Annotated in this window: 52 protein-coding genes (2 of these 52 running past the window's edge); 34 read left to right on the top strand and 18 right to left on the bottom strand. The window is 73.6% G+C overall.

Annotated features, from left to right (window positions below; genetic code table 11):
* Positions 1–1684: the 3' portion of an asparagine synthase (glutamine-hydrolyzing) gene (gene asnB, locus J3R08_RS21330; RefSeq protein ID WP_043329713.1), read on the top strand. Its footprint begins 278 nt before the window's first position; 1684 of the gene's 1962 nt are visible here — the last part of the coding sequence; its start codon lies off the left edge, out of view; the stop codon is at positions 1682–1684.
* Between the two features lie 60 nt (positions 1685–1744).
* On the opposite strand, the gene J3R08_RS21325 is transcribed toward asnB, so the two are convergent.
* Positions 1745–2881: a lytic polysaccharide monooxygenase gene (locus J3R08_RS21325; RefSeq protein WP_209962602.1), complete on the bottom strand. Its 1137-nt coding sequence runs from the start codon at positions 2879–2881 to the stop codon at positions 1745–1747.
* 335 nt (positions 2882–3216) lie between these two features.
* Between J3R08_RS21325 and J3R08_RS21320 the strand changes: the two genes are divergently transcribed.
* A complete protein-coding gene (locus J3R08_RS21320) occupies positions 3217–4146 on the top strand; it encodes a carbohydrate kinase (RefSeq protein ID WP_209962600.1) in 930 nt (309 codons plus the stop codon).
* A gap of 56 nt (positions 4147–4202) precedes the next feature.
* Here J3R08_RS21320 and J3R08_RS21315 read toward each other — a convergent pair whose 3' ends face one another.
* Positions 4203–5435 (bottom strand): multidrug effflux MFS transporter, encoded by a 1233-nt coding sequence (locus J3R08_RS21315; protein WP_104115085.1) that lies wholly within the window; start codon positions 5433–5435, stop codon positions 4203–4205.
* 83 nt (positions 5436–5518) lie between these two features.
* On the opposite strand from J3R08_RS21315, the gene J3R08_RS21310 reads away from it, so the two are divergent.
* Together J3R08_RS21310 and J3R08_RS21305 are read left to right on the top strand one after the other, a co-directional pair.
* Entirely contained in the window at positions 5519–6028 is a 510-nt protein-coding gene (locus J3R08_RS21310) for a MarR family winged helix-turn-helix transcriptional regulator (RefSeq protein WP_043329717.1), read from the top strand.
* Positions 6029–6038: 10 nt separating this feature from the next.
* Positions 6039–6938 carry an aminoglycoside phosphotransferase family protein gene (locus J3R08_RS21305; protein WP_209964347.1) on the top strand — a complete coding sequence of 300 codons (900 nt, stop codon included), beginning with the start codon at positions 6039–6041 and terminating at the stop codon, positions 6936–6938.
* Positions 6939–6952: 14 nt separating this feature from the next.
* Here J3R08_RS21305 and J3R08_RS21300 read toward each other — a convergent pair whose 3' ends face one another.
* Complete coding sequence (locus tag J3R08_RS21300; protein ID WP_104115082.1) at positions 6953–7780, bottom strand: MBL fold metallo-hydrolase; 828 nt, start codon at positions 7778–7780, stop codon at positions 6953–6955.
* Complete coding sequence (locus J3R08_RS21295) at positions 7777–8181, bottom strand: thioesterase family protein (RefSeq protein WP_030504258.1); 405 nt, start codon at positions 8179–8181, stop codon at positions 7777–7779. The genes J3R08_RS21300 and J3R08_RS21295 overlap by 4 nt, the downstream gene beginning before the upstream one ends.
* Positions 8182–8295: 114 nt before the next feature.
* Here J3R08_RS21295 and J3R08_RS21290 point away from each other — a divergent pair, with 114 nt between their 5' ends.
* Positions 8296–9357, top strand: coding sequence for a phosphatase PAP2 family protein (locus tag J3R08_RS21290; RefSeq protein ID WP_209962598.1), 1062 nt, complete (start codon positions 8296–8298; stop codon positions 9355–9357).
* 13 nt (positions 9358–9370) lie between these two features.
* Here the strand turns inward: J3R08_RS21290 and J3R08_RS21285 are convergent, their stop codons facing one another.
* From J3R08_RS21285 to J3R08_RS21275, 3 genes are all read right to left on the bottom strand, one after another.
* The gene (locus tag J3R08_RS21285) at positions 9371–10996 is read right to left on the bottom strand and encodes a PH domain-containing protein (protein ID WP_374102385.1); all 1626 of its coding nucleotides are present in this window, start codon (positions 10994–10996) and stop codon (positions 9371–9373) included.
* Positions 10993–11520 (bottom strand): PH domain-containing protein, encoded by a 528-nt coding sequence (locus J3R08_RS21280; RefSeq protein ID WP_064445350.1) that lies wholly within the window; start codon positions 11518–11520, stop codon positions 10993–10995. The genes J3R08_RS21285 and J3R08_RS21280 overlap by 4 nt, the downstream gene beginning before the upstream one ends.
* Before the next feature lie 73 nt (positions 11521–11593).
* Positions 11594–11803: a hypothetical protein gene (locus J3R08_RS21275; RefSeq protein WP_069087711.1), complete on the bottom strand. Its 210-nt coding sequence runs from the start codon at positions 11801–11803 to the stop codon at positions 11594–11596.
* A 253-nt stretch (positions 11804–12056) separates the two neighbouring features.
* Between J3R08_RS21275 and J3R08_RS21270 the strand changes: the two genes are divergently transcribed.
* The 7 genes from J3R08_RS21270 (at position 12057) to J3R08_RS21240 (ending at position 19064) form a co-directional block, all read left to right on the top strand.
* The gene (locus J3R08_RS21270; protein WP_043329721.1) at positions 12057–13160 is read left to right on the top strand and encodes a MoxR family ATPase; all 1104 of its coding nucleotides are present in this window, start codon (positions 12057–12059) and stop codon (positions 13158–13160) included.
* Positions 13139–14092 (top strand): DUF58 domain-containing protein, encoded by a 954-nt coding sequence (locus tag J3R08_RS21265; protein WP_069087712.1) that lies wholly within the window; start codon positions 13139–13141, stop codon positions 14090–14092. The genes J3R08_RS21270 and J3R08_RS21265 overlap by 22 nt, the downstream gene beginning before the upstream one ends.
* On the top strand, positions 14089–15039 hold the full coding sequence (locus J3R08_RS21260; protein WP_064445352.1) for a VWA domain-containing protein: 951 nt from the start codon (positions 14089–14091) through the stop codon (positions 15037–15039). The genes J3R08_RS21265 and J3R08_RS21260 overlap by 4 nt, the downstream gene beginning before the upstream one ends.
* A 549-nt stretch (positions 15040–15588) precedes the next feature.
* Positions 15589–16293: a beta-ketoacyl-ACP reductase gene (gene fabG / locus J3R08_RS21255; RefSeq protein WP_043329724.1), complete on the top strand. Its 705-nt coding sequence runs from the start codon at positions 15589–15591 to the stop codon at positions 16291–16293.
* Positions 16294–16316: 23 nt separating this feature from the next.
* On the top strand, positions 16317–17084 hold the full coding sequence (gene fabI, locus J3R08_RS21250; RefSeq protein WP_043329725.1) for an enoyl-ACP reductase FabI: 768 nt from the start codon (positions 16317–16319) through the stop codon (positions 17082–17084).
* Between the two features lie 135 nt (positions 17085–17219).
* Positions 17220–18251, top strand: a complete 1032-nt coding sequence (locus tag J3R08_RS21245) for a ferrochelatase (protein WP_064445353.1) — start codon at positions 17220–17222, stop codon at positions 18249–18251.
* Between the two features lie 33 nt (positions 18252–18284).
* Positions 18285–19064: an HAD-IIA family hydrolase gene (locus tag J3R08_RS21240; protein ID WP_043329726.1), complete on the top strand. Its 780-nt coding sequence runs from the start codon at positions 18285–18287 to the stop codon at positions 19062–19064.
* Positions 19065–19073: 9 nt separating this feature from the next.
* Here the strand turns inward: J3R08_RS21240 and J3R08_RS21235 are convergent, their stop codons facing one another.
* A complete protein-coding gene (locus J3R08_RS21235) occupies positions 19074–19868 on the bottom strand; it encodes a hypothetical protein (RefSeq protein WP_030504270.1) in 795 nt (264 codons plus the stop codon).
* 161 nt (positions 19869–20029) lie between these two features.
* Here J3R08_RS21235 and J3R08_RS21230 point away from each other — a divergent pair, with 161 nt between their 5' ends.
* Positions 20030–20842: a DUF3097 domain-containing protein gene (locus J3R08_RS21230; protein WP_064445354.1), complete on the top strand. Its 813-nt coding sequence runs from the start codon at positions 20030–20032 to the stop codon at positions 20840–20842.
* Between the two features lie 397 nt (positions 20843–21239).
* Here J3R08_RS21230 and J3R08_RS21225 read toward each other — a convergent pair whose 3' ends face one another.
* Positions 21240–22550, bottom strand: a complete 1311-nt coding sequence (locus J3R08_RS21225; protein ID WP_209962596.1) for a serine hydrolase — start codon at positions 22548–22550, stop codon at positions 21240–21242.
* A gap of 98 nt (positions 22551–22648) precedes the next feature.
* Here J3R08_RS21225 and J3R08_RS21220 point away from each other — a divergent pair, with 98 nt between their 5' ends.
* The 4 genes from J3R08_RS21220 to J3R08_RS21205 all read left to right on the top strand — a co-directional run bounded on the left by J3R08_RS21220 (position 22649) and on the right by J3R08_RS21205 (position 27460).
* Positions 22649–23122: an NfeD family protein gene (locus J3R08_RS21220; RefSeq protein WP_209962594.1), complete on the top strand. Its 474-nt coding sequence runs from the start codon at positions 22649–22651 to the stop codon at positions 23120–23122.
* 5 nt (positions 23123–23127) lie between these two features.
* The gene (locus J3R08_RS21215; protein WP_069087716.1) at positions 23128–24234 is read left to right on the top strand and encodes an SPFH domain-containing protein; all 1107 of its coding nucleotides are present in this window, start codon (positions 23128–23130) and stop codon (positions 24232–24234) included.
* A gap of 129 nt (positions 24235–24363) precedes the next feature.
* Positions 24364–25167: a hypothetical protein gene (locus J3R08_RS21210; protein ID WP_174535182.1), complete on the top strand. Its 804-nt coding sequence runs from the start codon at positions 24364–24366 to the stop codon at positions 25165–25167.
* Positions 25168–25258: 91 nt separating this feature from the next.
* Positions 25259–27460 (top strand): transglycosylase domain-containing protein, encoded by a 2202-nt coding sequence (locus J3R08_RS21205; protein WP_245254781.1) that lies wholly within the window; start codon positions 25259–25261, stop codon positions 27458–27460.
* A 45-nt stretch (positions 27461–27505) separates the two neighbouring features.
* Here the strand turns inward: J3R08_RS21205 and J3R08_RS21200 are convergent, their stop codons facing one another.
* Positions 27506–27880 (bottom strand): hypothetical protein, encoded by a 375-nt coding sequence (locus J3R08_RS21200; protein WP_280841855.1) that lies wholly within the window; start codon positions 27878–27880, stop codon positions 27506–27508.
* Positions 27881–28210: 330 nt separating this feature from the next.
* On the opposite strand from J3R08_RS21200, the gene J3R08_RS21195 reads away from it, so the two are divergent.
* From J3R08_RS21195 to J3R08_RS21180, 4 genes are all read left to right on the top strand, one after another.
* Positions 28211–29308 (top strand): TOMM precursor leader peptide-binding protein, encoded by a 1098-nt coding sequence (locus J3R08_RS21195; protein WP_209962590.1) that lies wholly within the window; start codon positions 28211–28213, stop codon positions 29306–29308.
* A 10-nt stretch (positions 29309–29318) separates the two neighbouring features.
* Complete coding sequence (locus tag J3R08_RS21190) at positions 29319–30626, top strand: hypothetical protein (protein WP_209962587.1); 1308 nt, start codon at positions 29319–29321, stop codon at positions 30624–30626.
* Positions 30627–30788: 162 nt separating this feature from the next.
* A complete protein-coding gene (locus J3R08_RS21185) occupies positions 30789–33905 on the top strand; it encodes a BTAD domain-containing putative transcriptional regulator (RefSeq protein ID WP_209962585.1) in 3117 nt (1038 codons plus the stop codon).
* Positions 33906–34011: 106 nt separating this feature from the next.
* Positions 34012–34572, top strand: coding sequence for a dihydrofolate reductase family protein (locus J3R08_RS21180; RefSeq protein WP_209962584.1), 561 nt, complete (start codon positions 34012–34014; stop codon positions 34570–34572).
* A gap of 4 nt (positions 34573–34576) precedes the next feature.
* Here J3R08_RS21180 and J3R08_RS21175 read toward each other — a convergent pair whose 3' ends face one another.
* Entirely contained in the window at positions 34577–36409 is a 1833-nt protein-coding gene (locus tag J3R08_RS21175) for a thiamine pyrophosphate-requiring protein (protein ID WP_209962582.1), read from the bottom strand.
* Positions 36410–36475: 66 nt separating this feature from the next.
* Here J3R08_RS21175 and J3R08_RS21170 point away from each other — a divergent pair, with 66 nt between their 5' ends.
* Genes J3R08_RS21170 through J3R08_RS21160 form a run of 3 tightly spaced genes read left to right on the top strand, consistent with a single transcriptional unit; the run spans position 36476 to position 40546 of the window.
* Positions 36476–37324, top strand: a complete 849-nt coding sequence (locus tag J3R08_RS21170) for an RNA methyltransferase (protein ID WP_280841854.1) — start codon at positions 36476–36478, stop codon at positions 37322–37324.
* 44 nt (positions 37325–37368) lie between these two features.
* Positions 37369–38820 carry an argininosuccinate synthase gene (gene argG / locus J3R08_RS21165; protein WP_064445361.1) on the top strand — a complete coding sequence of 484 codons (1452 nt, stop codon included), beginning with the start codon at positions 37369–37371 and terminating at the stop codon, positions 38818–38820.
* Positions 38821–38872: 52 nt separating this feature from the next.
* Complete coding sequence (locus J3R08_RS21160) at positions 38873–40546, top strand: PucR family transcriptional regulator ligand-binding domain-containing protein (protein WP_064445362.1); 1674 nt, start codon at positions 38873–38875, stop codon at positions 40544–40546.
* A gap of 236 nt (positions 40547–40782) precedes the next feature.
* Here the strand turns inward: J3R08_RS21160 and J3R08_RS21155 are convergent, their stop codons facing one another.
* Entirely contained in the window at positions 40783–42132 is a 1350-nt protein-coding gene (locus J3R08_RS21155; RefSeq protein WP_209962580.1) for a hypothetical protein, read from the bottom strand.
* A gap of 86 nt (positions 42133–42218) precedes the next feature.
* Here J3R08_RS21155 and murD point away from each other — a divergent pair, with 86 nt between their 5' ends.
* Positions 42219–43565 carry a UDP-N-acetylmuramoyl-L-alanine--D-glutamate ligase gene (gene murD, locus J3R08_RS21150; protein WP_209962578.1) on the top strand — a complete coding sequence of 449 codons (1347 nt, stop codon included), beginning with the start codon at positions 42219–42221 and terminating at the stop codon, positions 43563–43565.
* Position 43566: 1 nt separating this feature from the next.
* Here the strand turns inward: murD and J3R08_RS21145 are convergent, their stop codons facing one another.
* From J3R08_RS21145 to J3R08_RS32515, 3 genes are all read right to left on the bottom strand, one after another.
* Positions 43567–44103: a DUF6114 domain-containing protein gene (locus J3R08_RS21145; protein ID WP_113972448.1), complete on the bottom strand. Its 537-nt coding sequence runs from the start codon at positions 44101–44103 to the stop codon at positions 43567–43569.
* A gap of 1 nt (position 44104) precedes the next feature.
* Positions 44105–44719 carry a DUF6230 family protein gene (locus tag J3R08_RS21140; protein ID WP_030500319.1) on the bottom strand — a complete coding sequence of 205 codons (615 nt, stop codon included), beginning with the start codon at positions 44717–44719 and terminating at the stop codon, positions 44105–44107.
* A 185-nt stretch (positions 44720–44904) separates the two neighbouring features.
* Entirely contained in the window at positions 44905–45663 is a 759-nt protein-coding gene (locus tag J3R08_RS32515; RefSeq protein WP_043329745.1) for a TetR/AcrR family transcriptional regulator, read from the bottom strand.
* A 344-nt stretch (positions 45664–46007) separates the two neighbouring features.
* On the opposite strand from J3R08_RS32515, the gene J3R08_RS21130 reads away from it, so the two are divergent.
* On the top strand, positions 46008–46694 hold the full coding sequence (locus J3R08_RS21130) for a hypothetical protein (RefSeq protein WP_030500321.1): 687 nt from the start codon (positions 46008–46010) through the stop codon (positions 46692–46694).
* A 56-nt stretch (positions 46695–46750) separates the two neighbouring features.
* Here J3R08_RS21130 and J3R08_RS21125 read toward each other — a convergent pair whose 3' ends face one another.
* Positions 46751–47713, bottom strand: a complete 963-nt coding sequence (locus tag J3R08_RS21125; RefSeq protein ID WP_113972447.1) for a hypothetical protein — start codon at positions 47711–47713, stop codon at positions 46751–46753.
* Positions 47714–47830: 117 nt separating this feature from the next.
* Here J3R08_RS21125 and J3R08_RS21120 point away from each other — a divergent pair, with 117 nt between their 5' ends.
* Positions 47831–49126 carry an aspartate aminotransferase family protein gene (locus J3R08_RS21120; RefSeq protein WP_209962576.1) on the top strand — a complete coding sequence of 432 codons (1296 nt, stop codon included), beginning with the start codon at positions 47831–47833 and terminating at the stop codon, positions 49124–49126.
* Between the two features lie 3 nt (positions 49127–49129).
* On the opposite strand, the gene J3R08_RS21115 is transcribed toward J3R08_RS21120, so the two are convergent.
* Entirely contained in the window at positions 49130–50518 is a 1389-nt protein-coding gene (locus tag J3R08_RS21115; RefSeq protein WP_209962574.1) for an acyltransferase, read from the bottom strand.
* A 163-nt stretch (positions 50519–50681) separates the two neighbouring features.
* On the opposite strand from J3R08_RS21115, the gene ngcE reads away from it, so the two are divergent.
* The 6 genes from ngcE to J3R08_RS21085 all read left to right on the top strand — a co-directional run bounded on the left by ngcE (position 50682) and on the right by J3R08_RS21085 (position 55110).
* A complete protein-coding gene (ngcE, locus tag J3R08_RS21110) occupies positions 50682–52097 on the top strand; it encodes an N-acetylglucosamine/diacetylchitobiose ABC transporter substrate-binding protein (protein ID WP_209962572.1) in 1416 nt (471 codons plus the stop codon).
* On the top strand, positions 52097–53005 hold the full coding sequence (locus J3R08_RS21105) for a carbohydrate ABC transporter permease (protein ID WP_030500326.1): 909 nt from the start codon (positions 52097–52099) through the stop codon (positions 53003–53005). Before ngcE ends, J3R08_RS21105 begins: the two co-directional genes overlap by 1 nt.
* On the top strand, positions 53002–53907 hold the full coding sequence (locus J3R08_RS21100) for a carbohydrate ABC transporter permease (RefSeq protein WP_374102384.1): 906 nt from the start codon (positions 53002–53004) through the stop codon (positions 53905–53907). The genes J3R08_RS21105 and J3R08_RS21100 overlap by 4 nt, the downstream gene beginning before the upstream one ends.
* Before the next feature lie 94 nt (positions 53908–54001).
* The gene (locus tag J3R08_RS21095; RefSeq protein WP_043331143.1) at positions 54002–54373 is read left to right on the top strand and encodes a VOC family protein; all 372 of its coding nucleotides are present in this window, start codon (positions 54002–54004) and stop codon (positions 54371–54373) included.
* Complete coding sequence (locus tag J3R08_RS21090; protein ID WP_030500330.1) at positions 54366–54686, top strand: helix-turn-helix transcriptional regulator; 321 nt, start codon at positions 54366–54368, stop codon at positions 54684–54686. Before J3R08_RS21095 ends, J3R08_RS21090 begins: the two co-directional genes overlap by 8 nt.
* A complete protein-coding gene (locus tag J3R08_RS21085; RefSeq protein ID WP_043329759.1) occupies positions 54679–55110 on the top strand; it encodes an SRPBCC domain-containing protein in 432 nt (143 codons plus the stop codon). Before J3R08_RS21090 ends, J3R08_RS21085 begins: the two co-directional genes overlap by 8 nt.
* A 16-nt stretch (positions 55111–55126) precedes the next feature.
* Here J3R08_RS21085 and J3R08_RS21080 read toward each other — a convergent pair whose 3' ends face one another.
* The gene (locus J3R08_RS21080; protein WP_064445371.1) at positions 55127–56116 is read right to left on the bottom strand and encodes an N-acetylglucosamine kinase; all 990 of its coding nucleotides are present in this window, start codon (positions 56114–56116) and stop codon (positions 55127–55129) included.
* Positions 56117–56273: 157 nt separating this feature from the next.
* On the opposite strand from J3R08_RS21080, the gene J3R08_RS21075 reads away from it, so the two are divergent.
* Positions 56274–56935 carry the 5' portion of a MurR/RpiR family transcriptional regulator gene (locus tag J3R08_RS21075; RefSeq protein WP_043329763.1) on the top strand. It continues 286 nt past the right edge of the window, so the window shows 662 of its 948 coding nt (coding positions 1–662); the start codon lies at positions 56274–56276; its stop codon lies beyond the right edge, outside the window.

Raw genomic sequence — 56935 nt, 5'->3', positions numbered from 1 at the left:
GGAGCTGATCCGCGACTACGGCGCCCAGTTCGCCACCAACGGCGACGGCGAGGTGATCGTCGCCGGCTACCACTACTGGGGTGAGCAGGTGCTCACCAAGCTGCGCGGCATGTTCGCGTTCGTCATCTGGGACCGGCAGGAGCGGCGGGCCTTCGGCGCCCGGGACTACTTCGGCATCAAGCCGCTGCACTACCTGGAGACCCAGGACGGCCTCTACCTCGCGTCGGAGAAGAAGGCGCTGCTGCCGTTCGCGCACTCGGCGTACCAGGGCGACGCGGGCATCGACACCGCCAACCTGAGCCACTACCTGACGCTGCAGTACGTGCCGGAGCCGGGCACGCTGCACAAGGGGATCAGCCGGATCGGCTCGGGGGAGTACCTGAACTGGACCCCGGGCGGCCGGATCGAGGTGCGCCGCTGGTACCGCCCGGTGTTCCGGCCGGCCCCGGTCTCCGACGAGCAGCGGCTCTACCACGACATCCGGGAGACGCTGCGGGAGAGCGTCCGGATGCACATGCGCTCGGACGTGCCGGTCGGCTCGTTCCTGTCCAGCGGCATCGACTCCACCGCCGTGGTGGCGCTGGCCCGCGAGTTCAACCCGAACATCCTCACCTTCACCGTCGGCTACGACGTGCCCGGCTACTCCGAGATCGACGTGGCCCAGGACTCGGCCCGGCACCTCGACGTGACCACCATCCCGACCAAGATCGGGCCGCAGGACATGATCGACGCGCTGCCGAAGATCGTCTGGCACCTGGACGACCCGGTCGCCGACCCGGCGCTGGTGCCGCTGTACTTCGTGGCGAAGAAGGCCGCCGAGCACGTCACGGTGGTGCTCTCCGGCGAGGGCGCGGACGAGTTCTTCGGCGGCTACACGATCTACCGGGAGCCGCTGTCGCTCAACTCGGTGAACAGCCTGCCCGACGGCGTGCAGAAGGGCCTGCGCGCGGTGTCCAAGGCCATTCCGCAGGGGGTCAAGGGCAAGAGCTTCCTGGAGCGCGGCACCACCCCGATCGAGCAGCGCTACTACGGCAACGCCCGGATGTTCACCGAGGAGGAGAAGCAGCACCTGCTGCGCCGCTACGACCCCTCGGTGCGCTACACCGACGTGACCGCCCCGATCTACGCCGAGTGCACCGAGCTGGACGACGTCACCAAGATGCAGTACGTCGACCTCTACACCTGGCTGCGCGGCGACATCCTGGTCAAGGCCGACCGGATCTCGATGGCGCACTCGCTGGAGGTGCGGGTGCCGTTCCTGGACCGGGAGGTGTTCAACGTCGCCGCCGGCATCCCGGTCGACCTGAAGCTGCCGCCCCGCTCCGAGGCCACCAAGTACGCGATGCGCCAGGCGCTGCAGGGCGTCGTGCCGCCGGCCATCGTCAACCGCAAGAAGCTGGGCTTCCCGACCCCGACCCGGGTCTGGCTGCGCGGCGAGATGTACGAGTGGGCGCGGCACGTGCTGTCCACCTCGGGCGCGGGCGACCTGATCGACCTGTCGTACGCGATGCGCCTGCTGGAGGAGCACAAGCGGGAGGAGGCGGACCACTCCCGCAAGGTGTGGACCGTGCTGATCTTCTGCATCTGGCACGCCATCTTCGTGGCCAAGACGCTCGACCCGGGCATCCAGCGCAACCAGTCCGCGCTGCTCACCAAGCCGGTCGTCGGCAGCATGGTCCGCTGACCCGAGCGTGACGAGGAAGGGCCCCCGGGGTGTTCCCCGAGGGCCCTTCCCGTTACGGGGTCACCTGCCGGTGCAGGTGACCGTCGGCAGGGTGTTGGTGCCGGAGAAGTTCGCGGTGAAGCCGAACGTGGTGGTGCCCTCCGGCGGGACGCTGCCGTTGTAGGCGGCGTTGGAGACGCTCACCGACGCCCCGCTGCCGCTCAACGTGCCGTTCCACACCTGGTTGATGGTCTGGCCGCTGGGCCAGGTCCAGTTCGCGGTCCACCCGGAGTACGTCCGGGTGCTGTGGTTCATGATCGTCACTTCGCCCTGGAAGCCGCCACCCCAGGCGGTGACCACCTTGTACACCGCCATGCAGGAGCCGGCCGGCATGGTCGGGCTGGTCGTCACCGGCGGAGGCGAGGTCGGCGGCGCGGTCGTCGGGGGCGCGGTGGTCGGGGGCGCGGTGGTCGGCGGCGCGGTCGTCGGGGGGTTGCTGCCGCCCGAGCCGATCCCGGTCACCTCGCCGTTACCGCCGTCGAACGTCACGTCCGAGCAGCCGAAGAAGTTCTCCTGGCTGTCCGAGCGGACCCAGCGCGAGTAGATGATGTGCCGGCCGCTCTTGTTCGACGGCAGGTTGCCGGTGAAGTAGTAGTGACCGTCGTTGGTGCCGACCGCGCCGCGCTGCGGCGGGTTGGTCACCTGCAGGAACGGCTGCTCCTCCAGGTCGCTCCAGGCCAGCGGCCGGTTCGGGCTCCAGTTGTCCTTGGTCACGTAGAAGTAGAACGTGCCCGGGTGGTGGGCCCAGTTGCTGTACCGGAACTCCATCGACCGGCCCGCCGTCAGGTGGGTGATCGGCCAGTCGTTGCGCGCCGCGTCGTACCCGCTGAAGCCGGGGTTGCCGCCGCTGCACAGCTTGCCGTCGGGGATGAACCCGACGGTCCGCCCGCCGGCGTCGGAGCGCAGCACGCTGAACCAGTTGTACAGCGAGTTCGCGCCGCTCTCGGCCACCGCCGACGAGCAGGCGGGGTTGTTCGGCCGGATCTCACCGGTCCCGGTGAGGCCGTCCTTCCAGCACAGGTAGGTGCGGGCGCCCGGCGTCATGGCCGCGCCGTGCGCGGCCGCCGGTCCGGAGTTGGTGACCAGGGCGAACGCGCCCAGGGTCAGGGTGGCGGCCGCGGTGAGCAACGCGGCCGTACGGGATCGGGATCGGTGCACGGGGATCTCCTGACTCGCGGAGCGTGGCCCGGTTCGGCCCGCCCCGCTGCGACGAGCGGATGCGACGATCGCGGTGCCCGCGCCCGGTCGGAGTGCGGCCGTGGCCGTCGACGGGCGCGCACCGTCTGCGGTCCGTTGCCCAACGGACCGTGGATGCCCTCGCGTCGGATCGACCCGGCGGCCGGTGACGCGGCAGCCCCCGCGTCGTCACCCGGCACCGCCATCCCACCACGTCCGGGCGCGGCCCGCAATAGGCGCCGTTCGATGCCAGGGTCCCGGCGCGCGGTGGCGCCGGTATGCGCCAGGATCGGGGTAGGACGACGAGGGGAGCCAGGATGGGATACGCGGTGGTGCTCGGCGAGGCGCTGGTGGACCTGCTCGACGCCGAGCGCGACGGAGAGCCCGTCTACCGGCAGGCGATCGGCGGGGGACCGCTCAACGTGGCGGTGGCGACCGCTCGGCTCGGCGGGGACGCGCGGTTCGTCGGGTCGCTCGGCGACGACGCGCTGGCCGGACGGATCCGCGCCTTCCTCACCGACGCCGGTGTGGACGTGAGCGGGACGGTGACCGTGCCGGCCCCGACCGCGCTCGCGGTGGCCACCTTCGCCGGCCCCGAGCCGGACTTCCGCTTCTACGGCGAGCCCCGCTCGTACGCGCTGCTCGGCCCGGACGACCTGGACGTGGCGCTGGTCGAGGGCGCGGACGTGCTCTACTGCGGCTCGATCGTGCTGCTCGACCCGCCGGTGCTCGCCGCCGCCCGGCGCGCCTGGTCGATCGCGGGCGCGCTGCGGGTGTTCGACCCGAACGTGCGGCCCCGGCTGCTCACCGCCCCGGGCGCGCTGGACGGGCTGCGCGCGGTGGTCGCCGAGTTCGCCGCCGCCGCGCACCTGGTCAAGCTCAGCAGCGCCGACGCGCGGGTGCTCTACCCGCACGAGCCGGTCGAGGGCGTGGCCGCGTACCTGCGGGAACTGGGCGCGAGCACGGTCGTGGTCACGCTCGGCGCGGACGGCGCGCTGGTCGCCGCCGGCGACGACGTGGTGCGCGTGCCCGCGCCGAAGGTGGACGCGGTGGACGCGACCGGCGCGGGGGACTCGGTGATGGGCGCGCTGGTGGCCGAGCTGCTGGCCGCCGGTGAGCCGGCCGACCCGGCCGGGTGGCGGGAGCGGGTGGCGTTCGCGCTGCGGGTGGCCGCAGTGGTCTGCGAGTCCCCGGGTGGCGCCACCGCCATGCCCACCCGCGAGGAGGTGACCGCCCGCTTCGCGTGAAAGGAAGGGCCCCTTGTTAACGCCTCACGTAGAGAAGGGGCCCCTTCTTAACGTGCTCAGCGCTCAGCCCGCGTGCGGGTCATCGTCAGGACGGTGACCAGGGTGAGGACGGCGGCGCCGGCCAGGACCGTGGCCATCGGCAGCGCGCTGCCCTCGCCGCCGAGCCCGACCAGGGGCGCGGCCAGCGCGCCGACGACCGACTGGATGCCGCCCATCAGCGCGGCGGCGGTGCCGGCGTGGCGGGCGTGCGCGTCCAGCGCCAGCGCCGTGCTGTTCGGCGTCACCATGCCCAGCGCGCCGACGTAGCCGAACAGCGCCACCGCGGTCAGCGCGAGGCCGTCGGTCAGCGCGCCGCTCAGCACGCCGGCCGCGGCGACCAGGCCGACCGCCAGCGCGGTGACCAGCAGCCGGCGTGGCGGGAACCGGTCGAGCAGCCGGGCGTTCAGCTGCCCGACGGCCACCAGGCCGAGCGCGTTGACGCCGAAGATGACGCTGAACACCGCCGCGGAGACGCCGAAGACGTCCTGGAACACGAACGACGACCCCGAGATGTACGCGAACAGCCCGGCGAAGGCGAAGCCCTGGGTCAGCGCGTACCCGAGGTAGACCCGGTCGGCGAGCAGCGACCGCATGGTCCGGGCGGTGGCCCCCAGCCCGCCGGTGCTGCGGCGCTCGGCCGGCAGCGTCTCCGGCAGGCGCAGCGCGACCGCGACGGCCAGCACTGCGCCGATGGCGGCCAGCACCAGGAAGACGGACCGCCAGGAGCCGAACCGGAGCACCAGGCTGCCCACGCCCGGCGCCGCGATCGGCGCGACCCCGAAGACCAGGGTGAGCCGGGAGAAGTACTTCGCGGCGTCCCGGCCCGAGTAGAGGTCGCGGACCACGGCGCGGGCGACCACCACGCCCATGCCGCCGGCCAGGCCCTGGGCGAACCGGACGGCGGCCAGCAGCGGGGCGTTCGGCGCCGCCGCGCACGCCAGCGCCAGCACGGTGTACGCGACCACGCCCACCAGCACCGGGCGGCGGCGCCCCCAGCGGTCGCTGAGCGGCCCGGTGACGAGCTGGCCGAACGCCAGGCCGATCAGGCAGGTGGTCAGCGAGAGCTGGATGCCGGCCTGGTCGGCGCCGAGGTCGCGGGTCATGGCCGGGAACGCGGGCAGGTACATGTCCAGCGAGAGCGGGCCGATCGCGGTGAGCGTGCCGAGCAGCACCAGCAGGCTCGCGCCCCCGGTGGACGCGGTGGCGCCGGCGCCGGTCGGGCGGGCGGCGGGCGGCGCGGCTTGACTCACGAGCGGGTACCCCCTGAAATCCGATGTGCTCGGGTACCTTACCTCTGTAGTCAGAACTATTGCGATGTGAGGCGGGTGACCCCGTGTCGACGAACGAGCAGGTCGCGCGGTTCGGCGCGGTCCTCGGGGAGCTGCACCGGCTCGTGCGCCGCCGGTCCACGGCGCGCGCCGGGCGGGACCCGCTGCCCGAAGCTCAGGTGGAACTGCTCCTGCTCGTCCGGGACACGCCGGGCATCAGCGGCAAGGACGTGGCCCGGCGCCTCGGCACGGCGCCCAACACCGTGAGCACGCTGGTCCGCGACCTCACCGACGCCGGGCTGCTGGCCCGCGACCGCGACCCCGCCGACCGCCGCGTGGTCCGGCTGCGCGTCACCGAGGCCGCCCACCGGCGGATGGCCGACCACCAACGGCACCGCACCGCGCTGCTCACCGAGGCGCTGGCCGACCTCGACCCGGCAGCGCGTGACGCGATCCTGGCCGCCGCCCCGCACCTCGACACGCTGCTCACCACGCTGCGGGCACACACCCGCCCGGAACGGGACCCCCGTACGTCCGGAAACCCGGTGGCCGCCGCGCCGCCCGGCACCGGATGATCGCCGGGTGATGCTGCACCAGGACGAGACACCTGTGGACGAGGGGATCGTCCGGGCGCTGCTGACCGACCAGCGCCCCGAGTGGGCCGCGCTGCCGTTGACCCCCGCCGGCGCCGGGACCGACAACACCATGTACCGGCTCGGCGACGACCTGCTCGTCCGGCTGCCCCGCACCGCGGAGAAAGCCGGCGCGCTGCGCAAGGAACAGCTGTGGCTGCCCCGGCTCGCGCCACTGCTGCCGTACCCGGTGCCGGAACCGCTCCACGCCGGGACGCCGACCGCCGCCTTCCCGCTGCCGTGGTCGGTGCAGCGGTGGATCCACGGCGACGAGGTCGGACCCGGCACGGTCCGGGACTGGGCCGCCCTCGGCGCCGACCTGGCGGTGTTCGTACGTCACCTGCACGCGGCCGACCTGCTCGGCGCGACCCGCGCGGACGCGCTGAGCGGATACCGCGGCGGCAGCCTGCACCCCTGTGACACCTGGGTCAGCGCGGCGCTCGACGACTGCCGGAGCAGGATCGGCGACGAGATGGACGTCGACACCCTGCACAGGCTCTGGCGCGACGCCCTCACCCTGCCCGAACCCGCCGGCCGGCACGTCTGGCTGCACACCGACCTCAAGCCCACCAATGTGCTGGCACGCGACGGCCGGCTGTGCGCGGTGATCGACTTCGGCGGGCTGACCGTCGGGTTCCCGGACGCGGAACACGCGCCGATCTGGGACCTGCCGCCGCCGGCCCGGCACGCCTACCGGGAGGCGCTCGGTGTCGACGACGTGACCTGGGCACGGGCCCGCGCCTGGGCGCTCGGGGTGGCGGCCAGCGGCGTCTCCTACTACTGGCACACGTTCCCGGCGTTCGTCGCCGAGTGCCGCAACCGTCTCCGCGAGATCCTCGCCGACGCCGGCTGAGCCCGGGCCGCCACTCAGGCGGTGCCGTCGAGTTCGGCGTAGCCGCGGCGGGCGGCGATCAGGCCCGGCCGGGCGCCGAACGGCGACTCGGCCGCCACCCGCTCCGGCGGCGCGCTGCCGGTGTGCCCGGCGCGGATCAGCCACGCCTGCCGCGCGAGCTGCGCGTGCTGCTCGCGGACGAAATCCGCGCCGACCGGCTCGCCGTGGCCCGGCACCACCACCGTCGCGGGCGTGGTCAGGCGCAGCAGGTCGGCCAGCGCGTCCGGCCACCGCAACGGGTACGACTCCTCGAACGCCGGCGGCCCGCTCTGCTCCACCAGATCGCCGGCCACCAGCACGTCCGCATCGGGCACGTGCACCACCAGGTCGGCGTCGGTGTGCCCGTGCCCGGGATGGCGCAGCACCACCCGGCGGCCCCCGACGTCGAGCACCGTCTCCTCGACCACCTCGTGCGTCGGCGCCCGCGGCTCGGTACGCGCCAGCTCCTCGGCCAGCGCCGGCTGCTCGGCGCGCATCTCCTCGTACGCGGCGCGGCGCAGCGCGTCCGGCCGGTCCCGCAGCGCCGCCACGGCCTGCGGGTGCGCGTAGATCGCGGTGTCCGGCCCGGCCAGCGTGGCGTTGCCGAAACAGTGGTCGAAGTGGTGGTGCGTGTTCACGATCGTCCACGGGTACGGCGTCACCGCCCGCGCCGCCGCCGCCAGTTCCCGCGCCTGCCCGGCCGTGGAGAGCGTGTCGACCAGCAGCGCCGCGCCGTCGCCGACCACGAGCACCACGTTCACCGCCAGCAGCGGCTCACGTCGCACGTGCACACCGGGGGCGACCTCGGTGAAGCCGGCGGTCATGACGGGCCGAGGGCCCGCTCGACGAAGCGCTGCCGGTCGACCAGCGCCCGCTCGACCCGGCCCTGCGCCGCCACCGTCGGACCGTCGGTGACAGTCACCTCGAAGACGAGCCGCTTCCCGTCGACCTTCACCAGCTCGGCGTGGGCGGCCACGGTACGCCCGACCGGGGTGGCCGCGCGGTGCTCCAGCTCCACCCGTACGCCGACGGTGGTCGACCCGGACGGCATCCGGGTCGCGGTGGCGGCCACCGTCGCCGCCTCGGCCAGCGCCAGCACGCGCGGGGTGCCGAGCACCGGCACGTCCCCGGAGCCCACCGCCTGCGCGGTGTCGGCGTCGGTCACTGTCAGCTCGACGCGGGCGGTCAGGCCCGGCGTGAAGGGCGACTCCGGCTGCTCCTGCATGCGGCCGAGCCTAGTGCAGATGAACGGGGGCCGTCCGGCGTCCGAGCCGCCGCGCCCGTGTCGTCCCCGCCCGCCCGCAGGCCCGCCCGTCGCCCGCCGTTAACCTTGTCCGCGATGGCCGAGCAGACACAATCTCCGACCCCCGCCCCCGACGCGACCACCGAGTCGCCCGACGGCGGGCGCCGCCGTGTGATCGCGATGACCATCTGGGGCGTCGCCTTCGTGGCGGGCTGGCTCGTCATCGGCCTGCCCACCGACCCGGCGTACGCGTTCCTGTGGATCTGGGCCGGCACCATCGCCTGGAACTCGGCCCGCCCGTGGCGCAGCCACCTGCGCTTCGCCCGGGACTGGATCCCGGTGGTGCTGCTGCTCGCCGCGTACAACCTGTCCCGGGGCTTCGCCGACAACGGCGCCACCCCGCACGCGATGGAGCTGATCGTCGCCGACCGGTTCCTCACCGGCTGGCTCACCGGCGGTGAGGTGCCGACGATCTGGCTGCAGGAGCGCCTGTACGACCCGTCCGAGGTGCGCTGGTGGGACGTGCTGGTGAGCTGGATCTACTTCTCGCACTTCGTGGCGACGTTCGCCGCCGCGGCCGTGCTGTGGATGCGCAACCGGCGGCGCTGGATCGCGTACATGTCCCGCTGGGGCTTCCTGTGCGCGGCCGGCCTGGTCACCTACTTCGCCTACCCGGCCGCGCCGCCGTGGTGGGCGGCGCAGAACGGCCTGCTGACCGAGGTCGCGCGGATCTCCACCCGGGGGTGGAAGGAGATCGGCATGCACGGCGCGGGCAATCTGCTCAACGCCGGGCAGATCGCCTCCAACCCGGTGGCCGCGATGCCGTCGCTGCACACCGCGTTCGCGCTGTTCGTGGTGCTGTTCTTCATGCGGTCGGTGCGCAAGCGCTGGTGGCCGCTGATGCTGGCGTATCCGCTGGCCATGACGTTCACGCTGATGTACAGCGGCGAGCACTACCTGATCGACGTGCTGGTCGGCTGGGCGTACGTGGGCATGACGTTCCTGGTGGTCGGCCTGGCCGAGCGCTGGTGGGCGGCGCGGCGGGCCCGGCGTGCCGGTGAGCCCGCCGGCGCGGCCGGCGTGCCGCAGCCCGCCACCGCGGCCGAGGCCGACGCCCCCGCCGACGACCGGGACGCGGTGCCGGCCGAGCGACGCTAGCCCCGCTGGCGGGTCAGCGGCGGTGGTCGGCCCGGCGCGCGGCCCGCGACCGCTCGGTCAGCTCCGCGGCCAGCTCCCAGGCGTCGGCCAGGTCCCGGTCGACCGCCGCCGCCCCGGCCCCGCCCGCGGTGTCCGCGTGCACGGTGGCCAGCCGCAGCAACCGCTGCGCCGGGCCCTGGGTGACGCGCACGCTCTGGATCCGGGCGTACGGCACCAGCGTCAGCTGGCGGGTCAGCAGCCCGGACCGGGCCACGAAGACCCGCTCGTCGAGGCCGGCGCCGACCACCTTGCGGCTCAGCGGGCGCAGCCAGCGGGCCCGGGACGGGGGCGGCGTGCCGGGCAGTTCGTCCAGCCGTACGCCGGGCAGCACCTCCGCCACCACCATCGCGCCGGTGCCGGCGTCGCCGACCGGCAGCAGCCGGTCCGGGCGGTTGCGGTCGTCCGGCTCACCGGCCGAGTAGCCGGCCACCTCCAGCCGCAGCCGCAGCCAGCCCTTCATCCGCCAGAGCAGCGGCCAGGTCGCCCGCACGGTCTGCACCCGGTGCAGCGGCACCGTCTGCACCCGCGTCTCCAGCAGCCCGTTGTGCACACGCAGCGTGCCGTCGTCCCGGTCGAGCCGGAAACTCCAGTCGTCGAGCACCCGCCGGACCGGTTGCAGCACCACACCCGCCATCGCGGTGAGCGTGCTCGCCACCGCGATGAACGACCACGAGCCCTCGGAGAGGAACTGGGCGCCCACGAACACCACGCCGACCGGCAGCAGGAACGCCTGCGGCGTGAGCAACTGGCTGACCAGCAGGTCCTGGTTGCGGACGACGTGCAGCCGGCGGCCGGCCGGCGCGGGCGCGACAGGCGTACCCGGGGCGGCCGGCACGCCCGGCTCGGCCACGGCGGACGGGGCCCGGCCGGCGACAGCGAGCAGCCGCTGCCGCAGCGCGGTGGCCTCGGCCACGCTGAGGTAGGCCAGCGGCGCCTCGGTCTTGCCCCCGCCGACCACCTCGAGCCGCAGCTCGGCCAGGCCGGTGAGCTGGGCCAGCAGCGGCCGGACCACCTCCACCGCCTGCAACCGCTCCAGCGGGATGGCGCGCGTGCGCCGCCACAGCAGGCCCTCGTACACGCGCAGCTCCCGGCCCACCAGGTGGTAACCGGTGTTCCACCAGCTCACCACGGACAGCACGGTGGCGCCGAGCACGAAGACCGTGACCAGCAGGGCGAACCAGCCGAACCCGACCCGCGACAGCGTCGACCAGGACAGACCGGCGATCACGACGACGAGTGACTTCGCGCCGTGCAGCGCGGGGCTCAGCGGATGCAGCCGCTGCCGCGGTTCCTCCCCGTCGGACGAGGGCGCGGCGGCCGGACCCCATGGTCCCGGGTACGGCGGCGCGGGCGCGGGCCACGGCCCGGGCGTCGCGTCGGCTGCCGTCCCGTATCCGGGCGGGGGCCCGTATCCGGGCGGGGGCCCGTAACCGGGTGGTGGCGCGTATCCGGGCGGCGGTCCGTAGCCGGGCGGCGCGGCGGGCGGGCCGTAACCCGGCCCGGGCGGCTGTTCCGGACCGACCGGCGGTGGGGGACCGGGCGCCGCCCCGGGCCGGTCGTCGTGGGGCCGCGGCGCGCCGGGATCGCTCCGGTCGCTCACAGGCCCTCCGCCCGGTCCTCGCCCAGCGCGGTGAGCCGGTCGCGCAGCCGGGACGCCTCGGCCGGACGCAGCCCCGGCACCCGGGCGTCGCTGGCGGCCGCCGCCGTGTGCAACTGCACAGTGGCGAGGTCGAAGGCACGCTCCAGCGGACCGGCGCTCACGTCGACGAACTGCATCCGGGAGTACGGCACGATGGAGAGCCGCCGCACCAGCAGACCGTGCCGCACCAGCAGGTCGTCGTCGCGCTCGGCGTACCCCCAGGCGCGGACCGCGCGCACGATGGTGATCGCCCGCCAGACGCCGATCAGCAGGGCCACGCCGACGGCGGCGCCGAGCAGCCAGTGCCCGGACAGCGCCCAGGCCACGCCGAGCACCACGAGCGCCACCGCCAGCCCGATGCCGAGCCGGATCAGCTCCACCCAGATCAGGTCGCGGGAGATCGGCCGCCAGTCGACGGTGTCCGGCCAGGGCTCCAGCGCGCTGCGCGACGCGGGCGGGAGGCCGGTGTGGCCGTCACCGCTCACCGGGAGGACCTGCCGTGCTCGCCGCCGGTACGGGCTCGGGTCGTCTGCTCGCTCACGCTTCGAGCGTAGGCGATCAGGGAAGCGGGACCACCTCGCGGAGGAAGCCGCGTGCGTCGAGGAAGTCCCCGAGGGAGTCCCGGTGCGCCGGGCAGGCGAGCCAGGTCTTGCGCCGGTCGGGCGCGTGCAGGCGGGGATTGTGCCAGCGGAGCTGGTAGGCGGCGGGAGCACGACACCCCCGCGCCGAGCAGATCAGCTCGTCTTCGGGGGCGTTGGGAGTCGTCACCGGGGCGAGTCTAGGCGTCGCACGCCGGGAGTTTTAGCGCCGGGCGGCCACGGGGGGAGCCGCCCGGCGACGGGGTGAATCGTACACACTGCGGACCCCTTTTTGTCCACCCGTGTTCAGCGTTTTCGTGCGGCGGTACGGCGTGGCCGGACGGCGCGGCGAAAATCGTGCCTCTCCCACCCTCGGCTCTCAGCGAGGCATGACAGTCTTGATACGCACCACGCCGCGACGACGACCCTGCTGTGGAGGACCGGTGGCCCAGCCGACCACACCCGACGTGCCGAACCCGACCGAGGCGCCGCCGGACGCCCCGCCCCCGGCGGCCACCACCCCGGCGCAGGACGCCACGCTGCTGGAGCGGGCGCTGTTCGAGACCAAGCGGGTGATCGTCGGCCAGGACCGGATGGTCGAGCGGATGTTCGTCGCGCTGCTGGCCCGGGGGCACTGCCTGCTGGAGGGCGTACCGGGCGTGGCCAAGACGCTCGCCGTGGAGACGCTGGCCCGGGTCGTCGGCGGATCGTTCGCCCGGGTCCAGTTCACGCCGGACCTGGTGCCCGCCGACATCATGGGCACCCGGATCTACCGGCAGTCCAGCGAGAAGTTCGACGTCGAGCTGGGTCCGGTCTTCGTCAACTTCCTGCTCGCCGACGAGATCAACCGCGCGCCGGCCAAGGTGCAGTCGGCGCTGCTGGAGGTGATGAGCGAGCGGCAGGTCTCCATCGGTGGCGAGAGTCACCGGGTGCCGGACCCGTTCCTGGTGATGGCCACCCAGAACCCGATCGAGCAGGAGGGCGTCTACCCGCTGCCGGAGGCGCAGCGGGACCGCTTCCTCATGAAGATCGTCGTGGGCTACCCGACCGACGCCGAGGAACGCGAGATCGTCTACCGGATGGGCGTCGCCCCGCCGGAGCCGGCCCGGGTGTTCGACACCCCCGACCTGATCGCCCTGCAGCGCAAGGCCGACCAGGTCTTCGTGCACAACGCGCTCGTCGACTACGCGGTCCGGCTGGTGCTCGCCACCCGGGCGCCGGCCGAGCACGGCATGCCCGACGTCGCCCAGCTCATCCAGTACGGCGCCAGCCCGCGCGCCTCGCTCGGCCTGGTCCGGGCCACCCGCGCGCTGGCGCTGCTGCGCGGGCGCGACTACGCGCTGCCGCAGGACGTGCAGGACATCGCGCCGGACATCCTGCGACACCGGCTGGTGCTCAGCTACGACGCGCTCGCCGACGACGTGCCGGCCGACCACATCGTGCACCGGGTGATGTCGACCATCCCGCTGCCCGCTGTCGCGCCCCGTCAGCAGGCCGCGCCGCCGCCGGCGGTGCCGCACAACGGATGGCCCGGGCAGCGGCCGTGACCCCGCCCACCCGGCTCGCCACCGGCGACCGTTCCGGAGCCGTGCTGGCCCGGCTCCAGCTCATGGTCACCCGCAAGCTGGACGGGCTGCTCCAGGGCGACTACGCCGGGCTGCTGCCCGGCCCGGGCAGCGAGGCGGGGGAGTCCCGGGAGTACCGGCCCGGCGACGACGTGCGCCGGATGGACTGGCCGGTCACCGCCCGCACCACCATGCCGCACGTGCGGCGTACGGTCGCCGACCGCGAGCTGGAGACCTGGCTGGCTGTGGACATGTCGGCCAGCCTGGACTTCGGCACCGGGCGGTGGCTCAAGCGGGACGTGGCGGTCGCCGCCGTCGCCGCGCTGGCCCACCTCACCGTGCGGGGCGGCAACCGGATCGGCGCCGTCGTCGGCACCGGCGGGGCCGGTGGGCCGGGCAAGCTGCTGCGGCTGCCCGCCCGCGCCGGCCGCAAGGAGGCCCAGGGGCTGCTGCGGGCGGTGGCCGGCGCCGAGATCCGGCCCGGTCGCAGCGACCTCGGCGCGCTCGTCGACATGCTCAACCGGCCGCCCCGGCGGCGCGGCGTGGCGGTGGTCATCTCCGACTTCCTCGCGCCGCCGCAGCAGTGGGGCCGGCCGCTGCGTAAGCTGCGGGTCCGCCACGACGTGCTGGCCGTGGAGGTGGTCGACCCGCGGGAACTGGAACTGCCCGACGTGGGGGTGCTGCCGGTGGTCGACCCGGAGAGCGGCGAGCTGCACGAGGTGCAGACCGCCGACCCGGGCCTGCGCCGCCGGTACGCCGAGGCGGCGGCCGCCCAGCGCGGGGCGATCGCCGCCGAGCTGCGCGCCGCGGGCGCGGCCCACCTGCGCCTGCGTACCGACCGAGACTGGCTGCTGGACATGGTGCGTTTCGTCGCCGCGCAGCGGCACGCCCGCACCCGAGGGACGACTCGATGATCCGTTTTCTGCAACCGTGGTGGCTGCTGGCCGTGCTGCCGGTGCTCGCCCTCGCCGCCGCGTACGTCTGGCGGCAACTGCACCGCCGGCAGTACGCGCTGCGGTTCACAAACGTCGACCTGCTGCGTACCGTCGCGCCCAAGGGACTGGGCTGGCGGCGGCACGTGGCGGCCACCGCGTTCCTACTCTGCCTGCTGGTGCTGGCGACCGGGCTGGCCCGCCCGGCGATCGACACCCGCGAGCCGCTGGAGCGGGCCACCGTCATGCTCGCCATCGACGTGTCGCTGTCGATGCAGGCCGACGACGTGTCGCCGAACCGCCTGGAGGCGGCGCAGGAGGCGGCCAAGCAGTTCGTCGGCGAGCTGCCGGAGAGCTACAACCTGGGGCTCGTGTCGTTCGCGAAGTCCGCGAACGTGCTGGTGCCGCCGACCAAGGACCGGGCGGCGGTGAACACCGCCATCGACGGGCTGGTGCTGGCCGAGGCGACAGCCACCGGCGAGGCGGTCTTCACCTGCCTGGAGGCGATCCGCTCGGTGCCGGCCGACGGCGCCGCCGGCATCCCGCCGGCCCGGATCGTGCTGCTGTCCGACGGCTACCGGACCTCCGGCCGGTCGGTGGAGGAGGCCGCCGCGGCGGCGCAGGCGGCGAACGTGCCGGTGTCCACCATCGCGTTCGGCACCGACTCGGGCCAGGTCGACATCGGCGGGCAGCTCCAGCGGGTGCCGGTGGACCGCACCGCGCTGTCCCAGCTCGCGGAGACCACCCAGGGCTTCTTCTACGAGGCCGCGTCGGCCAGCGAGCTGAAGCAGGTCTACCAGGACATGGGCAGCTCGATCGGCTACCGGACCGAGCCGCGCGAGATCACCCAGTGGTACGCGGGCGTCGCCCTGCTGCTGGCGCTGTGCGCGGGCGGGCTGAGTCTGCTCTGGACGTCCCGGCTGGTCTGAGCCGGGCCCGGCCGGCGGTGGTCAGTGACCGCCGCCGGCCAGCACGAACAGGACCGCCACCCAGACGGCGGCGAGGGTGAAACCCAGGGGGGCGACGTAACGGCTCATGGGTGTGCTCCGTGGCGACAGTCGGCCCGGTGCGGGCCGTGGGGGGTCGGGGCGTACGCGCACGAAGTCGTGACCGGGTGCTCCGCCGCGCGGCAGGGCCGCCCCGGCGTGGGCGCCGGAGAGCGGATGCGGTGCGGAGGGCGGGAAGCGGGTCAGCCGCGTCGACCGAGCCGTGGCTCAGCGGGGCTGACGGTGGGCCCGGCCACGACTGGGAGGATCGCTATCTCGCACAGCGATCACCTCCTACGGTCGGCGGGGCCTGGAACGCGGGCGCAGACCGGCCCGCAGACCCGGTGATCGTACACCGGTGTGTGCGGGTGTCGCGCGCGCGGCCGCCGACCCCGGCGGCGCCGGCGTGTGACCTGCTCGGGTTAGCGCTTACCTACCGGTAACCCCTAGGCTCCGACCGGACCGAGAGATCACTGGAGCAGAGGGGGATCCGTGGCCCGTACGGTGCTGGTGACCGGCGGCAACCGGGGGATCGGCCTGGCCATCGCGCAGGCCTTCGCCAAGCAGGGCGACCGGGTGGCCGTCACGTACCGGAGCGGCGAGGCCCCGGAGGGCCTGTTCGGGGTGCGGTGTGACGTGACCGACGCCGAGTCGGTCGACGCCGCGTTCACCGCGGTCGAGGCCGAGCTGGGCCCGGTGGAGGTGCTCGTCGCCAACGCCGGCATCACCGACGACACGCTGCTCATGCGGATGTCCGAGGAACAGTTCACCCGCGTGCTCGACACCAACCTGAGCGGCTCGTTCCGGGTCGCCAAGCGGGCCTCGACGAAGATGCTCCGGAACCGGTGGGGCCGGATGATCTTCATCTCCTCGGTGGTCGGCCTCTTCGGTGGCGCGGGCCAGGTCAACTACGCGGCCAGCAAGGCCGGCCTGGTCGGTGTGGCCCGCTCGATCACCCGCGAGCTGGGCAGCCGCAACATCACCGCGAACGTGGTGGCGCCCGGCTTCATCGACACCGACATGACCGCCGGGCTGCCCGAGGAACGCAAGGCGGAGCTGCGCAAGGCGATCCCGGCCGGGCGGATGGCCACCCCGGACGAGGTCGCGGGCGTCGTCACCTGGCTCGCCTCGGACGCGGCCGGCTACGTCACCGGCGCCGTCATCCCGGTCGACGGCGGCCTCGGCATGGGTCACTGAGCAGAGCACGGAGGAGACACGCAATGTCCGGACTTCTCGCCGGTAAGCGACTGCTGGTCACCGGCGTCATCACCGACGCCTCGATCGCCTTCTCGGTGGCGAAACTCGCCCAGGAGAACGGCGCCCAGGTCGTGCTCACCGGCTACGGCCGGCTCTCCCTGGTGGAGCGGATCGCCAAGCGGCTGCCCGAACCCGCGCCGGTGATCGAGCTGGACGTCACCAGCGAGGAGCACCTGGCCGGCCTGGCCGACAAGGTACGCGAGCACGTCGACGGCCTGGACGGGGTGGTGCACTCGATCGGGTTCGCCCCGCAGAGCTGCCTCGGCGGCGGCTTCCTCGACGCCCCGTGGGCGGACGTGGCCACCGCGCTCCAGGTCTCCACCTACTCGTACAAGTCCCTGGCCATGGCCGCGCTGCCGCTGATGTCCTCCGGCGGCGCCGTGGTGGGCCTCACCTTCGACGCCACCAAGGCGTGGCCGGTCTACGACTGGATGGGCGTGGCCAAGGCCGGGCTGGAGTCCGCCTCCCGCTACCTGGCGCTGCACCTGGGCAAGCAGGGCATCCGCAGCAACCTGGTCGCGGCCGGCCCGCTGCGCACCATCGCCGCCAAGTCCATCCCCGGCTTCGACCAGTTCGAGGACGCCTGGACCGAGCGGGCCCCGCTGGGCTGGAGCCTCACCGACCAGGAGCCGGCCGCCCGGGCCTGCCTGGCGCTGCTGTCGGACTGGTTCCCGGCCACCACCGGCGAGATCGTCCACGTCGACGGCGGCTACCACGCCATCGGCGCCTGAGATGTAAGGAAGGGCCCCTTCTTAACGCCTCGCGCATAGGAAGGGGCCCTTCTTAACACCCCATGCCCGGGTGGTCACCGCGCCGACCAGGGGGCGTCGCCACACCGTCACGGCGGGCGAGGAAGAATGGACCCCATGGCGTACGACGCGTTGGTGCTGGTCTCCTTCGGCGGCCCGGAGCGGCCCGAGGACGTTCTCCCGTTCCTGCAGAACGTCACCCGGGGGCGGGGGGTGCCGCCGGAGCGGCTGGCCGAGGTCGCCGAGCACTACCTGCACTTCGGCGGGGTGTCGCCGATCAACCAGCAGTGCCGTGACCTGCTCGCGGCGATCCGCGCGGACTTCGCCGCCAACGGCGTCGACCTGCCGGTCTACTGGGGCAACCGCAACTGGGACCCGATGCTCGCCGACACGGTGGCGCGGATGCGCGACGACGGGATCACCCGGGCGCTGGCGTTCGTCACCAGCGCGTACGGCGGCTACTCCTCCTGCCGGCAGTACCAGGAGGACATCGCCTCGGCCCGCGCCGCGGTCGGCCCGGACGCCCCGCTGATCGAGAAGCTGCGCCAGTTCTGGGACCACCCCGGCTTCATCGAGCCGCACGCCGACGCGGTCCGCGCCGCGCTCGCCCAGCTCGACCCCGCGAAGCGGGACAGCACCCGGCTGGTCTTCACCGCGCACTCGGTCCCGATGTCGGCGGCCGCCAGCGCCGGCCCGCACGGCGGCCGGTACACCGCCCAGCTCGAGGAGGTCGCCCGGCTGGTGCACGCCGCGGCCGCGCCGGACCTCGCGTACGACCTGGTCTGGCAGAGCCGGTCCGGCCCGCCGCAGGTGCCGTGGCTGGAGCCGGACGTCAACGACCATCTGGCCACGCTGCCCGAGCAGGGCGTGACGAGCGTCGTGGTCAGCCCGATCGGCTTCGTCTCCGACCACCTGGAGGTGGTGTGGGACCTGGACACCGAGGCGCTGGAGACGGCCAAGCAGCTCGGCCTGGACTTCGTCCGCGCCGGCACCCCGGGCGTCGACCCGCGGTTCGTCGCGATGGTCCGCGAGCTGGTGCTGGAACGCACCGCCCCGGACGGCGAGCGGCTGCGCCGCCGGCTCGGCGAACTGCCGGCCTGGGACACCTGCCCGGCGTTGTGCTGCGTACCCCCGGCCCGCCGGCCCTGAGCCCGACCCGACGACACCCCTGGGGACGACACGATGCTTGACCGCAAGCCGGTGCAGAGCTGGCTCACCGACATGGACGGCGTGCTGGTGCACGAGGGACAGCCGGTGCCGGGCGCGCCGGAGTTCGTCAAGAAGCTGCGTGCCTCCGGCAAGCCGTTCCTGGTGCTGACGAACAACTCCATCTACACCCCGCGTGACCTCCAGGCCCGGCTGGCCCGGATGGGGCTGGACGTGCCGGAGGAGGCGATCTGGTCGTCCGCCCTGGCCACCGCCCAGTTCCTGGCCGACCAGCGGCCGGGCGGGACCGCGTACGTCATCGGTGAGGCCGGGCTGACCACGGCGCTGCACGCGGTGGGGTACGTGCTCAGCGACTTCGCCCCGGACTACGTGGTGCTGGGGGAGACGCGCACCTACAGCTTCGAGGCGATAACCAAGGCGATCCGGCTGATCAACGACGGCGCCCGGTTCATCTGCACCAACCCGGACGCCACCGGCCCGTCGATGGAGGGCGCGCTGCCGGCGGCCGGTTCGGTGGCGGCGATGATCTCCAAGGCGACGGGCGTCGACCCGTACTTCGTCGGCAAGCCCAACCCGATGATGATGCGCTCGGCGCTGAACACGATCGACGCCCACTCCGAGTCGACCGCGATGATCGGCGACCGGATGGACACCGACATCCTGTGCGGCCTGGAGGCCGGCCTGGAGACGATCCTGGTGCTCACCGGCATCAGCAGCCGGGCCGAGGCCGAGCGGTACCCGTACCGTCCGTCGCGGATCGTCGACTCGGTGGCCGACCTGATCGACGAGGTCTGAGCCGGGGTTCTACAGCCGCAGCGGCGCGTTGCAGGCGGCCACCAGGGCCTGCCGGCAGGCGGTGGTCAGCGGCCGCAGCGCCGCGTCGCGCTGCTGCGCCTCGTAGGTGTTCACCGCGCCGCCGGGCGCGCTCTCCCCGGCCAGCGCCAGCACCCGATCGAGTACGGCGGCGCGCGCGAACAGCCGGCGGGCCCGCGGGTCGAAGCCGGGCGGCAGGTCGGTGCCTCCGTCCGGGCGGCGCAACGCGGCGAGCGCACCGGCCAGCTCGGGCCGCCACTGCGCGACGTCGAGGCGGGTCAGCGTGGCTGTCGTCTCGGCGAGCACCGCGGAGAGTTCGGCCTCGGCCTCCGCCGCGCCGGGCGTGGACAGGGACGCCTTCGGCGCGTCCGCCGGCAGCGGGTGGACCCGCCAGAGCACTGTCTCCCAGGTCATCCCCGACCCGGAGGTGTGCGTGCGGACCTCCGGCACCAACCCCATGCCGCTGGCCACCACCGCCTCGCCGGCCACCAGCGCCGCCCCGGCGAACGCGCCCGGGCCGGGCAGGCCGCGCGGGTCGCCCGGCGCGGGCAGCACCAGGCGGATGTCGTCCGGGGAGTGCTTGGCCAGGCTGGGCAGCGCCTCCCGCAGGGACACGTCGGTCCAGGTGCCGGGTGCGTCGGCGACCAGGTGCTCCTCGTCGCCGGCGACCGCGTCGGCCACCTCGTCGAACGGCACCAGGCCGGCTCGCCAGGCACGCACCCAGGCGACGAACCGGCTCGACCGGCGCGGAGCCAGTGTGGCCGCGCCCGCTGCGGGGGAGGACATGCCGAAAGGGTACGTGCTCCGCGCCGCTGCTGTCTCGGCTGCCGCTCCGGTGGCGCGACCTGCCCCCAACTAACCCCTTCGCACCGTTTCGTGCCGACGGATGACGCCCCGGTCGGCGCGTCGGCGAGCGACACGCCGAGGTCGTGGCTAGCGTCTCCGGCATGGCGGGGCGATACGACGGCGACGTGCTGGCCGGCGACTGGCGGCGACGGAAGGTGACCCCCGAGGTCGACGCCGAGCCGGACCTGGTGGTCGAGGACGCCGACTCCGGGTTCTGCGGCGCGGTGGTCGGCTTCGACACCGGCGCGGTGGTGCTGGAGGACCGGCACGGGCGACGGCGAAACTTCCCGCTGCTGCCCGCCGCGTTCCTGCTCGACGGCCGGCCGGTCACGCTGCGGCGGCCGGCCCGCGCCCCGGTGCCTGCCGCGCGCCGCCGTACCGCGTCCGGCTCGATAGCTGTGGACGGCGTACGGGCGCAGGTCGCCAAGGCCAGCCGGATCTGGGTCGAGGGCGTGCACGACGCCGCGCTGGTCGAGCGGATCTGGGGCGACGACCTGCGCATCGAAGGCGTCGTGGTGGAACCGCTGGACGGCATCGACGCGCTCGCCGACGAGGTACGCGCGTTCGCGCCCGGCCCCGGCCGCCGCCTCGGCGTACTGGTCGACCACCTGGTGCCCGGCTCGAAGGAGAGCCGGATCGTCGCCCGGGTCAACTCGCCGCACGTGCTGGTCACCGGGCACCCGTACGTCGACGTGTGGCAGGCGGTACGCCCGGCGGCCCTGGGCATCGCGGCCTGGCCGGTGGTGCCGCCGGGGCAGCCCTGGAAGGAGGGCGTCTGCGCGGCGCTCGGGGTGGCCGAGCCGGCTGACATGTGGCGGCACATCCTGTCCCGGGTGGACAGTTTCGCCGACGTGGAGACGCCGCTGATCAACGCGATGGAGCGGTTGATCGACTTCGTCACCGAGCCTGTCTGAGAGGTCGGTTGCGGTTGAGGGCCGGGGGCGACCGTGCCCGGCTCCGGGCGGTCAGGCTTGATCCCTGCGCCGGTCACGGTCGCCCCCGGCCCCGCCGTGCGCCAGCTCCGCCCGCACCCGCACCCGCACCCGCCCCCGCCCCGGCCCCTCGCGCCCCCGGCCCCCCGCGCCCCGCCCGCCCCCGCCAGGGTGATCAAGGAGTTTGCGGGTGAATTGGAGATCAACGCGGACGCGAACTCCTTGATCACGGGGGTGGGCGGTGCGGGTGTGCGTCGATCATGGAGTTGTGGTCCCCGCGGATCGGGCATAGCGGGGCGAAATGAGGGCCACAAGTGCAAGATCGGCGGGGCGGGGGTGGGGAGGGGCGGGCAGGGGTGGGGCGGGGCGGGGGCGGGAGTTACGGGAGCTCGTCGGGGGTTCGGGTCAGGACGAAGGTGGCTATGTCCAGGGCTGCCGGGGTGCCTGATTCGTCGCGGATCACCGTCAGGATCTCGCCGTCCTGGGAGCCTGCGCGGCCCCGCCACCGGTCCGGTCCCTCGGGGGTGAAGCGCAGCAGCGGTCTGCCGACCTGGCCGCCGACCAGGTCACCGGCGGCGTCGACGCGGAACTCGTACTCGCCGCCCATCCACCACCAGCGCCCGGTCAGCGCGGCGACCTCGGCGGCGGGCGGGTCGGCCGGGCGCCAGGGGGCGGGCGCGGCCGGTTCGGCGTCCAGCACCAGTGTGAGCGCCTCCCGGCCGAGCGCGCCGATGTGGTGGCCGCGCAGCCCGTACGAGTTGGCGAAGTTGACCACGGCGGTTCGGGTGGGCCGGTGCACGGCCAGGCCGGCGACGTACCCGGGCATGGATCCGCCGTGCCCGACGTACACCCGGTCGCCGACCCGGTAGAGCTCGATGCCGAGGCCGTGCCCGCCGGTCCACGAGTCGAGGTCGTTGATGACCATGGGGGCGCACATCTCGGTGAGCGTGGCGGGGGAGAGCAGCGCCGGGTCCGGGTCGGCCAGGAACGTGGCCCAGCGGCCCAGGTCCTCGACCGTCGACCAGAGCTGGCCGGCCGGCGCCATCGCCGCGGTGTCGGTGCGCGGCTCCTCCCGCAGCGTCTCGTGCCAGGGGTGGACGACGTAGCCGCGGGCGTACGGCTCGGTGGGGTGGTACGTGGTGCGGCGCATGCCCAGCGGGGCCAGCAGCCGCTCGGTCAGCAGCTCCGCCCAGGGCGTGCCGGTGATCCGTTCCAGCGCGGCGCCGAGCAGCCCGTACGCCAGGTTCGAGTAGTGGTAGACGAAGTGCGGCGGGTAGGCGATCTTGTCCGGGGTCAGCCCGGCGAGCAGGGTGTCCAGGTCCGTGCCCCCGACCCGCTCCCACCAGTCGCCGTCCGGCTCGCGTTGCAGGCCGCTGACGTGGCCGAGGAGCTGGCGCACCGTCACCGAGCCGACCGGGGTGCCGGGCAGGTGGGCGTCCAGCGGGTCGTCCAGTGACAGCCGGCCGGCGTCGCGCTGCTGCATCACCAGCACCGCGGTCATCGTCTTGGTGATCGAGCCGATCCGGTACTGCAGGTCGGCGTCGGGGCGGGGCGTCTCACCGGCGACGGCGAGGTGCGCCAGCCGGCCGTCGCGGACCACGCCGAGGGCGAGGGAGGGGCCCCGCCCCTCGGCCTGGGCCCGGGCGACCAGCAGGTCCACCTGACGCGCGGTCTCGGGCAGCAGGGGCATCTCGTCCTCCTCGTCGGCGGTGGGCGCGGTACGCCGAGCCGAGCCTAGCGATCATGACAGTTCGATGACACGTGCGTTGACGTGTCAGGATTGTTCTCGTGGACGCCGTGTTCTGGATCGTTCTGGGTGTGGTATTGGCGGTCGCCGAGATCTTTACGACGACGCTCTTCCTGATCATGTTCGGGGTCGGGGCGTTCGCCGCGGCCGGCGCTGCGGCGCTCGGCGCGCCGGTGGCGCTGCAGGCGGTGATCTTCGCGGTGGTGTCGGCGTTGTCGGTGGCGGTGGTCCGTCCGGTGGTCCGGCGGCACGCGCGGCCGGCGATCGAGACCGGGGAGCGGCCGTTCGGGGTGGAGGCGCTGGAGGGGGCCACCGCTGTGGTCCTGGAGCCGGTCGACTCCGAGCGCGGGATGATCAAGATCGATGGTGAGCTGTGGACGGCCCGCTCGTACGACGCGACGCGCTCGTACGCCGAGGGTGAGCGGGTGCAGGTGATCAAGGTCCGGGGCGCTACCGCCCTGGTATGGCAGGACGACATTTCCACCCCGGGCGAGCTGCCCGAAGCGAAAAGGTGAACGGTATGGAGTTTCTGGCGATCCTGATGATCGCGGTGGCGTTGATCGGTGTGGTGACGCTGTTCAAGGCGGTGCGGATCGTGCCGCAGCAGCGGCAGGACGTGGTGGAGCGGCTGGGCCGGTACAAGCGCACGCTGAACCCGGGCCTGAACCTGCTGGTGCCGTTCGTCGACGCGGTACGCACCAAGGTCGACATGCGTGAGCAGGTGGTCAGCTTCCCGCCCCAGCCGGTGATCACCTCCGACAACCTGGTCGTCTCGATCGACACGGTCCTCTACTTCAAGGTGGTCGACTCGGTTCGCGCCACCTACGAGATCTCCAACTTCCTCCAGGCCATCGAGCAGCTCACCGTCACCACGCTGCGTAACGTGATCGGCTCGCTGGACCTGGAGCGCGCGCTGACCAGCCGCGAGGAGATCAACCGGCACCTGTCCGGCGTGCTGGACGAGACCACCGGCCGCTGGGGCATCAAGGTGACCCGGGTCGAGATCAAGGCGATCGAGCCGCCGCCGAGCATCCGCGACTCGATGGAGAAGCAGATGCGCGCCGAGCGGGACCGCCGCGCCGCGATCCTCAACGCCGAGGGCCACAAGCAGTCGCAGATCCTCACCGCCGAGGGTGAGAAGCAGGCCGCGGTGCTGCGCGCCGACGGTGACCGGCAGGCCCGGATCCTCCAGGCGGAGGGCCAGGCCAAGGCGATCCGTACCGTCTTCGACGCGATCCACACCGCCAACCCGAGCCAGAAGGTGCTGGCCTACCAGTACCTCCAGGCGCTGCCGCAGATCGCCAACGGCACTGCCAACAAGGTCTGGATCGTCCCGACCGAGCTGACCAAGGCCCTGGAGGGCATGGGCGGCGCGCTGGGCGGGCTGGCCAACATGGCCGGCGACGTGCCGTCGCCGGAGGCCGCCCGCAGCGCCGGCGAGGTCGAGCGGGAGGCCGCCGAGGCCGCCCAGGCCGCGGCTGTCGCGGCCCAGGAGATCCACAACGAGGTACGGGTGGCCGAGGCGCAGGCCACCGGCGGCAACACCCCGCAGGGCCTGCCCGCGCCGGAGCCGGTGTCGCCGGCCAGCCTGGTGAACGACCCGGCGGACCAGCGCGAGCGGGGCTGACCGGCAAATCCGAGAAGTCCTCATACGGCGCTCCGGCGACTGCCACCATCGGTCTTGAGGACGGGTGGTGAGCAGGGCCGGAGCGCCGTTGCGTGTCCCGGGCCACCCGCGGCGCGAACGAGGTGACGCATGAAGGACCCGGCGAACCGGCTGTTCTCCCGTACCCCGGTCCCCGGCGCGCACGACCCCGCCGGGCCGATCGGCTCCCGGCGTACCGGAGGGGGGTTCGGGGTCCTGCCGTTCGTCTCCGAGCCCGGCCCCGGCGCGCCCGCCACCGACGCGACCTGGGCCTGGTCGATCCGCCGGTTCGCCCGCGCGGCGGTCTGGCTGCTGCCGGCGTACGCGGTGCTCTACGGCCTGGTGGCGATGGCCAGCGACGGCGGGGTGGGCAACGACCCGTACCCGGCCGACGGCCGGCCGCTCTACCTGGTCGGCTGGGTCGCCTCGGTGTGGCTGGGGCTGCTCGCCCTGCTCGCGCTCACCGGCCTGCTCGCGGCCACCCGCTGCCGCCGCGTCGCGCTGGCCGGGCTGCTCGCCAGCATCGGCGGGATGGTGCTGATGCTCCCGTTCGCCGGGCTGGCCGAGCAGACGCCGGTGTTCGGCGTGACCGCGCGCGGCATCGTGCTGTTCGGCGCGACGCTCTACAGCGCGGGCTGGTTCCTGACCGGCTGGTCGGTGGCCCGGTCCGGGATGTTCTCCTACGGCGACGGGACCATGCTGATGATCGCCGCCCCGCTGCTCGGCCTGGGCGGCGCGCTGATCGGCTCGCTCCAGACGTTCGGCGCGATCTTCGTGCTGGTCTCCGGCATCGGCATCGGCTACCGCAGCGGCCGCCTGGTGCCCGAGGCGATCGCCCGGGATGCGGCAGCCGCCAGCGTCGCCGCCGCTCCGGTGCCGCCCGCGTCACCGAAGGGCCCACTCGGTGCCGGTTGACCGGTTCTTCAGCTGGGCGGTCGCCGTGAAGTAACTGACAGTTGCCTGGCGAGGTGGCCGGTAGGCGGCTTTCGTGGCAATCCTTGCCTTCATGCCGTCACCCAGGTCGCCGCTGTCGCGGCTGTTCACCGTGCTGCTGGCCGGCCTGCTCGCCGGGCTCGTCCTCGCGGTCGCCGCGCTTCCCGCCGGACTGCTCGGCGGGTTCGCCGCCCGGGCGGCGCTCGGCGCGTACGCGGACCTGCCCGACGCGCTGCGCACCCCGGCGCAGCCACAGCGCTCCTACCTCTACGCCAACGACGGCAAGACGCTGATCACCACGTTCTACGACGTGAACCGCACCGACGTGTCGCTGGACGAGATCGCCCCGGTGATGCGGCAGGCGATCATCGCGGCCGAGGACCGGCGGTTCTACTCACACGGCGGCGCGGACCTGCGCGGCATCGCCCGCGCGCTGGTGGCGAACGTCTCCGGCGGCGGCACCGAGCAGGGCGGCTCCACGCTGACCATGCAGTACGTCCGCAACGTGCTCAAGACCGACCCGAACCGCACGCCGGCGGAGCGGCAGGCCGCCACCGAGCAGACCGTCGGGCGCAAGCTCCAGGAGATCCGGTACGCGAACGCGCTGGAACAGTCGCTGTCCAAGGACGAGATCCTCAACCGCTACCTGAACATCGCGTACTTCGGCTCCGGCGCGTACGGCGTCGCCGCCGCCGGCCAGCGCTACTTCGGCAAGGCGCCGGCTGACCTGACGCTGGGCGAGGCGGCGCTGCTCGCGGGTCTGGTCCAGTCGCCGGAGGCGTACAGCCCGATCGACGGCGACCTGGACCAGGCGCTGGCCCGCCGGGCGTACGTGCTGGACGCGATGGCCGAGACCGGCGCGATCACCGCCCAGCAGGCCGCCGCGGCGAAGGCGCAGGCGCCCACGCTGCGCCCGACCGCCCAGCCCAACGGCTGCACCGCCACCGCCCAGGGTCACGACGACTGGGGCTTCTTCTGCGACTACCTGCGCCGGTGGTGGCTCACCCAGCCCGCGTTCGGCAGCACCCCCGAGGAGCGCGAGCAGGCGCTGCGCCGCGGCGGCTACCGGGTCGTCACCACGCTGGATGCGAAGATCCAGGAGACCGCGCAGGAGCAGGCCACCAAGGTCTACGGGTACGGCAACAAGCGCGCGCTGCCGATCGCGGCGGTCGAGCCCGGCACCGGCCGGGTGCTCGCCATGGCGGTGAACCGGCACTACAGCCTCGACGCCAACCCGGACGGGCAGGCCAACCACCCGAACACGGTCAACCCGCTGATCTCCGGCGGCGCCAGCGTCGACGGCTACCAGGCCGGCTCGACGTTCAAGATGTTCACCATGCTGGCCGCGCTGGAGGCCGGCAAACCGCTGTCCACCGGCTTCGACGCCCCGAGCCGCCTGCCCACCCGGTACGCCTCCGACGACGAGGGCAACTGCGACGGCACCTGGTGCCCGGCGAACGCCAACCCGCAGTGGATGGACGGCTACCGGATGATGTGGGACGGCTTCGGCCGCTCCGTCAACACGTACTTCGTCTGGCTGGCCGAGCAGGTCGGCGAGGACAAGGTGGTGGAGATGGCGCAGCGCCTCGGCATCACCTTCCGGGCCGACTCCGACGCCACGTTCGCCCGCGACCACGCCGCCGACTGGGGCGCGTTCACGCTCGGCGTGGCCGCCACCACCCCGCTCGACCTGGCGAACGCGTACGCGACGGTGGCCGCCGAGGGCACGTACTGCACGCCGCTGCCGGTGGTCTCGGTGACCACGCCCGACGGCGGGACCGTCGACGTGGGGCAACCGGAGTGCAAGCGGGTCCTCGACCCGGACGTGGCCCGGGCCGCCACCGACGCGGCCCGCTGCCCGGTCGGCCAGCAGTCGGCGTTCGGGCAGTGCAACGGTGGCACCGCCACCGCCGTCGACGGGATCGTCGGCCGCCCGGTCGCCGGCAAGACCGGCAGCTCGGAGCGGAACGCCACGGAGACGTTCGTCGGGTACACCCCGCAGGTCGCCGTGGCCGGCATCGCCGCCAACCCGGACGACGTCACCGACCTGGTCGGCTCCGCCGTGCAGGCGAAGGTGATCGACGCGGTCGCGCGGACCATCAGGACAGCGGTCACCGGCGAGCCGGTGGCCGACTTCACCGCGCCGAGCCGGGCGCTGGTCGGCGACCCGCAGCGTCCGCAGCCGCCCCGGCGGACCGAGCCGGACCGCCGCGAGCAGCGCGAGGACCGCGAGCTGCCCTCCGACGTGCTGCGCTGGCTGCGCGACCGCGGGTAAGGAAGGGCCCCTTCTTAACGCCTCCGGTAGTAAAGGGGCCCCTTCTTAACGCCGCCCCCGGCGCGCGGCCACCCGCCGTCTCCGGTCGCCCCGGGCCGCCTTGATCACGTCCTGGCACCAGGTCCACCGGTCCAGCACCACCACCCGGCCGGTCAGGCGGGCCACCGCCACGGTCCGGGCCATCGCCGCCGCGCGCACGGTTGCCTCCAGCGCCGGATGGACGGTACGGCCGAACAGCGCCAACCCGTCGGCCCGGCCGAGCGCCCGGGCCAGCCGGTTCCACAGTGGCCTCCCACCGGCGTTCTCGAAGTACCGCGCCCGGACACCTCGCCGGCGCAGCCGCTCGGCCAGCGCCTCGGCCTGGGTGGTCCTGCCGGAGCCGTCGACGCCGAGCAACGCGATCATCACAGGTCGGGCCACGCACCCGGATGGTGGCGGCGATCATCAACGGCCGCTGATGATCGACTTGTGATCGACCGGTGACGCCGGGCGACAGGCTTGGGCTCGCCTTCCGGCACCACGGAAGGCGTACCCGAATCGAGGAGGCGTCCATGGAGAAGGCCACGATCGAGCAGGCCGGCAAGAAGAAGCTCTCGCTGAAGGTCCGCAAGCTGGAGCGGCTGGAGACCACCGTCATCCGCGAGAGCAACGGCGCCTGATCCGCGCCGGCACCCCGGCCGCCGCCACCTACCGCGGCGGCCGGGGTGCCGCTTCCCGTCTTCCGCCGAGCGTTAGTGAGGTTGCGGTCCCATGCTCAAGCCGCGCGTCAAGAGTGTCCACGAGCCCTACACGCTGCCGGGGAACCGGCTGATCATCGGTCTGATGCAGTACGGCGTCGCGTCGGAGATCCAGGACGACGAGGACGGCACGATCGCCCGCATCCTGACGTTGCTGGACGGCACCCGGTACGTGTGGGAGGTCTGCGCGGACCTCGCCGAGACGCACCCGGGCATCGACGAGGGCAGCGTCCGCGATGTGGTGGACCAGCTCATCGCGCAGGGCTTCGTCGAGGACGCGGCGGCCCCGCTGCCCGACGGGTTCACCGCGGAGGCCGCGCAGCGCTACGACCGGGCCCGGCACTTCTACGCCTGGATCGACACCCAGCCCCGCAGCTCGCCCTTCGAGGTGCAGGCGCGCATCGGGCGGGCGCGGGTCTCCGTACTCGGTCTCGGCGGCACCGGCACGGCGGTCGCGGCTGGACTCGTCGCCAGCGGCGTCGGCGGCCTGCACTGCGCCGACTTCGACGTGATCGACCAGCCGAACCTGACCCGCCAGCTGCTCTACACCGAGAGCGACCTCGGCCAGCCGAAGGTGAAGGTCGCCGTGGACCGGCTGCGGGCGATGAACTCGCACGTCGACGTCACCGGGGAGGAGTGCCGGGTCCGCTCCGCCGACGACCTGGTGCCGCTGATGAACGGGCGGGACGCCTTCGTCCTCTGCGCGGACCGGCCCGTCGACCAGATCCAGGACTGGACGAACGAGGCGGCGCTGCGTACCGGCACGCCGTGGTTCATGGCGCTCTACACCGGGCCGATGACGGTCGTCGGCTCGTTCCTCCCGGGCCGCACCGGGTGCTACACCTGCCTGCGGCGGCGGCCGGACAAGCACGAGATCCAGACCGACGGCACGCCGCTGCGCGGCGGGGAACGACCGAACGCGGTGATCGCCGCCACCGCGAACGTGACCGGTCACCTCTGCGCGCTGGAGGTGCTCTACCACCTCGGCGGGCTGCCCCAGCAGGTCGCCGGCCGGGTCTTCCACCAGAACGCCGCGCGCTGGGACCACCACTACTTCATCGACGTGCCGCGGGACCCGGACTGCCCCTCGTGCGGTCCGCGCGGCGCGTGAGGACCGGGCGATGACGACCACCGAGGTCGAGGCGGCGCCGGATCTGGGCGCCGCGACGCGGGTACGGTTCCACCCGCTGCGGATCCGGCCGTCCGACGACGACCCGGACTCGGTGGTGGTGGGCCGGCCGGAGGTCGGCGAGTTCGTGGAACTGCCCGCGATCGGCGTCCGCGCCGTCGAGCTGCTCGACGGCGGAGCGCCGATCGGCGTGGCCGAGGAACGGATCGCCGCCGACCACGACGTGGACCTCGACCTCGTGGACCTGGTGCTCGCGCTGCGGGAGGCGGGCCTGGTGGCCGAGGTCGACGGCCGGCCCACCGGCGACGCCCGCCGCGAGGACCGGCCGCACCTGCCCTGGCTGCGGGCCCGGCACGTGCGCTGGCTGTTCGGCCCCGCGGCGAAGGTGGCCTACGTCGCGCTGGTCGCGGCGACGCTGGCCACAGTGGTACGCCGTCCCGAGCTGCTGCCGTCGTACCGGGACTTCTTCTGGACCGGCTACGTCGGTCTCGCCGTGCTCGTGAACACCGTGCTGTTCTCCGGGACGGCGGTGCTGCATGAGTTCAGTCACCTGGTGGCGGCCCGTTCGCTGGACGCGCCGGCCCGGATCCGGTTCGCCACCCGGCTGCACCATCTGGTCCTGGAGACCGACGTGACGGCCATCTGGTCGGTGCCGCGCCGCCACCGGTACCGCGTCTATCTCAGCGGCCTGCTCTGGGATTCCGCCGTGGTGTGCGCCGCGCTGCTGGTGATGGCGTACGCCCGGCCGCATCCGCTGGTCGGCGGCCTGCTGTCCGCCGTCGTTCTGGTGATCGTCATGTCGATGGCGCTGCAACTGCACGTCTACATGCGTACCGACTGCTACTTCGTCCTGCTGGACCTGCTGCGGTGCCGCAACCTGTTCCAGGACGGCTTCGCGTACGCCCGGCACCTGCTGCGCCGAGGTCTGCACGCGGCGCTTCCCGGCCGGGTGACGCCGTCGGCCGGGGACCCCACCGCCGTCCTGCCGCCGCACGAGCGGCGCGCGGTACGGATCTACGCGCTGGCGGTGGTGGCGGGCAGCGCTGTCGCGTTGTCCAGCTTCGTCCTGTTCGGAATCCCGATCGTCGCGCACGGCGCGATCCAGGCCGGCTCGGCCGTGCTGGCCGGCGCGACCGGCGGAAGCCTGCTCGCGGCCGTGGACGGCGCGCTCGTCCTGCTCGTCGAGGGCACGCTCCAGGCGATGTTCCTGGTCACGTTCTACCGCCGTCACTCCCGGCGGCGCCGGGCGCGGGCCACGTCCGGTCAAGCGCCGCACGCCGCGCCGGACCCGATCGGCTGACCACCGACGACGACCGGACACAGTGGTGTGTCCCCCCGGTCACCGCTGGTACGCGTCACCCCCTGGCCTCGCGCGAACTCGTCTAGGGTGGGGCCAGAGGGCGATCTTGACGTGGTCGCCCGGGTCCGCGCGCTTCGGGGGGAGCGAATGGTGCCGGCGGTCATGTTTCGGCTGCTCGGCCCGGTCGAGGTGTGCCTCGACGATCGGACGGTCCGCGTCGGTGGCCCGCGCAGTCAGGCCATGCTCGCCGCGTTGCTGCTGGAAGCCAACCGGATCGTCCCGGTGTCCCGTCTCATGGACGCGGCCTGGGGCGGCCATCCGCCGGCGAGCGCGGACGTCCAGGTCCGCAACCGGGTCGCGGCGGCGCGACGGGCGCTGCGCGCCGCCGGTCTGCCCGGCGACGTGATCGGCACCCACGGCTCCGGATATCTGCTCACCGTCGCCGAGGGTCAACTCGACCTGGACGTCTTCGAGGAACGGGTACGCCGGGCGGAAGGGCTCCTCGACCGGGGCGGCGCCCCGGAGGAGGCGGTGTCCGGGCTGCGCGAGGCGCTGGCGATGTGGCGCGGTCCGGCGCTCGACGGCCTGCGTACGCCGGCGCTCACCGCGGCGGCGCAGCGTCTCGACGAACGGCGGATGACAGTGGTCGAGCGCTGCCTCGGCCTGGAGCTGGGCCTCGGCCGGTACGACAGCGTGATCGGCCGGCTCACCGAGCTGGTCGAGGCGTACCCGTGGCGGGAGTCGCTCGTGGGTCAGCTCATGCGGGCCCTCTACCTGGCGGACCGGCAGGGCGAGGCGCTGGACCGGTTCGACCAGTTGCGCCGCCGCCTGGCCGAGGAGCTCGGCATCGACCCCACGGCCCAGCTGATCCGGCTGCGCGACCTGATCCTGCGCAACGACCCCAGCCTCCGGCCGGCGCTCGACGCCGGGTCGGTCGTCGCGCCGCCGGACCACCCGCCCGCCGCCGGACCGCGCCCGGCCGCCGCCGCACAACACGGAGTCGCCGCACAACACGGAGCCGCCGCGCGACACGGTGCCGCCGGACCGGACGGGGCCGCACGCCCGCCGGTCCGGATGCTTCCGGCCGGCCTCACCGACTTCGTCGGCCGGGAGGAACAGATCGCGGCGGTCCTGGAGTGGCTTCCGGAGCGGCCGGCGGTCGCCGTGACGGCGATCAGCGGCCTGCCCGGCGTCGGCAAGACCACCCTCGCGGTCCGGATCGCCCATCAGCTCGGCCCGGCGTACCCCGGTCCGCACCTCTACGTCGACCTGAACGGGCACGACCATCCGGCGCCCCCGGTCGAGGTGCTCGGGCGGTTCCTGCGGGCGCTCGGCGTGCCCGGCGCCCAGATCCCGGCGGACCTGGAGGAACGCGCCGCGCTGTTCCGGGGCGCGATGGCCGAGCGGCCCGGAGTGGTGCTGCTGGACAACGCGGCCGACGCGGCGCAGGTGCGCCCCCTGCTGCCCGGGACGGACACCGTCGTGCTGGTCACGAGCCGGCGCGCGCTCGTCGACGTCGACGGCGCCCACCAGCTGCGGCTGGAGCCGCTGCCCGAGGCGGACGCGCTGCGGCTGCTGGCCGGCATCATCGGCCCGGACCGCGTCGCCGCCGAGCCCGGCTCCGCGTCGGACGTCGTCCACCACTGCGGGCTGCTGCCGCTGGCGGTGCGGATCGCGGGCGCCCGGCTGGCGATACCCGGCGTGCTGTCGCTGCGGCAGGCGGCGGCGCAGCTCGCCGAACTCTCGCACCGGCTGGACCATCTCGCCCGCGCCGACCGCAGCGTACGGGCGGCGTTCCACTCGGCGTACGTGGCGCTGGACGAGCCGGCCCGCCGGCTCCTGCGCCGGTTCGCCGTGCTGGACCTCGACCGGGCCCCTCCGTGGCTGCCCGCCGTCCTGCTCGACGACGAGGCGGGCGCGGCGAACGCGGTCACCGGTCTGGTCGAGGCCAACCTGGTCGAGGTGACCGGACCGGACGAGCTGGGCCAGGTCCGCTACCACCTGCACGATCTGGTCCGCGCGTTCGCCCGGGAGCGCGCCGCGCGGGAGGAGGGGCCGCGGGAGCGGCCGGAGGTGCTGCGGCGCGTCTTCGGCACCTGGCTGACGCTGACCGAGCAGGCCCGCGTGGCGCTGAGCCAGGAGGGCGGCGCCGTCATCGTCGCCGACCTGCCGAGGTCACCGGCGCCCACCGGCGAGCACCTGCACGACCCGAAACGCTGGTTCGGCGCCGAACGGGCCGCCCTGCTCGCCGGCATCGAGCAGGCCGCCGCGACGCCCGGCCTGGAGGACTACTCCTGGGCGCTGGCCTGGCACTGCGACTACTACCTGTTCGTCGACGCCCGGGTGGACGACCTGACCCGGGTCACCGAGATCGGGCTGGCGGCCGCCGAGCGCCGGCGGCACCCGGAGGGGATCGCCCGGCTCCGGCTCTGCGTGGCGTTCGCGGCCCTGCTACGCAGTGACCTGGAGGCCGCGCTCGGCTACGCGCGGGCCGCCGCGGCGGCGGCCGAGCCGCTCGCCCAGCCCTGGCTGCGGGCCGACATCGCCGGCGTCGAGAACCAGGTGTACGAAGGGCTGGGCGACCGTCCGGCGGCACGCGCCAGCCTGGTCCGCTCCATCGAGCTGTACCAGGAGGCCGGCGACGAGGTGGCCGCCGGACCGAAACTCGCCCGGCTGGGCGTCCTCCAGTTCCAGGAAGGCGACCCGGCAGCCGGGGAGACGCTCGCCCGGGCCGTCGCGCTGCTGCGGGCCGCCGGCACGCCCCGGCCGCTCGCGTTCGGACTGCGCGCGTCGGGCCGCTGGCACGACCACCGTGGCGCGGTGGACGAGGCCCGGGCGGCGTACCTGGAGGCCCTGGAACTGGTCCGGCGGCACGGTGACCGGCTCGGTGAGGTGGCGCTGCTCAGCGAGGTCGCCGCGATGCTCGCGGGGCACGGCCGGCTGGGCGAGGCGGCCGGATACGCCGACACCGCCCTGGAGCAGGCCCGCGAGATGCGGGTCGCCGCCTACCTGGCCTACGCCCGGTACGCGCAGGGACGGATCAGCCTGATGTCGGGCGACCCGGCGCGGGCGCGGGTCCTGCTCGAACAGGCGGCCGACGACCTGACGGCCAGCCCGCCGCTGCAGCTGGAGGCCCTGATGGACCTGGCTCGGGCGGTGGAGCGGCTGACCGGGGCCGAGGCGGCCCGGGACGTCTGGCGACGCGCCCACGAGGTGGCCGCCCGGATCGGGGCCACCGCCACGGCGGACGAGATCGAGCGGCGGCTGGCCGGACCGTAGCCTGGCCGGGAGTCGTCGGGGCCGGGTTGTCGGATCCGGGCGGACGGCTCCGACCCACCGGCGAGCGCACCCGACCGGGACGCGCCGCAACGCGGAGGAACACATCATGGGCACTGTCAGCTACGGGGTGCACACGTCCGTCGACGGCTTCATCGAGGGGCCGAACGGCGAGTTCGACTGGCCGGAGATGGGGGAGGAGCTGTCGGCGTACTCGATCGACCTGGCCGAGCGGGCCTCCGCCTTCGTCTACGGGCGGCGGGTGTGGGAGATGATGGCCGCCTACTGGCCGCAGGTCGAGTCGATCTCCGACCACCCGCACGACCTGGCGTTCGCGCCGATCTGGCGGCGTACCCCGAAGATCGTGGTCTCCCGCACGCTCGCCGAGGCTCCTTACGGCGCCGTGGTGGTCGGCGGCGGCGACCTGGCGAAGGAGTTCGCCGAGGTCCGCGAGCGGTTCCCCGGCGACCTGCTGGTCACCGGCGGCACCGGCGCGGCGACGGCGCTGGCCGCGCTGGGGCTCGTCGACACCTACGAGGTGATCGTGCACCCGGTGGTGCTCGGCGGCGGACGGCAGGTGCTGCCCGACCTGGCCCGCCAGCACCTGCGGCTGGTCGAGACGCGTCAGTTCGACGGGCGGTCGGTGCTGCTGCGCTACGCGCGGGCCTGACGCCTCAGCGGCCCCGGCGGCGGGGCCGGTACGTGGCGAGCGCGGCCGGTACGCCGCGGCGCACGATGCCGGCCCGGTCGCTGTCCCCGCGCAGCACCGCCGTGGCGGTCTTGCGGGCCTGCTCGGCGGTGAAGTGCGGCGGCAGCATCAGCTCGGCCGGGTCCACCACCGCGTTGACCACCACCGGCCGGTCCGCGTCGAGCACCCGCTGCCACAGGCCGTCCACCCGGTCGGGGGAGTCGACCAGCTCACCGCCGAGGCCCAGCACCTCCGCCCATTTGTGGTACGCCACGTCCGGCAGGTCCTGGCTGTCCGGGAACATCGGCGTGCCCTCGCTGGACCGCTGCTCCCAGCTGACGAACGCGAGGTCACGGTTGTTGAGCACGAGCACCACGAACCGGGGGTCGGCCCACTCCCGCCAGTACTTCGCCACAGTGATCAGCTCGTTGACGCCGTTCATCTGCATCGCGCCGTCGCCGAGCAGCGCGATCACCGGGCGGTCCGGGTGGGCGAACTTCGCCGCCAGCGCGTACGGCATGCCGCCGCCCATGGACAGCAGCGTGCCGGAGAGGCTCGCCAGCATGCCGGGGCGCACGCGCACGTGCCGGGCGTACCAGGCGGTGGCGGTGCCGCAGTCCACGGCGAGCACGGCGTCGTCCGGCAGCGCGTCGTCGAGCGAGGTGAACAGCGACTGCGGGTTCACCGGGTCGGCCGGCTGCGCGGCGACCTCGCGCTGCGCGGCCCGCCACTTGCCGGTGGCGTCGGCGATGGTGGCCCGCCAGGCGGTCGGGCCCGGCCCCGGGCCCAGCTCCCGGAGCAGGGCGCGCAGCGTCGGTCCGGCGTCGCCGGTCAGGTTCACCTCGGTCGGGTAGCGCAGCCCCATCCGGCTGCCGTCGATGTCGATCTGCACCGCCCGGGCCTGCCCCTCCGGCGGGTAGAACTCCGAGTACGGCATCTGGCTGCCGACGATCAGCAGCCGGTCGCACTCGCGCATGAGTTGCCAGCTGGGGCGGCTGCCGAGCAGGCCGATCGCGCCGGTCACCCAGGGCTGCCGGTGGTCGACGGCGGTGAAGCCGAGCAGCGCGGTGGCGACGCCGGCGCCGAGCCGGTCGGCGATCCGGCGTACCTCGTCCTCGGCGCCGAGCGCGCCCTGCCCGACCAGCATCGCCACCCGCTGGCCGCCGCGCAGCACCTCGGCCGCGCGGCGCACGTCGGCCTCCGGCGGCACTGTCGGCTCGCTGCTCGGCACCGCGCTGGTGTGGTAGTAGCCGTGCGCGTGCGGCGGGTGCGGCACCGCCGGCAGGTCCTGCACGTCGGAGGGAAGGACCAGGGCGGTCACGGTACGCCGGGCGAGCGCGGTGCGGCAGGCCCGGTCCACCAGGTGCCGGGCCTGCGACGGATCGTCGAGCTGGGCCAGGAAGGCCGACGCCACGTCCTTGTAGAGCGAGAGCAGGTCCACCTCCTGGTAGTAGCCGCCGCCCTCGGCGGGCAGCGCGGTGTGCCCGAGCAGCGCCACCACCGGCTGGTGGTCGAGCTTGGCGTCGTAGAGGCCGTTGAGGGCGTGGATCGCGCCCGGGCCGCTTGTCACCACCACGCAGCCGAGCGGGCCGCCGCCGTACTTGACGTGCGCGCCGGCCGCGAAACCGGCGGTCTCCTCGTGCCGGACCTGGATGAACCGGGCGCGTCCCTCGGCGCGTTGCAGCGCCGAGGTCATGCCGTTGATCCCGTCGCCCGGGTAGCCGTAGTAGCGATGTACGCCCCACTCGGCGAGCCGGGCCACCAGGTAGTCGGCGACTGTGGCGTCGCGGGGGAGGTTGCCGTCGTGATCCGCGCCCATCGTGGTCCCTCCGTCGCGTCGGCCTTCGGGCTCCGTTCCCCGCCCGGGGCGGCGGAAACCCGGCCCGTGCCGGGGCGCCCCCGGCGGGCCGGGCAGAATCGCGTGGTGCCCGTCCACGAGATCACCGACCCCGACGACGACCGGATCGCCGACTACCGCGCGCTCACCGACGTGGAGCTGCGTACCCGCTGGGAACCGCCGCACGGGCTGTTCATCGCCGAGGGGGAGCTGGTGCTGCGGCGGGCGCTGCGGGCCGGCTACCCGGCCCGGTCGTACCTGGTCGACGCCAAGCGCGTGGACCAGCTCGCCGATCTGGACACCGGTGACGCACCGGTGTACGCGGCCACGCCGGACGTGCTCCAGCGCGCCACCGGCTTCCACGTGCACCGGGGCGTGCTCGCGTCGTTCCACCGCAAGCCGCTGCGCTCGGCCGACGAGGTGCTGGCCGCCGCCCGGCGGGTGGTGATCCTGGAGGACGTCAACAACCACACGAACCTGGGCGCGATCTTCCGGGGCGCCGCAGCGCTCGGTGTCGACGCGGTGCTGCTGTCGCCGACCTGCGCCGATCCGCTCTACCGGCGCAGCGTACGGGTCAGCATGGGCGAGGTGTTCGCGGTGCCGTACGCGAAGCTCGAGCGCTGGCCCGGCGGGCTGGACCAGGTCCGCGCGGCCGGGTTCACCGTGCTCGCGATGACGCCCGCGCCTGATGCCGTACCGATGCAGCGGCTGACCCCGGCGCAGCGCGAGCGGGCGGCGTTGCTGCTCGGGGCGGAGGGGCCGGGACTGACCGCGGCGGCGCAGGCCGCCAGCGACGTGCGGGTGGTGATCCCGATGCGGCGCGGTGTGGACTCGCTGAACGTGGCCGCCGCGGCGGCGGTGGCGTTCTGGGAGCTGGGGCGGGACGACCCGCTCTGACGACCGGCTTGCATGACCATGCGACGGCGTGCATAATCTTCCTTGTGTCCAAGGTTCTCACCTCCCTGCCCATCGGCGAACGTGTCGGCATCGCCTTCTCCGGCGGCCTCGACACCTCGGTCGCGGTCGCGTGGATGCGCGACAAGGGCGCCATCCCGTGCGCCTACACCGCCGACATCGGCCAGTACGACGAGCCCGACATCGCCTCGGTGCCCGGCCGCGCCCACACCTACGGCGCCGAGGTCGCCCGCCTCGTCGACTGCCGCGCCGCCCTGGTCGAGGAAGGGCTGGCGGCGCTGACCTGCGGCGCCTTCCACATCCGCTCCGGCGGGCGGGCCTACTTCAACACCACGCCGCTGGGCCGGGCCGTGACCGGCACGCTGCTGGTGCGCGCGATGATCGCCGACGACGTGCAGATCTGGGGCGACGGCTCGACGTTCAAGGGCAACGACATCGAGCGGTTCTACCGGTACGGCCTGCTGGCCAACCCGCAGCTGCGGATCTACAAGCCGTGGCTGGACACCGACTTCGTCACCGAGCTGGGCGGCCGCACCGAGATGTCGGAGTGGCTGCTGGAGCGCGGCCTGCCCTACCGGGACAGCACCGAGAAGGCGTACTCCACCGACGCCAACATCTGGGGCGCCACCCACGAGGCCAAGACGCTCGAACACCTGGACACCGGCATCGAGACGGTCGAGCCGATCATGGGCGTGAAGTTCTGGGACCCGTCCGTGGAGATCCCCACCGAGGACGTCACCATCGGCTTCGACCAGGGCCGCCCGGTGACGATCAACGGCAAGGAGTTCGGCAGCGCCGTCGACCTGGTGCTGGAGGCCAACGCCATCGGCGGCCGGCACGGCCTGGGCATGTCCGACCAGATCGAGAACCGGATCATCGAGGCCAAGAGCCGGGGCATCTACGAGGCCCCCGGCATGGCGCTGCTGCACGCCGCGTACGAGCGGCTCGTCAACGCCATCCACAACGAGGACACGCTCGCCAACTACCACAACGAGGGCCGCCGCCTCGGCCGCCTCATGTACGAGGGCCGCTGGCTGGACCCGCAGGCGCTGATGCTGCGCGAGTCGCTGCAGCGCTGGGTCGGCACGGCGGTCACCGGCGAGGTCACGCTGCGGCTGCGCCGGGGCGAGGACTACTCGATCCTCGACACCACCGGCCCGGCGTTCAGCTACCACCCGGACAAGCTGTCGATGGAGCGCACCCAGGACTCGGCGTTCGGCCCGGCCGACCGGATCGGCCAGCTCACCATGCGCAACCTCGACATCGCCGACTCTCGCGCCAAGCTGGAGCAGTACGCCTCCGTCGGCATGGTCGGCGGCGGGAACCCGCAGCGGGTCGTGGGCGCCGCCCAGGCCGCTTCGACCGGGCTGATCGGCGCCATGCCGCAGGGCGGCGCCGAGGCCATCGCGTCCCGGGGCGTGCCCACCGCCGAGGACGAGGCGCTCGACCGGGCCGCCATGGAGTTCGGCGTCGACTGATCCCGCAGCCCGGCCGGTGCGGCCCTCGGCAACGACGGTGACGCAGGGTAGCGTGTCGCCCGTGTTCCCTACCGTGCGTGAGGTCCTGGACCTGGTGCCGATGCGCCACGGTGCGCCGCGCCTGGTCGCCGGGAACGCCGGGCTGGACCGGCCGGTGCGGTGGGTGCACATCGCCGAGGTGCCCGACATCGCCACCCTGCTCGGCGGCGGGGAACTGGTCCTGACCACCGGGATCGGGCTGCCGGCCGACGACGCCGGGCTGCGCGAGTTCATCGGCACCCTGGCCGACGTCGGCGCCTCCGGACTGGTGGTCGAGCTGGGCCGCCGGTACCTCACCGGAGTGCCCCGGGTGATGGCCGCCGCCGCCGAACGCCGCGGCCTGCCCCTGGTCGAGCTGCGCCGGGGCACCCCGTTCGTCCGGATCACCGAGGCGGTGCACGGGCTGATCGTGGACGCCCAGCTCACCGAGCTGCGCGCCACCGAGGAGATCCACCAGCGGTTCACCGACCTGTCGGTGGAGGGCGCCGAACCGGCCGAGGTGCTGCGGCAGGCCGCCGAACTGGCCGGCTGCCCGATGGTGCTGGAGAACCTGTCCCGGCAGGTGCTCGCGTACGACCCGGCGGGGGAGAACGCGGAACTGCTGCTGGACGGCTGGGAACAGCACTCCCGGCAGATCCGCCCGGCCGGGCGCACCGCGTACGACCCGGGCAGCGGCTGGCTCGTCACCACCGTCGGGGCGCGCGGGCAGGACTGGGGACGGCTGCTGCTGCGCTGGCCCGTCGCCGAGTCCACCCCGCCGACCCGGCTGACCATCCTGATCGAGCGGGCCGCCTCCACGCTGGCCCTGGGGCGGCTGATCCGGCGCGACGCCGAGGGCCTGGAACGGCAGATCCACCGTACGCTGCTGACCGCGCTCATCGACCACTCCCGCCCGGTGGACGAGGTGGCGCTGCGCGCCAAGGCGCTCGGCGTCGTCCTGGACCGACGGCACCTGGTCGGCGTGGTGGTCCGGCACCGTGGCGACGAGCCGGCCGCCGGCCCGGGCGCCGACGCCGACCCCGAGGCCGGTCCGGCCCGCCTGCGCGACCTCGCCGAGGCGGTCGGCCAGGCCGTGCGGGACGCCAAACTCACCGCCCTGACCAGCGCCGTCGACGACCATGCGGTGGGGGCGCTGCTGGCCCTGCCCGACGCGGCCGACGAGGAGAAGGCACTCGCCGCGTTCGCCACGGCGTTGCGCCGGGTACGCCTCGACGCCGCCCCGTCCCGCCCTCCGGCCACCCGTACCGTGGTGGCGGCCGGTTCGGGCGTGGGCAGTCTGCGCGAGGCCCGCCGCTCACTCGTCGAGGCGCGTCAGATCGCCGAGGCGGCGCGGCGGGACCCCCGAGACCTGCCCTGCTACCGGCTGCCGCACGTCGGGTTGGCCGGTCTGCTGCACCTGCTGCGCGACGAGCCCCGGCTGCAGACGTTCGTCGAGCGCGAACTCGGGGCACTGCTCGCGTACGACGCCCAGCACCCGCGTGAGCAGTTGCTCGGCACGCTGCGCGCGTACCTGGAGCAGGGGCGGAACAAGTCGGCGGGCGCTGCCGCGGCGCACCTTTCCCGGCCGGCGTTCTACGAGCGGCTGGCCCGGATCGGCCGCATCCTCGACGCCGACCTGGACTCGGTCGACAGGTGCCTGTCCCTGCACGTGGCCCTGCTGGCCCTCGACGCCATCCGAACCCCCTGACCCACCCCCGGGCCGTCACGCCGGTCCCGCCGACCCCGCCGATCTTGGACTTGTGGCGCCCGAGATGCCCAAAACCGCGGCTTATGCGCGCCGCCACAACTCCAAGATCGATGGGCCGAGGCGGTGATCATGAGGTTAGGCCGGTGTTTTGCCCGGATTCGCCCCGCTAACTTCATGATCAACGCGGCGGGGGGCGGGGCGGGCGGCGGGGCGGGGGTGGGGTGGGGTGGGGTGGGTCAGGTTAGGGCGGTCAGGGTTTTGGCGTAGGGGGGCGGGACGAAGTTCGGGCCGGCGGGGGTGAACACGTCGGAAGTGGCGGCCGCCTGCCAGGCGGTGTCGGGCAGGGCCGCGACCAGGGCGCGTACCACAGGGGCGTCGCGCCACTGGTCCTGCTGGGCGAGCAGGCTCAGCGCGACCACCGACTCCTCCACCTCGCCGACGCACTCGAACGGCTTGTGCCCGTCGACGCCGAGCAGTTCCCGGTAGCCGGGCACCTGGGACTCGTCGGCCAGCAGGTCGCCGCCGAAGATGCCGGTCAGCCGCTCCCGGGGCATGAACGGGGCCATGGCGAGGAACACGAAGCGGCACTTCGGGCAGTCGCGGCACCAGCGCTCGCTCGCGTCGCGCAGCTTGAACGCGGCGTTGCAGCTGGTCACCACCGCGTCGTACCGGTCGATCTCGGCGAACAGCCGGGCGATGTGCAGCTCGGAGAGGGAACGCAGCAGCGAGAAGTACGGCTCGGTGAGCCCGGCATGCTCGGCCAGCGCCGCGCGCAGCAGCCCTTCCGCCTCGACGCCCTTGGACCACTGGTGGTTGATCTCGTGGCCGTTCCAGATCAGGTTCGGGTCGGACGCCGAGCGCTCGTTCGACATCACCACCGGGCCGAGCCCGTGCAGGACGGCGGTGGCCACGGCGATCAGCGAGTTGATCGCGGTGACCGGGATGTGCCCGTTGCGCGCGCCGGCCGCGTTCAGCTCGAACAGCACCGGGTCCAGCCGCCGCCGGGCGGCCAGCGGCACCAGGTCCGACGCCTCGTTCACCGCCACGATCACGTGGTTCGGGTTGACCGAGAAGGGCACCGGGTCGAGGCCGGCGCGGCGCAGCGCCTCCAGCGTGACGATGGAGTCCTTGCCGCCGCCCACCGCCGACAGCGGCCGCCGGTCGGAGTTGTCCAGCGCCGGCGCCGGATCCACCGTCCCGGCGGGCACCTCGGGACGCAGCTCCAGCACGTGCGGCAGCTCGTTGCGGTACGCGTACTCGGCGAGGCCCTTGGTGTAGACGGCGGTGACCAGCTCGACGGCGGCGGCGCCCAGCGGCGCGGGCAGCACCAGCCGGGGTGGCGCGGCGGCCTTGTAGTAGCTGACGCCGGCGACCACGTGCAGCAGCTCCAGGACCCGCGCCAGGGTGGCCGCTGTGGTGTCGGAGACCGGCTCGGCCGGCAGCGGGAGCGTGATCACCTCGGTGAATCGCTGCTCGCCGTCGGGACCGGTCAGGGCGTAGTCGAACAGGACCTCGCCGGTGGCGAAGTCGATCGAGTAGGACGGGAAGGTGAAGGCGTCCATCCGCCGCAGCTGCTCGTTGGGCACACGCCATACTAGGCCCTGGTTCGTCCGCCCGTGTCCGGCTGGGCCGACCCCCACCGCCGTGCACCGACCGAGTCCGAGGAGAGCCCGTGCGCCTGTCTGATCTGCGCGGACGTCATGTCGCCGTCTGGGGCGCCGGCCGCGAGGGCCGGGCCGCGGTGACCGCGATCGCCGCGCACGGGCCGGCCGGCCTGGTCGTCGTCGACGACAGCGCCAACTTCCTCACGCTGCCCTGGGAGGGTCCGCTGGCCGACGCGGCGCCGCTGGTGACCGGCGAGGCGGGCTTCGACCGGCTGGCCGCCGCGGACGTGGTGGTCCGCTCGCCGGGCGTGCCGAACACGCACCCGTGGATGGTGGAGCTGCGCCGCCGGTCCGTGCCCGTCACGCAGGGCAGCGCGCTGTGGATGGCCGACCACGCGGACCGGACCGTCGGGGTGACCGGCAGCAAGGGCAAGAGCACCACGTCCAGCCTGATCAGCCATCTGCTCACCGCGATGGACCGGCCGAACGTGTTCGGCGGCAACATCGGGGTGCCGCTGCTGGACCTGCCGGAGGCGGAGCTGTACGTGCTGGAGCTGTCCAGCTACCAGTGCGCCGACCTGACCGACTCGCCCCGGGTGGCGGTGGTGACAGCGCTGTTCCCCGAGCACCTGGACGCCCACGGCGGTGAGCGGGAGTACTACCGGGACAAGCTGAACCTGGTCGCGCACGGCCCGCACGCCGTGGTGGTCAACGGCGCCGACCCGCGCCTGGCCGCGGAGCTGGGCGACCGGGCCGCGATCCGGGCCGGCTCACCGGACACCACGCACGTGGCCTCCGGCCCGGACGGCACGCAGTGGTTCCACCTGCGGGACACGCCGCTGTTCCCGCGCGCGGTGCTGCCGCTGGTCGGGCGGCACAACGAGGGCAACCTCTGCGTCGCGCTCGCCGTGCTGGACGCGCTCGGCGTCGACGTGGTGGCGCGCAAGGACAGCCTCGCCGTCGCGGTCGCCGAGTTCCAGGGCCTGGCGCACCGGCTCACCGAGATCGCCGACCCGTCCGGGCTGACGTTCGTCGACGACACGCTCGCCACCAGCCCGTACGCGGCCATGCACGCGATCGACGCGTACGAGGGGCGGCCGTTGACGGTGATCGTCGGCGGCGCCGACCGGGGGCTGGACTACAGCCCGCTGCGCGCGCACCTGGCCGACCGGGAGATCACCGTGATCGGCGTGCCGGACAGCGGCCCCCGCATCGTGGAGGCGCTGTCCGGGCTGCCGTCGGTGCGTACCGAGCTGGCCGACGACCTGGTCGCCGCCGTCGGGCTGTCCCGCAAGCTCACCCCGGCCGGCGGGGTGGTGCTGCTGTCCCCGGCCGCGCCGAGCTACGGCCGGTTCCGCAACTTCGAGCACCGCTCCGAGGTGTTCGCGCAGGCGGTGGCGGACACCGCCCGCTGAGTCAGCCGCGTTCCGCCCGGGCGTCCCGCGACGGCCCCGGTTCGGCCGACAGGAGCGCGTCGAGCGACTCGGTGGGCGCCGAGCTGTCCACCGGTTCACGCGGCCCGGGCGCGGTGGCGGCGACCGCCGTGCCGGCGGCGGGTGTCGCCTCGGCGCGGGCCGGCCGCTGCTTGACCGGGGTCCAGGCGAACGCGAGCGCCCCGCCCACCAGCGCCAGCAGCATGCCGACCAGGAACCCGCCCAGGTTCGAGGTCAGCCAGGAGGCCAGCCCGAGCACCAGGGAGAGCACCGCGTAGAAGACCCGTTGCTGCGGGGTGGTGATCAGCAGCACGCCGCAGATCACCAGGATCGCCGGGACCAGGTACGCGGCCAGGCCCTGCGGCCCGACGTGCAGCAGGACGCCGAGCGGCGCGCGCAGCGTCACCAGCATCTCCGCGCCGCCGAGCGCGATGAGCAGCCCGGCGGTGAACGGTCGCGCGCGCCGCCAGCGCCGCCAGCGTGCGCGGACGCCGGCGGCCGTGTGCTGTCCCGGGCTCATGTCAGCACCCGTCGGAGCTGAAGCCCATGCGCAGGTTGGGCAGCGTGAAGATCGCGGCGGTGGTGGCGTAGTTGTTCTGCCGCAGGTTGGTGATGGTCACCGTGTCGGCCTGCTGGGCGAACACGCCCGGGTTGCCCTTGACCCCGGGGACCTTGTCGACGGTGCTGGCGTCCTGCCCGACGTCGATGTTCTTGAAGGAGGCGTTGCCGGCGATCTCGTCGCCGTCGACCACGAGCGTGCGGGCGGTCACCGGCTTGCCGGAATTGCCGGCGGTGATCCGCAGGTTGGTTCCGCCGAGGTTGATGCTCTGGCAGAGGTTCGTCAGTTCGGCCTTGTCGATGGCCGAGACGATCACGAGCACCTGCCCGCCGGTGTCGCCCTGGTTGGGGCTGTCCGGGATCATCTGGTCGAGCGTGGCGAACTGCTCGAACCCGGTCCCCTCCAGTTTGTCGGCGGTGACGGTGAACGGCATGCCCGAGATGGCGAACTGCGCGCCGAGGACACCCTGCGCGGTGAGCATCACCATGCCGGCCGCGCCGACGGTCACGGTGCCGAGCGTGACGGCGAACCGGCGCCAGCGTACGCCGCTTCTCGGTTGATCGATCTGCTCCGACATGCTGGCTCCCTTTCGAGATCAATTCATCCGCGACGATGTGAATTGGATTCGCGGGGCGTCCGCACCGGGTGGGCGCAGGCCGAAGTTACCGCTGAGTAAAGGGCCGGTCAACTGCCTGTAGCAGATCATTGGACGGCATTTGCCAAAAGCGGCCAAAGTGAAAAACCGCTGCGGTTTCTGATCGGTCAGGGATGAGCGGGCGGCGCGCACGGCGCCGTGGCGGCCGGTCCGTCGTCCGGTCGGGCGGCCCGGGCGGCGCGCCGGGCGCCCTCGGGACCGAGGAACGGCGCGGTGGCCGCGTACGTGAGCACCGGCAGCAGCGCCGGCAGCTCGTCGGCCCGCCCCTGCGCCACCCGCTCACGGATGGTGGCGTGGATGCCGCCGACCACAGTGGACACCAGCGCGTCGCGATCGACCTCCGCCGGCTCCGGACCGGTGCCGGCGAAGAACCGGCGGAAGCTGCGCAGCAGCGCGTCGCGTTCCCGGCGCGCGTCCGGGCCGGCCGCGTCCACCTCGACGAGTGCCATCCGGGCGAACGCGGGCACGCTCGCCAGCACGTCGAGCAGCGTGCGCAGAGCCGCGCGTGCCGCGTCCGGCCAGGCCGGGCCGGCGTCGCGGTAGGCGTCCTCCATCAGGTGCGACACCACGGCGATGCCGTGCCGGTACGCGGCCAGGAACGCGTCCTGCTTGCCGTTGAACAGCGCGTAGAACGCGGGCCGGGTGACTCCGGCCGCGTGGCAGATGTCGCTGACCCGGGCGTTGTCGTACCCCCGGGCGGCGACCTCCCGGACCAGCCCGTCGAAGAGGCGGTCGCGCTGGGTCGCCGCCACCTCCTCGGCCGGCACCCGGCGCGGGCCGCGCTTGATGGCGCGGTCCGGGTCGCGGCCGTGGCGGGCGCCCGGCAGGGGTGCGGGTGCCGGTGACGGCGGGCTCGGGATGGTCACCTGTCGACCTCTCTCGATGCGTTGACTTTACGACCCTCCGGGGTTTATAACTTTCGACACGCTCAGTTCACGCCCCGTCACCGCTGGTGATCTCTCCTCGTCGGTCACCCCGTACGTGTCGAAGGAGGGCCGGATGGCTGCCATTATCGCCGCGCGCACCCGTCCCCCCAAGGCCGGAAAGACCGAGGTGACGCGGCGTCGCCGCACTGCGCCACGCCGCCCGGCCCGCTGAGGCCGCAACGGCGCACCACCACCATCGGCGGCCCGGCCGCCGCACCCACCGGCTCCGTCCACCCCGGACGCCGCCGGCACCGTTTCCTGTCCCACCGCCGGAAGGAACAACCATGCCCAGGTACGGACGCATCGGCGCGGGTCTCGCCGCCCTGGCGCTGCTGACCGGTCTGGTCGGCGCCGCCCCCGCCACCGCCGCACCCACCACCTCGCTGGCCAGCAACGTGCTGACCTACCCGACCGTCGCCGGCACCGCCGTGTCGGTGGGCGACGTCATCCAGGCCAGCCTGCGCAGCGGCACGAACGCCACGTTCTACTCCTCGTCCAGCGGCACCACCGGCATCAAGTGCGCCGCGTCCAGCTTCAGCGCCAAGGTGCTGACCAACCCGACCGCCCCCGGCACCGCGACCGAGAGCCTGACCGCGCAGTCGTTCTCCAGCTGCACCACGAACGTCTTCGGCACCACCGGCGTGCAGAGCATCACCGTGAACAACCTGCCGTACACCACGTCGGTGACCAGCGCCGGCGTGGTCACCATCGCCGGCACGGCGGCCGCGCCGATCCAGAGCACCGTCGTGCTCAACTCGCTGCTCGGCGCGATCACCTGCGTCTACCGCACCAGCACGAACACGCTGACCGGTACGGCGTCCAACGGCACCAACTCGATCACCTTCACCAACCAGACCCTGACCAAGTTCTCCGGCCCGTCGCTGTGCTTCGGCACCGCGTACTTCACCGCCTCGTACTCGCCGGTGAAGGACACCAGCAAGACCGGCAGCCCGGCGGTCTACGTCAACTGACACCCGCTCCCGGGCCGGTGCGCGGCGGTACGCCGGGCGCCGGCCCGCACGCCGGTTCAGCCGGCCGTCAACGTGGCGTGCAGCGCGCGCATCGACCGCAGCGCCGACCGGATCTCCTGCAGGTAGCGGCCCGGCGTCAGGGTCGGCTCCGGCACGTCGACAGCGGCCCGGGCGGCCGGGTCCACGCCGACCGTCTCGATGCCGCACCCGTACGGCACGGCGAGCGTCCGCAGCGCGTCGCAGTGCTGGAACGGCACGTAGATCGGTGCGGTCACCATCAGCACCTCGTCGCCCGCGCGCAGCCGCACGTGCTCGGCCCAGAACCGTTGCGTGTCGGCGGTGTGCGCGCGACGCCGGTCCGGCTCGCTCGACGGCGCGGCGAGCACCCGTACCGGGGGTAGCCCGGCCGGCCGGTAGGTGCGCGAGGACCAGGACCGGTGCGGATGACCGGCGGGCTCGCCGCGTTCGTCGTCCGGCTCGGCCACCCCGAACGCCAGCCGCACCCCGGCGTCGAGGACGTCGACCTCGGTGGCGCAGCCGGACACCCCGGCCGCGTCGAGCGTGCGGCACTCGGCCGCCGAGAGCGGCCGGAAACTGCCCAGCACCGCCACCTCGCCGGTCACCCCGGCCGCCGTCCGGGCCAGCATCGCCGCGTACGCGGTGCGCCGCAGGCAGGCGTGCGCCAGCCCGCCGAGCACCAGCAGGTGCGCGTACCCGGATCGGGCCGGCGCGACGGCGCGGACCAGGCCCAGCGTGGCGGCCGCGCGCAGCACCAGCCCGGCGGTGGCCGGGTCGAACGCCGGCTCCCGGGCGTCCGGGCGTTCCCGTCCCTGCCGGAAGTCCCAGCGGCGGGCGGAGAACACGTCCAGGCCGGCCAGCACCGCCGCGAGGTCGCCGTCGGGCCAGTCGCCGCCGAAGTGCGCCACCAGATCCCGCACCGGGGCGGACTCCACCCAGGACCGGATCCCGGCCAGGAGGTCCGCCCGCGTCGTCCCCGCCACGCCGCCCGGCAACGTCACCTGATCCGTCCGCACCCGCCGGATGCTACCGCCGGGCCGGCCCGCGAAGTGCCGGTTGTCCCGGCCCCGGTCGTGGTGGGAACGTGCGGGGATCCACCTCCGCTGAAGGGTGCGCCGATGACCTCCGACGACCTGCTGGCCCGGCACCGCGCCGTGCTCCCGTCCTGGATGCCGCTCTACTACGCCGAACCGCTGGAACTCGTCGCCGGGTCCGGCCGCCGGGTCACCGACGCGGCCGGCCGGACCTATCTGGACTTCTTCGGCGGCGTGCTGACCACGATGGTCGGCCACGACATCCCGGAGATCCGGGAGGCGGTCGAGCGGCAGCTGCGGACCGGGCTCGTGCACACCTCCACGCTCTACCTGATCCGCCGGCAGGTCGAGCTGGCCGAGAAGATCGCCCGGCTCTCCGGCATCCCGGACGCCCGCGTGTTCTTCACCAACTCCGGCACCGAGGCGAACGAGGCCGCGCTGCTGGTCGCCACGAACCACCGGCGCTCGCACCAGATCCTCGCGGTGCGCAACAGCTACCACGGCCGGTCGTACGCGACGATGGGCGTCACCGGCAACCGCGGCTGGTCGGCCAGCGCGCTGAACCCCTTGCAGGTGGCCTGGCTGCACTCCGGGGAGCGGCTGCGCGGGCTGCTGGCCCGGCTCGACGCCGCCGACCGGGTCGACGCGGCGGTCGAGGACCTGCGCGAGGTGCTCGCCACCCAGACCGCCGGCGACGTGGCCTGCCTGATCGCCGAGCCGGTCCAGGGCGTCGGCGGCTTCGTGCACGGCCCGGACGGGCTCTTCGCCGCCTGGAAGAAGGTGCTCGACGAGCACGGCATCCTGCTGATCAGCGACGAGGTGCAGACCGGGTGGGGCCGTACCGGCGAGCACTTCTGGGGCTACCAGGCGCACGGCGTGACCCCGGACCTGCTCACCTTCGCCAAGGGCATCGGCAACGGCTTCGCGCTCGCCGGGGTGGTCGGCCGGGCCGAGGTGCTGGAGTCGGTGCCGGCGATCAGCTTCTCCACGTTCGGCGGCAACCCGGTCTCCACCGCGGCCGGCAACGCGGTGCTCGACTACCTGCTCGACCACGACCTCCAGGGCAACGCCGCCCGGGTCGGCGCGATCCTCGGCGACGGCCTGCGCGCGGCCACCGCCGGGCTGGACCGGGTCGCCGAGGTACGCGGCAAGGGCCTGATGCTCGCCGTCGAGTTCGTCCACCCGGGAACCGTCGAGCCGGACGCGGCGCTGACCACCCGCGTGTTCGAGGCGTGCCGGGTCGGCGGCCTGCTGGTCGGCAAGGGCGGCCTGTACGGCAACGTGATCCGGATGGGCCCGCCGCTGACGCTCACCGAGGACGAGGCGCGGGAGGGGCTGGCGATCCTGGTCGACGCGATCCGCGCCTCGATCGAGGCGTGACCGTCAACCCGGCCGACGCCGGACCACCCGTCCGGACCTGAGCAGCCGCAGCAGACCCGCCCCGGCCAGGTACGCCACCAGCGCCGGGGCGGGCAGACCCAGCGGCTCGGGTGTCGCCTTGGGCACGAGGCTGTTCAGCAGCAGGCCGACGAGCACGCCCGCGTACCCGGCGAGGGCCAGCCCGGCGCGCAGCCGCCGCCTCCCGACGCCGGCCGGGCCGGTCGCGGCCGGGCGGCGGGTCCGGGCCTCGACCGGGCCGAAGACGGCGACCAGCACGGCCAGCACCGCGGCCAGCGCGAGCAGCCACGGTACGCGCCACGCCCACCAGGCCGCCGAGCCGACCGGGGGAGTGGGCAGCACGCCGAGCGCGTCCAGCAGGCCGACCAGCAGCACCGCGGCGGTCAGGTGCCAGAGGAACAGGGTGAGCACCACGGCGTTGACCGCGAGCACCGCCTGCCAGGGGCCGGACCGGCGCAGCCAGCGCCCGGCCGGGCGTCGCAGCAGCAGGATCAGGCCGAGCTGGGCGGCCGCGGCGGCCATCAGCGCCAGGCTCGGCGGCGCCGCGTTGTCCAGCCGCTCGCCGGGGACGTGGAGCATCGCCACCGGGTACGGTCCGGCCACCGTGAGCAGAACCAGCGCGACCAGGCCGCCGCCGAGCAGTACCGCCCCGGCCCGGCCGGACAGCGGCAGCCGGCGGCGGAACAGGCCACGCGGCGCGGCGTGTCCGGCGCGGGTGTCCGGCCGGGCGGCGTCGTACCAGGCGAACCCGACCTGGTGCACGGCCAGCCAGCCCAGCAGGTAGTTGCCGTCGGCGAGCACGGCCGGGCCGAGGAGCCGGCCGAGGTCGCCGAGCGCGACCAGGGCCACGAGCACCACCGGCACGGCGAGCCCGAACCGGCGGTGCAGCGCGTACATCGGCGGGGTCAGCGCCACCACCGCGACGTAGGCGACCAGGAACCACAGCGGGATGGTGGCGAACCAGATCACCTCGCGCACCTGCGCCGCGTCGGCGCCGCGCAGCGTGGCGAACCCCGCTCCCGCCGCCAGGACCAGCAGCAACACGGTGGTGGGGCGGATCAGCCGGGCGCTGCGGTCGACCAGCCAGCCCGTCGCCGAGCCGCCCCGGCGGCGGCGTGAGGTGAGCGAGGCGGCGTTGGCGTAGCCGCCGACCAGGAAGAACACCGGCATCACCTGGGCCACCCAGGTCAGCGGCCAGGCCCAGCGCAGGTCCGCCAGCGCGGAGTGGCCGGCGGGGCGGCCGTTGTCGTACCCGATCACCGTGACGCCCCAGTGGCCGAGCACGACCATGGTGATGGCCAGCGCCCGGAGCAGGTCGATGTAGCGCTCCCGCCCCGGCGGCGTGCGTTGCGCGAGCTGCCGCAGGCGGCGCATGAAGTCAGGCTAGGCCAGCGCGCCGCGACCGGTACGGATAACGGATCGGTCGAGAGGGGTTGTGGTCCCCGTCGCACTGTCGTAGAAATTCTTCAGTGGAAATGCCTTATGTGAAGACAAGCGACAGATCGTTCACCGGGCGTACCCGAACCGAGGAGATGCGATGAACAGGCGTGAGATCCTTCGGCGCAGCGCCGCCGCCGGCCTGCTGGCCACCCCTGCCGCCGGCCTGCTCGCCGGCTGCGCCACCTCCGGTGGCGGCGACGAGGGCGACGGCGGCGCGTACAAGGGCACGAAGAGCGAGCAGAACCCGCTCGGCGTGGCCGAGGACGCCCCGCTGGAGGTGGTGATCTTCAACGGCGGCTTCGGGGAGGACTACGCCAAGGCCCACGAGGCCATGTACAAGGAGCGGTACCCGAAGGCGGAGATCAAGCACTCGGCCACCGCGGAGATCAGCAAGACGCTCCAGCCCCGCTTCGTCGACGGCAGCCCGCCCGACGTGGTGAACAACTCCGGCGCCGGCCAGATCGACTTCAACGGCCTGGTCTCCCAGAACGCGCTCGCCGACCTGGGCGAGCTGCTCGCCGCCCCCAGCCTCGACACGCCCGGCAAGACGGTCAAGGACACGCTGCTGCCCGGCACCGTGGAGGTCGGCTCCTACGACGGCCGGTTCCTGGTCCTCAACTACACCTACACGGTGTACGGCATCTGGCACTCCACCAAGCTGTTCGCCGACCGTGGCTGGGAGGACGCCAAGACCTGGGACGACCACATCGCGCTCTGCCGCCGGATCAAGGCCGCCGGCATCGCCCCCTGGACGTACGCCGGTGTGCACCCCCGCTACATGAGCTGGCCGCTGATCTCCACCGCGATCAAGCTCGGCGGCCCGTCCGTGGCGCTGGCGATCGACAACCTGGAGCCGAACGCCTGGAAGTCGGACGCGATGAAGACCGCCGCCGACGCCTGGCACCAGATCGTCAAGGACAAGTTCATCCTCGCCGGCTCCCCGGGCCTGGACCACAAGCAGTCGCAGACCGCCTGGTGCCAGGGCAAGGCCGCGTTCATCTCCTGCGGCTCCTGGCTGGAGAGCGAGCAGAAGGACGTCACCCCGCCCGGCTTCAACATGACGGTCGCGCCCACGCCGAGCCTGGGCAGCGGCGACAAGCTGCCGTACGAGGCGATCCGCGGCACCGCGGGCGAGCCGTTCATGGTGCCGGCGAAGGCGAAGAACGTAGCCGGTGGCCTGGAGTACTTCCGGACCATGCTGTCCCGCAAGGGCGCGCAGGACTTCACCAAGAAGGTCGCCAGCCTGCCCGTGGTCGCCGGCGCCACCGAGGGCGTCGACCTGCCGTACGGGCTCAGCACCGTGGTCAAGGCGCTCGACGCGTCCGGGTCCAACGGCTTCAACTGGGTCTACAACAACTACTATCGCAAGCTGGAGCGCAACCTCGTCGACGCGGCCTGCGGCGAGTTCTTCAGCGGCCGGATCGGCCCGGCCGAGTTCCTCGACCAGTGCCAGAGGGGCGCCGACTCGATCGCCGGGGACAGCTCGGTCAAGAAGTACAAGCGGTCGGCGTGATGCGACAGGGCCGCCTCCCCCTGATCCTCACGTTCCTGCTGCCCCCGCTGGCGCTGTACGGCATCTTCGTGCTCTCGCCGTACCTCCAGGCTTTTCAGATCTCCACCACCGACTGGATGGGCTACTCCGCGCAGGCCGACCCGGTCGGCATGGCGAACTTCCGCACGCTGCTGAACGACGGGTACGTGTGGAACGCCCTGAAGAACAACGCGATCCTGCTCGCCGTGGTGCCGGTGGTGACGATCGGGCTGGGCCTGTTCTTCGCCAGCATGCTCACCATGGGCGGCCGCCGGGGCCGGGCCGGGGTGACCGGGGTGCGGGGCACCTCGGTCTACCGGCTCGTCTACTTCTTCCCGCAGGTGCTCTCCGTGGTGATCATCGCGCTGCTCTGGAAGGAGATCTACAGTCCGACGAGTGGCCTGCTCAACGGCGCCCTGCGCGCCGTCGGGCTGGCCACCCCGGCCTGGCTCGGCGACCCGCGCTTCGCGTTCTGGTGCGTGCTGGCGGTGATGGTGTGGAGCAACGTCGGCTTCTACGTGGTGCTCTTCGGCGCCGCCATGCAGGCCATCCCGCGTGACATCTACGAGGCGGTGCTGCTCGACGGCGCGTCCCGCACCACGATGCTGCGGAAGATCACCATTCCGCTGCTCTGGGACACCATCCAGGTCGCCTGGATCTACCTGGCCATCGCGGCGCTGGACGGCTTCATCCTGGTCCAGCTCATGACCAACGGCGGGCCGAACTTCTCCTCCGACGTGATCGGGCTGCGGATGTACGACACGTCGTTCGGCAGCGAGAACAAGTTCGGGTACGCCTCGGCGATCGGTGTGGCGATGTTCTTCCTGACCCTCTCGGTGGCGGTGCTGGCGCTGCGCACCGCCCGGCGCGATCGGATCGAGTACTCGTGACCACCGTGGACACCGGCGCCCCGGGCGCCGAGGCGACCCGCGCGGCGACCCCGGCCGGCCGTCCGCCCCGGCGTGAGCTGGGCGTGGCGAACGTCTTCTCGCACGGCTTCCTCATGCTCTGGGCGGCCATGACGGTGCTGCCGCTGGCCTGGATGGTGCTCAGCTCGCTGAAGAGCAACGGCGAGATCATCGCCGAGCCGTGGGGGCTGCCCGAGGCGCTGCGCTTCGACAACTGGGCGCGGGCCTGGAGCACCGCGCACATCGGCCGGTTCTTCTTCAACAGCCTGGTGGTGGTATCCGGCTCGCTGAGTCTGACCATGCTGCTCGGCGCCACCGCCGCGTACGTCTTCGCGCGCTACGAGTTCCGCGGCCGGCAGGTGGTCTACTACCTGTTCGTCGGCGGCATGATGTTCCCGGTGTTCCTGGCCCTGGTGCCGCTGTTCTTCGTGGTCCGCAGCGTCGGCCTGCTCGGCACCTGGCCCGGCCTGATCCTGGTCTACACCGCGTACTCGCTGCCGTTCACGGTGTTCTTCCTGACCGCGTTCTTCCGGACGCTGCCGACCTCGGTGGCGGAGGCCGCGCTGATCGACGGGTGCGGGCACTTCCGGCTGTTCTTCCGGGTGATGCTGCCGATGGCGCGACCGGGACTGATCAGTGTCGGGATCTTCAACTTCCTGAGCCACTGGAACCAGTTCCTGCTGCCCCAGGTGCTCATCCCCGGCGACGGGCAGGACCGGATGCTCGCCCAGGGCCTGAGTTCGCTCGCGGTCAGCCAGGGCTACGCCGGTGACTACGCCCAGTTGTTCGCCGGCCTGACCATCGCGGTGCTGCCGGTGCTCGTGGTGTACGTGGCGTTCCAACGTCAGGTCCAGTCCGGACTGACCGCGGGGCAGCTCAAGTGAGGTGGTTGCCACAGGCAACGGGGCAGTGGGGAAGATCCCGGCCGGCCTTCGTTCCGCTTGACCGGTAGGAAATCTCCTACCTATGCTGGCGGGCATGTCCGTCACTCACGCGCAGATCGTCTCCGTCCCCGTCGGCGACCAGGACCGGGCCCGCGACTTCTACGTCGACGTACTCGGCTTCGACCTGGTCCGGGACAACCCGATGCCGGACGGCCGCTGGGTCCAGGTGGCGCCCCGGGGCGCGGTGACCACGCTGACGCTCGTCACCTGGTTCGACAGCATGCCGGCCGGCTCGCTGCGCGGGCTGGTGCTGGAGAGCGACGACCTCGACGCGGACGTGGCCCGGCTGCGCGAGCGGGGGGTGGCGTTCGCCGAGGACAGCGTCCAGGTCGTGCCCTGGGGGCGCTATGTCACCTTCGCCGACCCGGACGGCAACGGGCTCGTCCTGCAGGAGACCCGTGTCTGAGCCGGACGTGTTCGCGGCGCTGGCCAACCCGACCCGGCGGGAGGTGCTGCGGCTGCTCCGCGACGAGGGGGAGCAGCCGGTGCAGCGGCTCGCCGACCGCTTCGAGATGCGGCGTCCCAGCCTGTCGGAGCACCTGCGGGTGCTCAAGGACGCCGGGCTGGTGACCGAGCGGCCCGTCGGCCGGCAGCGGGTCTACGCGCTGCGCCCCGAGCCGCTGCGGGAGGTGGCCGACTGGCTCACCCCGTACGAGCGGTTCTGGCGGCAGCGGCTGGCCGGCCTGGGCGACGTGCTGGACGCGATGCCGGATGAGTGAGCCGACCCGCATCGCGGTGGACCAGTTCCTGCCGCACCCGCCCGCCAAGGTGTGGCGCGCGCTGACCGATTCCGATCTGATCGGACGCTGGCTCATGCCGAACGACTTCCGGCCCGTACGCGGGCACCGGTTCACGTTCCGGACCGACGCGCGACCCGGCCAGCGGTTCGACGGGACGGTCCACTGCGAGGTGCTGGAACTGGACGAGCCGCGCCGGATGCGGTGGGCCTGGCGCGGCGGCACGCTCGACACGGTGGTCACCTGGACGCTTGTGCCCGAGGGGCGGGGCACCCGGCTGTTCCTGGAGCACGCCGGGTTCGATCCGGACGATCCGCTTCAGCGGCGTACCTTCACGCTGCTCGACGGCGGCTGGCGTACCCACGTCTGGGCGCGCCTCGCCGCCGCGCTGGCCGCGCTGCCCTGACCCGCCGCAGCGCGGGTCAGGCGGGTGGGGGCACGAGGCGGGCGTGCAGCGCCGCCGGGTCGGTCACCTCGGGCAGGTCCCGGGCGGCGAGCCAGGCCGCGGCGGCGGCCCCGTCCCCGGCGCTGAGCAGCGGCGCGTCCGGCCAGCGGCCGGCCAGCTCCGCGCGTACCGCGCCGGCCAGCGGGGTGTCGCCGGTGAGCAGCCCGCCGCCGAGCACCACGGGGTCGGCCGCTCCCGGCGGGCGGATCCGGGACACGCTCTGCGCCAGCGCCGCGGCGGCCTCGGCGATCAGCGCGACCGCCGTGGGCTCCCCGTCGCGGGCCGACGACACCACGAGCGGCGCGAGCCGGGCCAGCTCCACCGGCGGTCGGCGGGTCACCGCCTGCACCACGGCGTCGACCGTCGCGCGCGGTCGGTCGTCCACAGCGGTCGCGCCGGTCAGTTCCGACAGCACCCGTCGGCCCAGGTCGCCGGGGGCTTGTGCGCGGTCCAGGCCGGTCAGCAGCCGGCGGACCGCCTCGCGGCCGAGCCAGAACCCCGAGCCGGCGTCGCCGAGCAGCCAGCCGTGGCCGTCGGCGACACGGTCCAGCCGCAGGTCGCGTACCTGGGCGGCGATCGCGCCGGTGCCGGCGATGAGCACCGTGCCGTCCGGGGCGGCGGTGCCGGAGGCGTAGGCGACCAGCGCGTCGCCGTGCACCGCGTACGGGCAGCGCAGTCCCGCCTCGGCCCAGGCGCTGTCGAACGCGTCGCGGCCGTTCGGGTCGGCCAGGAGGCGGCCGGCCCCGGCGAGGCCGATGACGCCGGCGCGTACCCGGGTCGGGTCGATGCCGGCGAGCGCCGCGCGCAGGGCGGCGAGCAGTTCGGCGGCGGCCCGGTCGGCGCCGTGACTGGTCGGGTTGCCGCCGCCGGCCCGGCCTTCGCCCAGGCGGGCGCCGTCGAGGCTGAGCGCTGCCGCGCGGGTCGACGTACCCCCGACGTCGAGGCCGACCACGACGGTGTCCGACATGGTCCCCATGCTGGTCGGCCGCGTCGCCGGACGCAAGATCGCGGTCGTGCGCCAGGTAACAGTTTGAAAACTTCGCCCACGGCCTTGACACGGAGGGGCCTTCAGTAAGAACTTTTACCACTAACAGTTAACACTCTTTTCCGAAAGGCGCCCGCCGATGGTCGAGCACGAGGTGGAGACTTCCGCGGCGACCGCGGTGGTCGATGCCGGTCCGGCCGACCGGCTGGGCGCCGACGGTGTGCTGGCCCGGGTCCGGGCCGGCGCGGGGGAGTTGACCGGCGCGCTGCGCCGGGTCGCCGAGCACGTGCTCAGCGACCCGGAGGCGGCGGCCCGGGCCACCATCGTCGAACTGGCCGAGCGCAGCGGCACGTCACCGGCGACCATCACCCGGTTCTGCCGGGCGATGGGCTTCGAGGGGTACGCCGACCTGCGGCTCGGCATCGCCGCCGAGACCGGACGGGCCCGCTCCGCCGGCTGGACCGTCGACATCGGACGCGAGATCCAGCCCGGCGACCCGCTGTCCCGGGTGCTCGACCAGATCATGGCCGCCGACACGCGGGCCATGCACGACACCGCCGCGCTGCTGGACCTGGCCGAGGTGGAACGGGCCGCGGTCGCCATCGCCGGGGCCAGCCGGGTGAACATCTTCGGGGCCAGCGGCAGCGCGCTGGTCGGCGAGGAGATGCAGTTCAGCCTGCACCGCATCGGGGTCGCGGCGTGGGCCTGGAACGACGTGCACGAGGGGCTGGCCAGTGCCGCGCTGCTGGGCGCCGGGGACGTCGCGCTCGGCATCTCGCACACCGGGCAGACCCGGGAGAC

The organism is Micromonospora sp. HB375, from assembly GCF_017872985.1.
Lineage (GTDB): Bacteria > Actinomycetota > Actinomycetes > Mycobacteriales > Micromonosporaceae > Micromonospora > Micromonospora chalcea.
This window is presented reverse-complemented; position numbering and strand designations above follow the sequence as displayed.

Bases quoted from the DNA above. Each gene is read 5' to 3' on its own strand.
- J3R08_RS21210 (WP_174535182.1), top strand. From the start codon at position 24,364: ATGAAGGACCCGGCGAACCGGCTGTTCTCCCGTACCCCGGTCCCCGGC.
- J3R08_RS21260 (WP_064445352.1), top strand. From the start codon at position 14,089: ATGATCCGTTTTCTGCAACCGTGGTGGCTGCTGGCCGTGCTGCCGGTG.
- ngcE (WP_209962572.1), top strand. From the start codon at position 50,682: ATGAACAGGCGTGAGATCCTTCGGCGCAGCGCCGCCGCCGGCCTGCTG.
- J3R08_RS21295 (WP_030504258.1), bottom strand. From the start codon at position 8,181: ATGCAGGAGCAGCCGGAGTCGCCCTTCACGCCGGGCCTGACCGCCCGC.
- J3R08_RS21140 (WP_030500319.1), bottom strand. From the start codon at position 44,719: ATGTCGGAGCAGATCGATCAACCGAGAAGCGGCGTACGCTGGCGCCGG.
- J3R08_RS21120 (WP_209962576.1), top strand. From the start codon at position 47,831: ATGACCTCCGACGACCTGCTGGCCCGGCACCGCGCCGTGCTCCCGTCC.
- J3R08_RS21215 (WP_069087716.1), top strand. From the start codon at position 23,128: ATGGAGTTTCTGGCGATCCTGATGATCGCGGTGGCGTTGATCGGTGTG.
- J3R08_RS21245 (WP_064445353.1), top strand. From the start codon at position 17,220: ATGGCGTACGACGCGTTGGTGCTGGTCTCCTTCGGCGGCCCGGAGCGG.
- J3R08_RS21300 (WP_104115082.1), bottom strand. From the start codon at position 7,780: ATGACCGCCGGCTTCACCGAGGTCGCCCCCGGTGTGCACGTGCGACGT.
- J3R08_RS21095 (WP_043331143.1), top strand. From the start codon at position 54,002: ATGTCCGTCACTCACGCGCAGATCGTCTCCGTCCCCGTCGGCGACCAG.
- J3R08_RS21305 (WP_209964347.1), top strand. From the start codon at position 6,039: ATGCTGCACCAGGACGAGACACCTGTGGACGAGGGGATCGTCCGGGCG.
- J3R08_RS21240 (WP_043329726.1), top strand. From the start codon at position 18,285: ATGCTTGACCGCAAGCCGGTGCAGAGCTGGCTCACCGACATGGACGGC.
- fabI (WP_043329725.1), top strand. From the start codon at position 16,317: ATGTCCGGACTTCTCGCCGGTAAGCGACTGCTGGTCACCGGCGTCATC.
- J3R08_RS21190 (WP_209962587.1), top strand. From the start codon at position 29,319: ATGACGACCACCGAGGTCGAGGCGGCGCCGGATCTGGGCGCCGCGACG.
- J3R08_RS21195 (WP_209962590.1), top strand. From the start codon at position 28,211: ATGCTCAAGCCGCGCGTCAAGAGTGTCCACGAGCCCTACACGCTGCCG.
- J3R08_RS21185 (WP_209962585.1), top strand. From the start codon at position 30,789: ATGTTTCGGCTGCTCGGCCCGGTCGAGGTGTGCCTCGACGATCGGACG.
- J3R08_RS21265 (WP_069087712.1), top strand. From the start codon at position 13,139: ATGGCCCGGGCAGCGGCCGTGACCCCGCCCACCCGGCTCGCCACCGGC.
- J3R08_RS21145 (WP_113972448.1), bottom strand. From the start codon at position 44,103: ATGAGCCCGGGACAGCACACGGCCGCCGGCGTCCGCGCACGCTGGCGG.
- J3R08_RS21225 (WP_209962596.1), bottom strand. From the start codon at position 22,550: ATGCCCCTGCTGCCCGAGACCGCGCGTCAGGTGGACCTGCTGGTCGCC.
- J3R08_RS21205 (WP_245254781.1), top strand. From the start codon at position 25,259: ATGCCGTCACCCAGGTCGCCGCTGTCGCGGCTGTTCACCGTGCTGCTG.
- J3R08_RS21320 (WP_209962600.1), top strand. From the start codon at position 3,217: ATGGGATACGCGGTGGTGCTCGGCGAGGCGCTGGTGGACCTGCTCGAC.
- J3R08_RS21080 (WP_064445371.1), bottom strand. From the start codon at position 56,116: ATGTCGGACACCGTCGTGGTCGGCCTCGACGTCGGGGGTACGTCGACC.
- J3R08_RS21175 (WP_209962582.1), bottom strand. From the start codon at position 36,409: ATGGGCGCGGATCACGACGGCAACCTCCCCCGCGACGCCACAGTCGCC.
- J3R08_RS21105 (WP_030500326.1), top strand. From the start codon at position 52,097: ATGCGACAGGGCCGCCTCCCCCTGATCCTCACGTTCCTGCTGCCCCCG.
- J3R08_RS21180 (WP_209962584.1), top strand. From the start codon at position 34,012: ATGGGCACTGTCAGCTACGGGGTGCACACGTCCGTCGACGGCTTCATC.
- J3R08_RS21130 (WP_030500321.1), top strand. From the start codon at position 46,008: ATGCCCAGGTACGGACGCATCGGCGCGGGTCTCGCCGCCCTGGCGCTG.
- J3R08_RS21085 (WP_043329759.1), top strand. From the start codon at position 54,679: ATGAGTGAGCCGACCCGCATCGCGGTGGACCAGTTCCTGCCGCACCCG.
- J3R08_RS21230 (WP_064445354.1), top strand. From the start codon at position 20,030: ATGGCGGGGCGATACGACGGCGACGTGCTGGCCGGCGACTGGCGGCGA.
- J3R08_RS21235 (WP_030504270.1), bottom strand. From the start codon at position 19,868: ATGTCCTCCCCCGCAGCGGGCGCGGCCACACTGGCTCCGCGCCGGTCG.
- J3R08_RS21115 (WP_209962574.1), bottom strand. From the start codon at position 50,518: ATGCGCCGCCTGCGGCAGCTCGCGCAACGCACGCCGCCGGGGCGGGAG.
- J3R08_RS21290 (WP_209962598.1), top strand. From the start codon at position 8,296: ATGGCCGAGCAGACACAATCTCCGACCCCCGCCCCCGACGCGACCACC.